Raw genomic sequence first — 56,194 nt, 5'->3', positions numbered from 1 at the left:
CCACCAGGCTGGCATGGCCGAAGCGCAGCGCTCTATCCCAGGCCACCATGGCGATGCCGTAAGGCCCGAGGCCCAGGGCAATACCCGCAAGCAGCGCTTCTTGCTGGGGCAGCGCCGTGCTGCCTTCCAGCAGCATGCTGGCGGCGAAGGTCATGGCGCAGGCAATCAACAGCAGGCGGGGCAGTAGCGGCGTCAGCGAGACCGGCGCTGCCTGGCCTGTCCAGGAGTAGAGTGCCCAGCAGCAGGCAGCCAGTAGGGCCAGGGCGTAGCCCGATGCGGCCCCGCCAACACCGCTACCCAGCGCTTGTGGCACCAGCAGTAGCGCGGCCCCCATGAAGGCGATCAGCGCTCCCGATACGCTGGCCAACGTCAAGCGGCCCGTGCGGTACCACTGGCTCAACAGGACGAACAGCACCGGCCAGGTATAGGTAATCAAGGCGGCTTCTGCCGCTGGTGCCCAACGCATGCCGATGAAGTAACTGCTTACCGCCCCGACGATCAGCAGCGGAACGCCCAGCCAGATACCGGCCTGCCAGCGCCGCGGGCAGTGGCTCAGCGGCACCTTACGGCTCAAGGGCAGGGTGGCTAGCGCACCTGCCAGCAGGGTCAGAGCGGTGAGCTGCAGCGGAGCGACCGTGCGTGCCAGTTCCGCCAGTAACGGGGCGATGCTCCATAGCGCGACGGCCACCAGCGCGGCGGCAACACTGTATTTGGGGGAAACCACGACCGGGGAGTGAAGGGGCTGCATCACGCGTCTCCTTGAACCTTGAAATTGACCTCTTGTGCGCAGCATACTCATGGCTCATTCATCAAGATAACGATCTTTTGTGATGGTTTTCATCAAGGATGGTGATGTATGCGTGCGCCCACGTTTGACCTGACGCTACTGCGAACGCTGGTGGCCATTGCCGACACCGGAAGCGTCACCGCGGCGGCGACGCGGCTCGCCTACACTCAATCGACGGTCAGCATGCAGTTGCAGCGTCTTGAGGCCCAGCTGGAGATGCGCCTGCATGAGCGTGATGGGCGGCGGCTGCGCTTTACGGCGGAAGGAGAGCGTCTGTTGGCCCATGCACGGCACTTGTTGACCGTCAATGACGAGGCGTGGAGCGACATGCAGGCCCGTCAGGTGACGGGCGATTTGACGCTGGGGATTCCCGAGGATTATGCGTCGTTGCTGCCGTCGGTATTCGCCTATTTCCACCAGCTCTATCCCGCCGTGGGGCTGACCGTGCAGTGTGGTACCAGCGCCCACCTGGTGGAGCAGGTGAAAACGGCGGAGCTGGACTTGGCGCTGGTGACGCGCCAGCGCCATTCGCCGGGTGGGGAGGTCATTCGTCGAGAACCGCTGGTGTGGGCCGTGGGGGTGAATCAACAACCGCTGCTCAGCGACCCGGTACCTTTGGCACTTTATACCCCGGGGGCCGATGTGTTCAGGGAAGTGGCGGAACAGGCGCTTCAGGCCGCAGGGCGCCACTGGCGTGTGGCGTATACCAGCCAGTCCATGGCCGGGCTGGCGCCCATCGTCACCGCTGGGCTTGCCGTGGTGGTGGTCACCCGCAGTATGCTGACGCCCTCACTGCGCCCGCTGGATGAAAGCAGCGGGCTGCCCGCCTTGCCGATGATTGAACTGGCGCTGCACCGAGCGCCGCACCGGCCCACCGAGCCTGCCCGGCGGTTGGCAGAGCTGATTCGAGAACAGCTGGCCGTGCCCAGTGAGGGTTGATTTGACGTGAGAAACAGGCGGTAGGCTATTTCATGCAGTACGCTATTCCATGACTATAGTAATTTAACGTCGTGCCGCGAAGGTGGCAGGCTGATGATAACGATGAGACGGGGCAGGGAGTCATGAATGCACGAGCTTGATCACTATATCTACCCCCACCGTGTGCTGCATTGGCTGGTGGCGGGGGCCGTTCTGCTGGGACTGGCCACCGGGCTGACGCTGGGCTTTCTGGGCTACGAGCGGACGCTGGGCCTGCTGGGCAATACGCTGACCAACCTGCTGTATACCAGCCACAAGACGCTAGGCGTGGCCGTTCTGCTGCTGATGACACTGCGTATCGTAACGCGACTGGCATTCGTCGTGCCCGACCATGACCCGCCGCTGTCGACCTTCGAGCGTCTGGTAAGTACCAGCGTGCATCATCTGCTGTATGCGGCGCTGGTCGTCATGCCGCTGCTGGGCTGGGCCGCCACGGCCACGGGCGGCTTTCCTGTGGAGTTTTTCCACTGGCACTTGCCGGGCCTTCTGGGGCGCCACGAAGCGCTTTCGCAAACGCTGTTCATGTGGCACGAGCGGGTGGGCTGGGCGCTGGTAGTGTTGATTACGCTGCACGTGGCTGGAGCGCTGTTCCACTGGCGCATCAAGCGCGACAACGTGATGAAGCGCATGAGTCTATTCGACTAAACGAGTTCTCACCGCGTCACAAGGAGTGTGATCACCATGGCCCAGCAGCTTGCTTTCGCCCTGGGATTGGCGGCCATCCATCTATACGCTGGCAAGCTGCAGCGGCTCAATGCCCTGCCGCGCAGCGCCTGGCTCTCGTTTGCGGGCGGTGTGTCGGTAGGCTATGTCTTTATCCATATCTTTCCCGCCTTGAGTGACGCTCACGACACCATCACCGAGCATGGGCCGCTGTTCATTCTCGAGCACAATGCCTACCTGACGGCCCTGGTGGGGCTTGGCGTGTTCTATGGGCTGGAACAGTTGGCCAAGGTCTACTCCCATCGAGACATGCCTCAGAAACGGGTATCGCTGGGCAAGCTGCGGGGCGTGTTCTGGATCCATATTGGCTCCTTTGCGCTCTATAACCTGTTGATCGGTTATCTGCTGGTGTACCGCGACAACCAGCTGCCGGAAGCCCTGTTCTTCTTCCTGGCCATGGGGTTTCACTTTCTGGTCAACGACCACGGGCTGGTTCAGCACCATCGTCAGCGCTATCTGATGAAGGGCCGGTGGGTATTGGCGGCGGCGGTGTTCGCGGGTTGGCTGATTGGCCACGCCATTCAGCTCACGGATGCCTTGATCAGCCTGCTGTACGCCTTCGTGGCGGGGGGGCTGGTGTTAAATGTGCTGAAAGAGGAGCTGCCGGAAGATCGTCACAGCCGTTTTTTACCCTTCGCCGGTGGGGCGGCGGTATGCGCGGGGTTATTGATGTTTGCCTGAGCGTGGCTAACCTCTGGCAGAGTAGCGATAAGCGGCAGCGTCAGTGCGTGCCTTGGCAGCGTACATATGCTGGTCGGCCTCGTGAATCATGCGCTCCAGCAGCGCGTCGTGGCCCTGTTCGTCGCTGCGCTGATAGCAATGCAGCCCGCTAACGCCAAGGCTGATGCCGACGCAGACGCTGACCCCACAAGGCAGTTTGATGGGGGAGCGGATGGAGTGCTCGATGCGTTGGCATACGCTGTCCAGGATGTCCGGTTGCTGGACACTTTTCAGCAGGACGATGAACTCATCGCCCCCGAACCGAGCGCAGTGGTCGCCCAGTCGCGCTGCATGGGCGAGCCGCTTGGCCACCTGTTGCAGCACGAAATCCCCGGCATCGTGGCCGTACTGGTCATTGATGGGCTTGAACCGGTCGAGATCGCACATGATCAGTGCCACTGGCTCGTGGGTGCGATAGCTCTGATTAAAGGCAGCCGCTGCGCAGCGTGTCAGTCCGTTGCGGTTCAATAGGCCCGTCAGCATGTCATGGTTGGCAAGCTGTTCCAGCGCCTGAGTGCGTAAGGCTACTTTGGCTTCCAGGATGGCCTCCTGCTTTTTGAGCATGGCTACCGTATCGGCCTGTGCCTGCTCCTTCTGGCGTTTGAGCTTGTTGAAGCGGGCGGCCAGGGCAAACGATAGCAGCAGCATTTCCAGTGCCGAGCCGATTTGAATGCCGTGCAAAGTAATGAAGTTGGCGGGCAGAACGCCCATGTTGCGTAGTGCAAACACCGCCGCACCCAGCAGAAAAATGCTCCACGCCAACACGAAGAGACGGGCACTGGGCACACGCCGCCAACTGCCGTAGATGCCGCATATCAATAGCAACAGCGAGGCGCTCAGGCCCGTGACATCAGTCAATACCAAAGCCAGTGGGATGGGTAACACCAGTGACGCTGCCAAGGCCAACCAGCAGTAGACCCGAAACAGTGAAATGACGCGATGCCATCGAGGGGTATAGTGCGCCGTGTTCAAGAAGCTCTGGGCGAACAGGGTCGCCATGGCGGACGCGAAGGTAAAACCAATGGCCACCAGTCGCGGGGTCTGCTCGGCCAGAAAGCTCCAGAACATCAGTGTCCCAAGGCCGTTGAAGGTCAGAATGGCCAGGGTGAAGCCGAAAGCAAACAGGGCGTAGTGCAAAAAGACCCGTTCTTTCAGGCCAAAGAACAGCAAAAAGTTGTAAAGCCCCAAGGCGAGCAGCATGCCAAAGTAGGTGGCCAGCCAGAAGTTGTAACGATCGTTCTGCGCATGGAACGCATCAGGGGTCATTAGGCTGTAGCTCAAGAACTTGCTGCCGGAGGTATTGGCTTGCAGGTACAGCGTGACGCTTTCTCCTCCTTCCAGATGAATGGGAAAGACGATCTGGCGATGGGCCAGGGCACGCTCATCCACGGGCAGAGTGCTGCCCCCGAGCTGTACTTCGCTGAACTGGTCGCGCAGCGTATAGAGCGCAATCCTGTCGATGAACGGATACTCGAATTTGAGTAGCCATTGGACCGGATGCGGTGAGGCGTTATGTAGGCGAGTGGTTAGCCAGGACTCTTCGGCGGTATAGCCAAAATGCAGGTCAGACGTTTGCGATACCGGCGTGAAGGCCGGGTCAAGTGCCAGCAGCTCGCGCAGCGTCAACGACTCCGGTGTGTGCCAGTAGCGAGTGTTGCTATTGAGCGAGTAAAACGGCTGGTCCGGTGAAACAGACAGTGCCGGTGCCGCGACCGCCCACGAGCTTGTGCTCAGGAGGCACAGCAGCAGGACGGCCAGCAGGCGCTTTACCCAACAGAGAGGACCCATAAGCATCGCTTTTTTGATTTTTCTTCTTTTCTCGACAGGCCTCTGTAGGGTTCCCTTGGCCCGGGCGAGCGCTATACGTTGTCACTGGGTGTGTCGATGACAGTAGTAGCAAATTAATCACGTCGCGACCAGTGCTTTGCCCCGTTGGCTACGTTTGATCATCCAACGATACACACGTGAGTGTAGCCAGCTTTGAAGATGCAGGCATGAAGGTAAAGCCAGATTGGTGCTAAAGCGTGAAATGGTTCAGTCTTTCGGTTAGTCGATGCAGCAGGTCGCCACTGTGCCGCCAGAAGTGCCAGTAAAGCGGTACCGAGAGCGAACTGTCTGGTGCAATACTCACCAGTTGCCCACTGGTCAGCTGAGCAGCGGCCTGTAATTGGGGCACCATGCCATACCCCATGCCTGCCGTGGCCAGCTGCACGAAACCTTCGGAAGAAGGGCACAAGTGATAGGGAAAATGCCCATGGTAGCCACACTGCGCCAGAAAGCGATGCTGCAGCTGGTCGTGCGGGCCAAACACGATGGCCGGTGCGTGTTGAAAGGCCGTGGCCGTTGGGCCATCCGGGAAGAAACGTGCCACATAGCCCGGGGAGGCCAGCGGTAGGTACACCATCTCGCCCACTTTGATGCAGCGCGCACCTGCCATGGGCGTAGGCGTTGAACACAGGCAGGCCGCCACATCGCCATCCTTCAGGCGTTTCAAGCCGATTTCCTGATCTTCGATCACCAGATCCAGCAGTATACCTTCGGCAAGGCAGATGGGGGCGACGGCATCGGCCCACCAGGTACCGACGCTATCGGCATTGACGGCGATTCTCAATCGGGAGGCTTGTTGATCCAGTGTCGGGAGGGTTTGTCGGAGGTCGCGTTCGAGCAGCCGTACCTGCTGATAGTGGGTCAGCAGGCGCTGCCCTGCGGGGGTAGGGGCCAGCTCAGGGTGGCGTATCAGTACCGGTTGACCCAGGCGGGTTTCCAACGATTTTATGCGTTGTGACACGGCAGATTGGGACAGGCCGAGAAGATCGCCTGCGCGCTCGAACCCGCCGCCTTCCATGACCGCTGCCAGTGCTTGAAGAGATTTGTAGTCCACCATGGCCGCTCTATTGGGGGTAAGGTAACCAGCCTATCTTCCCCCAATGTACGGCGGACTTGCCAGCACTCAATGTGGCTGACTGGCCTGGCCGCCCCTACTGGGCGACGGCAATCCGGTGCTCCCCATTGGGGTGGGGCATCACCTGCATGGGGAGCCCGTAAATAGCTTCCAGAGTGGCATTTTGCATCAGTGCTTCGGGGGCGCCATGGGCCAGCAGGCGCCCGCTGTGCAGCGCCATGAGGTCATCGCAGTAACGCGAGGCCATGTTGATATCATGGAGCACGATGATAACGCCCAGGTTCAGTTCGTCGCACAGCTGGCGCACCAGTGCCAGCACTTCCACCTGGTGGGCAATGTCCAGGGCGGCCAGTGGCTCGTCCAGTAATAAAAAGCGGCTGCCTTGGGCAATCAGCATGGCGAGCCATACGCGCTGGCGTTCGCCGCCGGAGAGCGTGTCTACCAGGCGGTCGGCAAAGGCTTCCGTATGCGTCAGGGCAATGGCACGCTCGATGGCTTCCTTGTCCTGCTGGTTGTGACGCCCCAGCAGCCCGTGCCACGGGTAGCGGCCAAAGGCCACCAGCTCACGGCCTGTGAGGTTTTCAGCGCTGGGCAAATGCTGCGGCAGGTAGGCCACCTGGCGTGCAAATTCGCGGCTACCCCAGGCGCTCAAGGGGTGCTGGTCGAAGTAAATATCGCCTTCGGTGATGGGCTGCTGCTGCGCCATCAGTTTGATCAGTGTCGACTTGCCCGAACCGTTGTGGCCTATCAGACCGTATACCTTGCCCTCATGAAAGGTGTGCTCAATGGGAGCAAGAATGCGCTTACCATTGATTTCAAAGGTGGCGCCTTTGACCTCGAACATGAATGACTCCTGACGATGAATAGACCGGAAGGTGCCATTCTAGTGCTAATGGTTCTCATTTTAATAGGGAGGGTGAAAAGATTTTACGATCACGCCCATGCACTTCGTACACATGATCTGTACATGGTTGCCAACATGGAACGCGTGGACACAGCTGCTACCGGTCTCTTGCCTCCACCATTCGCGCCAATACGTTGTCTTTCAGCCAGTAGCGGTGGATCAGTGCCATCGCGATATGGCCGACGACGAGCCCGCATAATAGCCATGAAAGCGGACCATGCAGTAGGTCGGCAGGGGAGATCATCCAGCCAATGGGTGTTCGATCCGGCGCGCTCGTGCCGCCGTTATTCAGTGCTTCGTTGTGAGCCATTCCTTTAACCATTGGCTTTGTCCTGACGCCAGTAACCCATGCTGGTGACGTACTGTTTGGGTAGCCCGCGTTCGTTGACCAGATAGCGGCGTAGCCTCATGGCGACTTTGGTTTCAGCAGCGATCCAGGCGTAGAAGGGCGCGCTATCGTCCAGTGTGGCGGGTTCCCAGAGAGGACCGTCCTCATCGTCGTATTCGTCGTTGGTAACGCCGGGCATGCCAGTGCCGCCCAGCGCTTGAATTTCCTTATGCAAATCGATATCGCGCAGCGCTCTCATCAGTAGTTCACCGTGTTGGTAGTCGGGTTCGGCATCGCGGGGCAGCCAGTGCAGTTTGGCGGCCTGAGGCAGCGGCTGAACGTCGTCACTGCGGGGCACTTCGAGCAGCGCTTCGACCCTGGGTTTGAGCGGCAGGCCATCGAGGGTTTCCAGAATACCGGCGGCAGCGGGGAGAGCGGTTTCGTCGGCAATGATCAAAATACGGCGTACGCCTTGAGGCGGCTTCCACTCGTAGCCCTGCTTTGGGCCTTCTGCATTGGCGTCGGGGGCGGTCATGGCAAGCCGGTCGCCTGGCTGGGCATGCATGGCCCAGCGTGAGGCAGGGCCGTTGTCGCCATGCAGCACGAACTCTACATCCACTTCAGCTTGTTCTGGGCGCAGGGCACGGATGGTGTGGGTGCGTGCAGCGGGCCGTTGGGCGTCTGGCAGCGCGCGATAAGCGCCGTACCAGTCGTGCTCTTCCAGCTTGGCGATCTCGAACAGTGGGTCGAGACTGCCGCCCCCCTTGGGGAAGAACAGTTTGACGCGTTGGTCAGGAGCGTAGGTTGCCATGTGGCCAACCTCTGGGCCGGTAAAAGTGAATCGGACTAACGAGGCACTGACATGGGTGCGCCGGGCGAGGGTGATATCGAAAAGCCGGTAATTTGGTTTAGCCGCCATCGGAAGGTCTCCTGTGTATGAAAGGTCAATTGTAGTGCTAATTATTATCATTTAGAATCGCTGTTAATGATCTATGCAGCAATTTCCGTTCACGCGTTTTCATGCAGGTAAGGGTAAGACCATGAGGGTGTTGGCTATCACGTCCAGTGTTGCGAGCGGCATGAGTCCCGCCAAAGAGGCCTCGCTATGTTAAGTACCGCGGGGCGCCTGGGCGGAGTGTCACCTGCCAAGGCCTGCCTATTGCTTAGCCTGCCCATGATGGTGCTGTTTTGGGTAGGCCTGGAGAGTCAGGGGGGAATTGCGCTGGGCTGGAAAGCGTTGGTAGCCCCCTCTTTCGACACCGTCGATGAGCTGCTGCTGCACTACGCCTGGTGGCCGCGTTTATCGATTGCGCTGCTTGCCGGGGCCGGTTTGGGGTTGGCAGGCGTGCTCATGCAGCAGGTGCTGCGCAACCCTCTGGCGTCGCCGACAACGTTGGGCGTGGCGTCGGGTGCTAATTTGGCGTTGATGACCGCCACGTTAATGCCTCCTGGCTTATTAGTGGTGGGGCGTGAATGGGTGGCTCTGCTGGGCGGCGCGCTGGCCGTGGGGCTGGTTTTTCTGCTTTCCTGGCGTCGGGGGCTGGCGCCTATCGTGGTGGTGTTGGCGGGCCTGGTCGTCAATTTGTACCTGGGCGCGCTCTCGACAGCGCTACTGCTGTTCAACCATGAGGCGCTGTCGGGGCTGCTGATCTGGGGGGCGGGGTCGCTGGCGCAAAATGGCTGGGACGGCGTGGCCGTGCTCTGGCCTCGGTTGGCGATTAGCTGCGTTGCTGCCTGGTTCTTGCTGCGCCCGCTAGCAGTGCTGGAACTGGACGATGCCAGCGCCAAAAGCCTAGGGGTGTCGCTTGCCTATCTACGCTTTGCGGGGATGGGATTGGCGGTATTCATTACCGGCAGTATCGTCAGCGTGGTGGGCATCATTGGCTTTATCGGCCTGGCGGCACCCAATATCGTGCGCATGGCCGGGGCACGTCGGTTAGGTCCACGACTAATATGGTCCACGCTACTGGGCGCGGTGCTGCTGGCGACCACGGACCTGCTGCTGCAGCAGTTCGGTGGTATGGGGGCAGCCTTCATTCCCACCGGGGCGGTTACCGGTGCCCTGGGGGCACCGCTACTGATGTGGCTGATTCCGCGCCTGAAACTGCAGGGCGATCAGCCGCCCAGAGGAGCGAGTGTCGTTGCCCGCCGCCATGCTGCGCCGTCACGCTTGGTCACCGGATTGATCCTCGCACTCTTGGCTGCCACGTTGCTGGGGCTGCTCGTAGGCCAGGGGGTCGATGGCTGGTACCTGCTCTCGCCAGAGAGCTGGAATGTGATGCAGTGGCGCTTGCCGCGGGTGATGGCGGCCGCTGCCAGCGGGTTGATGCTGGCCATTGCCGGGACGATACTCCAGCGCCTTTCCGCCAACCCCATGGCCAGCCCGGAAGTGCTGGGTATCAGCGGTGGCTGTGCCATCGCGCTGATTCTGGGGATTTTCCTGCTGCCCGCACCCACCAATATGATGCTGATTGGCGTGGGTACCCTGGGCGCTTTCGCAACGCTGGTGGTGTTGGTGGGCATCAACCGCAATAGCGGCTATCTCCCTGAACGTTTGCTGCTCACCGGGGTGGCGGTGAGTGCGCTGTTTGACGCCGTACGCAGCGTGATGCTGGCGGGCGGCGACCCGCGTGGTCAGCAGGTGATCGCCTGGCTGGCGGGGTCTACCTATTACGTGGATATCACCCATGCGGTGGTGGTAGGGGGGATTGCCGCGGTATTGGCACTGATTACGCTGCCCTTTACCCGCTGGCTGGATATCTTGCCATTAGGCCCAGCGACGGCCAGAGCGCTGGGGGTAACGCTTAACCGCGCCCGCCTGGCGCTGCTGTTGCTGGTGGCGCTACTCACTGCCTGCGCCACCCTGGTGGTTGGGCCACTGTCGTTCATTGGCCTGTTGGCACCGCACATGGCGCGCCTGGTCGGCTTCTCTCGGGCAGGGCAGCATCTGTTGGGCGCGGCGTTGATCGGCATGCTGCTGATGGTGCTGGCGGACTGGGTAGGGCGCCAGATTATTTTTCCCTATGAGATACCGGCGGGCCTGGTGGCGTCCTTGATCGGCGGCGCCTATTTCATGTGGGGGCTGCGGCGGTTGTGATTGCCCTCTCTATTGGTGGTGATAAGAAAAAAGCCCAGGAGTCGTGGTGATGGAGCTGTTGAAGATCGTATGGCGTGATTACCGCTGGCCCTTCGTCGCCGTGTTGCTACTGAGTCTGGCCAGTGCAGGCCTGGGCATTGGCGTCATCGCGTTTATCAATCAGCGCCTGCTGGGTTCCTTCGTTGATCCCTGGCGTATTCTGCCCGAGTTTCTGGGGCTTATCGCGCTGCTGCTGGTGATTACCCTGGCATCGCAATTGGCGCTGACCACGCTGGGCCACCAGTTCGTTTATCGGCTGCGGGGGCAGTTGATCAAGCGCATTCTGGATACCCATCTCGAGCGTGCCGAGCAAATCGGCAGTGCGCGCCTGTTGGCGAGCCTCTCCACCGATGTGAACTCGGTCACCGTTGCCTTCATACGTTTGCCGGAGCTGGTGCAAGGCGGGGTGCTGACGGTGGGTGCCACGCTTTACCTGTGGTGGCTTTCGCCTGCCATGCTGGGGATCTCCGCATTGTGGGTGATCGTGACGGTGGTCATCGGTATGCGTCTGGTGGCGAGGGTGTATGGGCACATGGCCAAACTGCGCGAGATACAGGACCGTCTCTATGCGGATTACCAGTCCGTTATCGAGGGGCGCAAAGAGCTGGCGCTCAACCGCGACCGCGCCGAATGGCTGTACCGCGATGTCTATACGCCCAACGCCAAGGATTGTCGCCGTCATTACATTCTGGGCGATACCTATCATCTCAGCGCCGTGAACTGGTTCAACATCATGATGCTAGGGGCGATTGGCATCACCTTCTTTTTGGCCAATGGCCTTGGCTGGGCATCGGTGCAGGTGGCCACCACCTTTTCGCTGACTCTGCTGTTTCTGCGCGCGCCGCTGATACAGGCGATAGGCGCTTTCCCGACGCTGATCAACGCCCGAGTCGCGTTTGAAAAGATTCGTAGTCTGGAGCTGGCCGAGCACAGTGAGACCTTCGGCCACGCGGCCCTGCGCCACGATTGGCAGGAACTGACCCTGGAGCAGGTCTGCTATCGCTATCCGGATGAGGAGTCGCGCTCGGGCTTTGCCATTGGTCCTATCGATCTGACCTTGAAGCGTGGCGAAGTGGTCTTTCTGATTGGCGGAAACGGCAGCGGAAAATCGACCCTGGCGAGGCTACTGACCGGGCTTTACCACCCGCAGCGTGGCTGTGTCCGCGTCGATGGCAAGCCGCTGCGCGACCAAGACTGGACACGCTATCGACAGCACTTTTCGGCCATTTACACAGACTTGCACTTGTTTGACCGGTTGATGGGGCCAGGGGGCGATGCACCCGACCCGGCCCTGGTGGAACAGTGGCTGGCCGCCTTGGCCATGCAGAACAAGCTCGATTTCGACGGCGACCGCGTCACTAATGCCAACCTCTCCCAGGGCCAGCGCAAGCGCCTCGCCATGCTGCTGGCGGTAGCCGAACAGCGCGATGTATTGCTGCTGGACGAGTGGGCTGCCGACCAGGACCCTCAGTTTCGGCGCGTCTTCTACCGCGAGCTACTGCCGCAGCTCAGGGCACTGGGCAAAACGCTGGTCGTGATCAGCCACGATGACCACTATTTCGACCAGGCCGACCGACTGCTGGAAATGCGCGGCGGGCAGCTCGTCGAACTCACCGGTGAGCAGCGCGCAGCGGCCAGCCGCGACGCGGTGGCCCGAGTGAGCGGATGAAAGCACCATGACGATCCCACCCGCTGCCGCGCACTCGGTTTGGTGTCGCTTTTCTTGAGATCCCGGCACGCATGAGGTGCCTTGAGCAGCAGGGTGGTGTTGCTCCTGCGTGGCAAGCGAGACGTCACGCCTATAAGAAAAGCTAATGGCCTATTCGCAGTATGATTTTTATTTATTGACGTTGCCGCCTATCGTAGCGCTTCACTTCTTGCAGCGGCGATAGGGATAGGTCATGTGGCAGAGCTATATAACGGGGCTCGTGGTATGCGGCGGGATCATCATGGCCATTGGGGCACAAAATGCCTATGTGCTGGGGTTGGCCATTCGTCGTGAGTACCACTGGTGGTCGGCGGGCGTGTGCATGAGTGCGGACATAGTGCTGTTGACCGCGGGCATGTTTGGCGTCAGTGCGTTTCTGCTGACCATGCCCAATGCCATGGAAGTCCTGCGCTGGGTAGGGGTGCTGTTTCTGGGCTGGCTGGCCGCCCAGGCTTTGTGGCGTGCAGGTAGTGGCCGAGAGGGGCTGACCGCCAACCACGCACGCACACGCAGTTTACGCGGCGTGCTGTTGGCGACCCTGGCTGTCACGGTGCTCAATCCACAAGTGTATCTGGATACGCTGCTGTTGATTCCTGCCGTCGGGGCCCAGCAGGAGAGCGCCGGCGTGTTCGTGGCGGGCGCCGCGACGGCCTCGGTTCTCTGGTTCAGCTTGCTGGCCTGGGGTGGCTCGGCGCTTTCCCCCTGGCTCTCTCGCCCCGGCGCCTGGCGCGTCATCGATGGCGCCATTGGCGTGATGATGCTGGTGATTGCCGTGCACCTGGCCTTGGGGTCGACACTGCTATCGTGATGCCGCCGCGTCGAAGTAGCGCCCCATGACCTCCAGCACACGCTCGACAGCGGCGTCATCGATATCGCGATGGATCACCAGTCGCGTGGCGTAAAGCAGCTGGATCAGAATGTCGTGCTCTTTCAGCCAGGCAGCCAGCGGGGCCACGTGGGCCTGATCGACGCGCAAGAACACCATGTTGGTGGCGTGAGAGGTGACCTCGAGCCCGGACAGCGCTGCCAACCCTTCTGCCAAACGCGCCGCGCGGCGATGATCATGGGCCAGGTCGGCCACGTGATGGTCGAGGGCATGCTGGCAGGCCGCAGCGATGATGCCCGCCTGGCGCATGCCGCCGCCTACCATCTTGCGCCAGCGCCGTGCGCGCTCAATTAACGCGTGTGACCCTACCAGCGCTGAGCCCATGGGCGTGCCCAGCCCTTTCGAAAAGCAGAGTGACACGCTGTCGAACGGTTGGCACAGCTGCTTCAGCGAGGTATCCGTGGCGACGGCGGCATTGAAGAGCCGAGCGCCGTCCAGGTGTGTTGCCAGCCCGTGAGCGCGCGCCAGCTCGGTGGCCTGCTGAACGTACTCGGCGGGCAGCACTTTTCCACCGATGGTGTTTTCCAGCGCCAGGAGCCGCGTACGGGCAAAGTGAACGTCGTCGGCTTTGACGGCGGCAGCGATTTTGTCGAGTGGCAGGCTGCCGTCTGCGGCGTTTTCTATCGGCTGTGGCTGGATGCTGCCCAACACGGCGGCGCCGCCGCCTTCGTAGCGGTAAGTATGAGCATTCTGGCCCACGATGTACTCATCGCCGCGTTCGCAGTGCGCCATGAGCGCCACCAGGTTGCTTTGGGTGCCACTGGGGAACAGCAGGGCAGCCTCCTTGCTCGTGCGCTCGGCAAGGGTCGCTTGAAAGGCGTTGACCGTCGGGTCGTCGCCCCAGACATCGTCGCCCAGAGGCGCTTCCAGCATCGCTGCCCGCATCGCGGAGGTGGGGCGAGTGACCGTATCGCTACGTAAATCGATCATCGTGACTCCTTGTTCACAGCGTGGCCGTCGGGCAGATCACCGATAAACCACTATGGTTAATGGGTGACAGGATCACCCAGCATAGGCGAAAAAATGGATCTTAAAAGTGGCTACCCCTTCTGGACGGTCAGCAATGGCTTGTTGACCCGTTATCCTCAGCTTACCCATGATCTTCAGGTAAACATAGCCATCATCGGCGGCGGTATCACCGGGGCGTTGATCGCCGACGAGCTGACACGTCATGGGCATGACGTGGCCGTCCTCGAGCGTCGTGACGTGGGGTGGGGCAGCACGGCGGCCAGTACGGCGCTGTTGCAGTACGAAATCGATACACACTTGTACCACCTGGCACAGCAATACGGTGAAGCGAGTGCCGTCATGGCCTATCAGGGGTGTGCCGAGGCGGTTCATGCATTGGCCGCCCGTGCGGCAGAGCTGGGCGATATCGCCTTTCGTCGTCAACAGAGCCTTTATTTTGCCAGTGAAGCGGACCATCTCTCTTCTCTTCGGGACGAGTTTGCCATTCGCAAGCGGTGGGGGTTCGATGTGCAGTGGTGTTCGCCCGAGCAGTTGCAGGAGGCGTATGGCTTTAACGCACCCGGCGGTATCCTCTCGCATCTGGCGGCTACCGTGGACCCTTACCGCATGGCTTACCAACTGCTCGATGAGGTCGTTGCCAGAGGTGGGCACGTATACGATCGAACGGCGGTGGAGTCGTTGGAGGCAGACGGAGCGACCATGGGGGTTCGTTTGCGCAACGGCGCCCTGGTACGCTGTCAGCAGGTGATCATTGCGGCCGGTTATGAAAGCCAGACATGGCTGCCAGAGCCGGTCGCCAGCAACCGCAGCAGTTACGCGTTCGTCACCGACCCTTTGCCATGCGGCATGCTCGGCAAGCTTCGCGATACCATGGTCTGGGAATCGGCGCGCCCCTACCTCTATTTACGCTCCACCCATGATGGGCGTTTGCTGGTGGGTGGTGAGGATGACGAGGAGGATCTTCCTGAACGCAGGGACGCCCGAGTGCTTGAAAAAGCGGCATCGCTGGCCGAAAGGGTCTTCTCGTTATGGCCTTCTCTGCGTATGACGCCTGCCTTCAGTTGGGGAGGTACCTTTGCTGAAACCGAGGACGGGCTGCCTTATTTCGGGACCCATGAGGCGCTGGGGCCGAACGTGCACTTTGCCATGGCCTATGGCGGAAATGGTATTACGTACAGCATGATAGGTGCACATCTCTTGAGAGCCCATCTCGAAGGCAGGCGGCATCCGCTGAGCGACCTGTTTTCTTTCGAACGGGGCCAGCGGGCACGCTGAACTTATCGCTCATCCACCAGACAAAGCCCGGTAACCCACTGAGTCAACGCGATTGAATGAGACACCTATCATGAGCCCAGTACTGTATCTAAGGGCGCTGGAGCGCAACGACCTGCGCTTCGTGCATGAGTTGAACAATAACCAGAGCATCATGTCGTACTGGTTCGAAGAGCCCTACGAGTCCTTCGATGAGCTGGAAGAGCTCTATAACAAGCATATTCATGATAACGCAGAGCGCCGCTTTGTTGCCGAAGACAGTAGTGGTAGTGCGATTGGCCTGGTGGAGTTGATCGAAATCGATTACATCCACCGTAGCGCCGAGTTTCAGATCATCATTACGCCAGAGCATCAGGGCAAAGGATTCGCACGTTCGCTGATACGGCAAGCGCTACACTACTCTTTCACCATATTGAATTTGCACAAGGTCTATCTGATCGTCGCGGTAGAGAACGTCAAGGCCATTCACTTATACGAGGAAAGCGGTTTTATAGAAGAGGGACATTTGGTGCAGGAGTTTTTCATCAATGGTAAATATCGTGATGTAAAGCGTATGTACATCTTGCAAGAGCGCTATCTGGCCGAACTCGAAGCGCAACAACCGAAGGATTGAGCCAGAACTCGGCCTCCATGATCGTTACCGAGGTCATGAGGTCGATGCTAGAGATGGCGCCTTCCTTCTTGTTACCCGATAGACGAGAACGGTCATACCCGCGTGCTGTTCGGACACGACCACAAAAATATGCGGTTAGAAAAATGCCAGTCAGACTTAACTGACTGGCATTAGAGCATACTGACTGTTTTTTTAAAGCGAGGCAATGTTAAATGAATTTTTGACGCGTCTCTACCCATAGCCATCTTTATTGTGCTCTGTGCGAATTCATGACAGGTCAATGAACCTGATGATCGGAGGTTCAAAATGAATAAAGAGGCGTCACGGGCAACGTGCTGGTAATGAGAAAAAGGGAAGTGCGGTAAAAGAAAACGCTCCTGCGTGACGTATCTATATATACGCACTGGCGGAGCGTTTTGGGGAGCCGTATGGCAAGGGTTATTGCTGGCGCATATAGTCGGCCAGGGCATCGAAGGCGGCACGCTGTTGCAGTGCGCGGGTTGCCCATACTTCCATGACATCGGGGTTGGCTTGGCTACGGGTAGTCGGCATGGCACTTACTCCTGGAGCAGAGGTTAATGAGTCGTTTTTGTTATACACAGCCTGCGTTGTGCGTTGCAGCAAGTTAGCTGTGATATGAATATTATTCGCTTTTGAACGAGCTGGCTAGTCCAAAGGGTGTAGGTGTTTTGCCATAGCCTGTAAGCGATTGCTTACAGGCCAGTCTAAAATTCTCCTATTTGACTGAATGGAAAAGGTTTTCATAGAAAAAGAAGCCGACAGGTCATGTCGGCTTGGGGTGTTATCTTTTCGTCTAAGGGAGGGAGAGAAATACAGAAAAGTCGGGCGGCCGCGTGCTACTGATCGGACTGACGCTGATCGACATAAGCACTGACGGCTTCGTTGGCGGCCTGCTGCCACTGTGCGTATTGGCACCAGAAGTTGACTACTTCCGTATCCTCGTTCGTTAGATCCGTTGATAGTGTCATTGCGTACTCCTCTTGGGATACCGCCTATTCATTATAGACGTCTTTTGCTGCAATGCAGCATTTGCTTTGCGTTCATCCATTCGGCAAAGCCGCGTCACAGCAGCTAGGCTGAAAGGAGTGCCTAAATGTCATCGTCGCGAAAGGAGTCGCAAATGAGCGCAAATGTAGCTGAAATCATTGTCGAAACACTGCAAGACGCCGGTGCCAAACGTTGTTATGGCGTGGTAGGGGATACGCTGAATCACTTTACCGATGCCCTCCGGCAGAGCGATATCGAATGGATAGGCGTTCGCCATGAGGAAACGGGCGGCTTTGCAGCAGGAGGAGAGGCTTATATTACTCAGGAGCTGGCGCTATGTGCCGGTTCCTGTGGGCCTGGCAGCCTGCACTTTGTCAATGGCCTGTTCGATGCCCACCGTAATGGCTCCCCCGTGGTATTGATTGCCTCGCAGATATCACTGGGTGAAACCGGCAGCCAGTTTCCTCAGGAAGTCGATCAGAGCGCCATTTTTCAGCAGTACAGCGTGTTTTGTGAAACCGTGGTATCGCCGGAGCAGGCGCGCCGCATGGCTGCCTTGGCGGCCCAGGCCGCCCTTACCAAGCGCGGGGTGGCGGTGTTGATCGTGCCCGGCGATATCATGACGCAAACGCCCGACAGCACCTTGGGCTACCGTACCCACCGTTTCAGCTACTCCGTGCGCCCCAGTGCCGAGGCGCTGGTGCCCGCCGTCGAGCAGCTCAACAAGGGGGGCAATATCACCATCTTTGCAGGCGCAGGCTGTGAAGACGCCCGCGAGCAGGTCATGGCGCTGGCAGAAAAGCTCCAGGCGCCGATTGCTTGGACCTCCCGTGCCAAGGACTTCATGGAGTACGATAACCCTCATCAGGTAGGCATGACCGGCGTATATGGTCTGGAAGGTGGCTACCATGCCGTCGCGGAGTGCGACACGCTGTTGCTGCTGGGATGCAATTTTGCCTTCAGCCAGTTCTACCCGGAGCGCGCCTGTATTCTTCAGGTAGATGTGGACCCCGCCCAGATAGGCAAACGTTACCCGGTGGATGTGGGCATCGTCGGCAGCACTCGGGACACCTGTGAAGCGCTGTGCCAGGTGGTGCAACCCAATACGCACACCCGGTGGCTGGAAAAATGCCGCAAGCGTTATGCCAAGTCGCTGGAAAAGTCGGCTCATCAAACCAGGGATAACGATACGATCCACCCACAAGAGCTGACCCTGGCCATCGACCGGCACGCGGCCGACAACGCCGTGCTGACCGCAGACACCGGCAGTGTCAACGTGTGGATGCTGCGCCATATCCGTGCCCTGGAGGGCCGCCGCACCCACTCCAGCCTTCAGCATGGCACCATGGCGAACGCTTACCCGCAGGCCTTGGGGATTCAGTTGGCCTACCCCCATCGCCAGGTGATTGCCATGTGTGGCGATGGTGGCCTGACGATGCTCATGGGCGATTTACTCACCCTGGTCCAGCAACGAATCCCGCTCAAGATCGTGGTGTACAACAACAGCTCCCTGAGCTTCGTGGAGCTGGAGCAGAAAGTGGAGGGGCTGTTGGATAGCTACACAGAGCTGCAGAACCCCGACTTTGGAGAAGTAGCCAGGGCCATGGGGCTGTGGGGGCGCCGGGTAGAGCAGCAGTCGGAGCTGGACGTGGCCATCAGCCAGTGGCTGGCTCAACCTGGCCCCGCGCTGCTGGACGTAGTGGTCAACCCCATGGAGCTGGTCATGCCGCCCAAGGTAGAAGCAGGGCAGGTCGCCTCGACCGCGCTGTACTCGGCCAAGGCGGTGTTGAGCGGACGGATGGATGATGTGGTGCATCTGGTCAAAAGCAATTTCCTGAAGCGCTAGCACGGCAGTGGCATGCTATGTTGTCAGCAGCTCACACAACACTGACAACACAAAGAGCCATGCCATGACCTCACACTCGGATGCAGTGACCGTTCATGACCGCTGGGTAGATACCCCCAGCGGTCGTCTGTTTACCCGCACCTGGCAGCCGCGCCATGCACGCTCGGCGGTGCCGATTCTGCTGTTTCACGACTCGCTTGGCTGTGTGGAACTATGGCGCAGCTTTCCCGCCGCCCTTTGCCAGGCCACGCAGCACCCAGTCGTTGCCTACGACCGTGCGGGCTTCGGGCGTTCTGACGCTCGATTGGCGAAACCGCCCCATACCTTCATCGAGGACGAATACCGTCAAGCGGTTGCAGCACTGCTGGAGGCGTTGGCAATCACCCACTTCATCGCCCTGGGGCACAGCGTAGGAGGCTGCATGGCCGTTCACTGTGCAGGCCAACAGCCGGAGCGTTGCCGAGGCTTGATCACGATCGCCGCGCAGGCGTTCAACGAACCGCGCACTCGTCAGGGTATCGAAGCGGCCAAGGAAGCGTTTCAACAGCCCGACCAGTTTGCCAAGCTAGCCAGGTACCATGGCGACAAAGCCCGCTGGGTACTCAACGCCTGGGTGGACACATGGCTAAGCCCCGCGTTTGCAGAGTGGTCACTCATCCCAGCGCTTGAACAAGTACAGTGCCCGACACTCGTGCTGCATGGCGAAAAAGATGAGTACGGGTCTCATCGTCAGCCAGAGCGTATTGCCCGCTATACCCAAGGCCCCGCTCACTGCGAAATGCTGCCCGGCATCGGTCATATTCCTCACCGGGAAGCCGAAGCTGTGGTGGTCGAGTTTGCCCGCCAATTTATCGCTCGCCTTGCCTATTAACGGCTTAAGCCCAAGTCCAAGTAAGCACCATGAGAGACGTTCTATGCGTTTAAGAGTTTTATCCGATCTTCATTTAGAGCATTTTGACGGACACCGTGAACTGCCGCCTGCCGAGGCGGATGTGGTGGTGTTGGCAGGGGATATTCATCGCAGAGCAGAAGGGTTGGCATGGGCACGGAAGCAGTTTCCCGACCTGCCGATTCTCTACGTGCCGGGCAACCATGAGTTCTACGGCACCTGCATGCCGCTGCTGCGCCAAGAGCTAGCGCTAGAAGCTGCTCGGTATGATATTGAGCTGCTAGATAATCGCAGCGTGACCATTGGCGAAGTACGCTTTTACGGCACGACGCTCTGGACAGATTTTGCGCTCTATGCCGACGACCCCACCCGCAATCCATTAGAGACCGAAGCGAAAGCACTGCGCTACATGCCCGATTTTCGCATCATTACCACGGCTCCCGGCCAAGTGTTCACTCCCCAAGCCAGCCAAGACATGCACCGTGAGGCGCTGGAGTGGTTGAGTCGCGAGCTTCAACAACCTTTCGATGGCCCCCGCGTCGTGGTGAGCCATCATGCCCCACTGCACGGTTGCATTCCCGAACAGTATATAGGCGACGCGCTCTCGCCCGCCTTTGCCTCCCACCTACCGCAACTGATGGGCAAGATGGACTTGTGGATTCACGGCCACGTTCACGAACCGGTGGATACACGACACAGCGGCACCCGCATTATCGCCAACCCGGGCGGTTATCCAGAGGAGTTTTCGCCGCCGCTGTTTCGACCTGATTGGGTGGTCACGGTAGGTGAATAAGGGCTGAAATGACGCGCTGCTCTATAACCTAGCTACACTCCTACCTGTGATGATAACAGTTGCTCATACAACTACAGGGAGTGATAGGCGATGGAATTTTTAGTTAGAGTACTTTTTCACTAACAGCCCACAAGAGGGCGCTGCCCAGCGGTTGTCAGCGGTGAACACCACGTCGCACACCACTGGCGAGTAGTAGCGGCGTACTTCTTCATCGATGCGCTGACGCAGCGCGTCTTGGTTTGCCAGTGTCGCCTCTGGGAGGTCTTTGGGGAGTACCACGTGGACGATGACGTAAAGCAGGCGGCCGGGGCGCACCATACGCACGCGCACCTCCAGGGTGTCGATATCGGCAAGGCCACGGGCTACGGCTTGGCGCACCGGTTCGGCGACGGCTTCTTCCGGAGTTTTGTTGAGCAGCTCTCTGAGCGCTTGCGATGCCATGCGCACGGGGACCCCCAGGCAGAGAACGACGACCGCAATGACCAAGACCGAATCGATGTAGGGAAGAACAGCCCGCCAGCCGAGACGATCAAATAGCATCACTAGGCAAAAAGCCACCAGTACGGCCCCTGAAATCACGCTATTGACCAGCCAGTTGAGTTTGTCGGCGGCCACCAAGGGGCTATTCACATGACGTTGACTACGCTGCATGACCCAGGCAGTGAGCGAGCAAGCGGCGGTCGCGAACAGCGCATAAATCACCGCAAGCCCTGCGGAAATTTCTCGCCCACCGGTAAGCAGTGCGGCCACGGCATCCACCAGTGCGAATATCGATACCCCCAAAATCAGCAAACCTTTGCATAAATTAACCAACGACTCGAAGTAGCTGTAGCCAAAGGGGTACGACTCGCTATCTGGGCGGCTGGCAAGCTTGCTGACCTTGATGGTCACCAGCGCTACGCTAAAGTAGATAAGGTTGAACAGGCCGTCCAACAGAATGGCTTGAGAATTCGAGGCCAGCGTGGCGATGATGCCTGCACAGCCGATCAAGAGGGCCATGAAGGCGGAAAAAGCCAGGGTCGAGGCTTCTGTTTTCATGAACTGATGGCTCCCATGCCTACCTAATCAAGAGGCTGGCAAGCATAGCAACAGGTTGGCCGGCAATGTCAGCGATTTCTTGCGGAATTGCCCGTACGCCCCCAGGGAAGGTGATACTCATGCAACATGCCCATGACGTGGCCTTTGATCTGCTCACCCCAGAAGATGCAATCGACTTGCTGCATTTCGAGCTAGCCGAGCGCGTCTGGTTCGAGCAGCATATCGAAGCGCGTCCAGAGCGCTTTTACACGCCGCAAGGCGTGGCTCAGCACATCGTCGAGTGTCTGGCGCTCCATGCTCAGCGGCGGATGAGCCCCTTGATCGTCCGTTGGCGCGGCAGGATCGTAGGCCGGGCCAATCTGCGTGATATCGACAACGGCCAAGCCCGCGTCGGGTATCGCATTGCGCAAGCGGCCTGCGGTCAGGGGCTTGCCCATAAAGCGCTCCACCGCCTGATCGAGGATGCCCGCTGCCTGTATGGCATCACCCGCCTGGAGGCCATCGTGGCGGAGGAGAACGCTGCCTCCAGGCGGGTGCTGGAGAAGGCGGGTTTCCGTGCGGAACAGCGTTTGACGGCTTACTCGACCGTATTGGGCAGCCCTCGGGATTGCCAGGTGTTTTGCCGCCGTTGGTGAAGCGTGTGGCTCACCTTACCCCTTTATCCACACCTCCTCCCCCTGGAAGCGTACCTGCCAGGTACGCAGCCTGATGGTGTCATCTTCCACGCACAGGCCATCCTCCAGGCGGAAGTGCTGTTTATACAGCGGGGAGGCCACGACGGGCTTGCCCTGCAGGTCGCCGACGATACCTCGGGCGATGACATAGGCGCCTGAGAAGGGGTCGCGGTGGTCCAGGGCGTAGAGTTCGTGCTCGTGGCCGGGTACGTAGAAAAGCGCCACCTGGGCGGGGCCTTCCGGCGTGTCCAGCCAGGCGGCCACGCCTGAAAAAGCGACCAGGTCGGCCCTGGTGCACAATGGCTGCCAGGTATTCGCGCTGGCAGTGGTGCTTATATCAGTGCTGGTGTCTGTATTCGACATGGTGTCTGTACTGGACATTGTGTGCTGTGCAGTCGCGGTCATGGCGATTCTCGTGGCGGATGGGCGAAGTTATACGGGGCGCAGCTGGCCACGCTCGGAAGTCATGATGATCGACGGGTCGGGGCGCTGGTCGTTGACGAAACTGCGGAAGCGCTTGAGCTTTTCCGGGTCGCTGATGGCGTTGGCCCACTCGCACTGGTAGCTGTCCACCACGTGCTGCATCTGGCGCTCCAGCTCAGCACCGATGCCGAGGCTGTCTTCCAGAATCACGTCTTTCAGGTAGTCCAGCCCGCCCTCCAGGTTTTCACGCCATACCGACGTGCGCTGCAAGCGGTCGGCCGTGCGGACGTAGAACATCAGCAAGCGGTCGATGGTGCGGTAGAGCTGTTCGTCATCCAGGTCGGTGGCGAAGAGTTCCGCGTGGCGTGGGCGCATGCCGCCATTTCCGCACACGTAGAGGTTCCAGCCGTTCTCGGTGGCGATGATACCGATGTCCTTGCTCTGGGCTTCCGCACACTCCCGGGTGCAGCCGGAGACGCCGAACTTGATCTTGTGCGGCGCGCGCAGGCCCTTGTAGCGGTTCTCCAGCTGAATCGCCATGCCGACGCTGTCCTGAACGCCGTAGCGGCACCAGGTGCTGCCCACGCAAGACTTCACGGTGCGCAGGGATTTGCCGTACGCGTGGCCGGTCTCGAACCCTGCTTCGATCAGTTCACCCCAGATGGCGGGCAGGTCCTCCAGCCGGGCGCCGAACAGGTCGATACGCTGGCCGCCGGTGATTTTGGTGTAGAGCTGATATTTCTGGGCCACTTGACCCAATACCACCAGCTTGTCAGGCGTGATTTCCCCGCCCGCAATGCGTGGCACCACCGAGTAGGTGCCGTTTTTCTGCATATTGGCCATGAAGGTGTCGTTGGTGTCCTGCAGCGGCACGTGGGCGGCATCGGTAATCGGTTCGTTGAAGCAGGAGGCGAGAATCGAGGCCACCGCTGGTTTGCAGATATCGCAGCCGAGGCGATGCGTCTCGACATTGCCGTGCTTATCCATTAGCTCGCTAAACGTCTTGATGCCTTCGACTCTTACAATGTCGTAAAGCCCTTGGCGGGTATGAGCGAAGTGCTCGCAGATCGATGTATCCACCTCGACGCCGCGGGCCACCAGTTCGTGGTCCACCACGCTTTTGAGCAGCGCCGCACAGCCGCCGCAGCCGGTGCTGGCTTTGGTGGCACCTTTAACGCTGCCAAGGTCAGCCGCGCCCGCGTCGATGGCACTGCAGATGCTACCTTTGGTCACGTTGTGGCAGGAGCAGATCATCGCCGTTTCCGGCAAGGCATCCGGCCCCAGCGCCGGGGCAGCACCGCTTTGTTGCGGCAGAATGAGCGATGCGGGTTCCTTAGGCAGCTCGATGCCGTTGGCGTAGTACTGCAACAGCGTGTCATACGCGCTGTTATCTCCCACCAGCATGGCCCCCAGCAGCTTCTTACCGTCGCTGGTGACGACCAGTTTGCGGTAGACCTGAGTGAGCGGGTCAAGGTATCGGAACATGCGGGCGCCAGGATTTTGGTTGCCGTGGGCATCGCCAATGGAGCCGACATCCACACCCAGCAGTTTTAGTTTGGTGCTCATATCGGCGCCGCTAAAACAAATATCGCCCCCCGTCAGCGTGGCGACGGCCGTTTTGGCCATTTGGTAGCCAGGCGCCACGAGGCCAAAGATACTCTGATTCCACAGCGCTACCTCGCCGATGGCGAGGATGTTCGGGTCGCTGGTGCGACATTGGTCGTCGATCACCACGCCGCCGCGCTCGCCGATGCTCAAGCCGCACTCTCGGGCGAGCGTATCCTGGGGGCGAATACCGGCGGAAAAGACGATCAGGTCGGTTTCCAGCACCTTGTCGTCTTGGAAGACCATACGCAGACGGCTGGTGTCGCCGGGTTCGATACGTTGAGTCGCACGCTCGGTGAGTACCTGAACCCCCAGGGCCTCGATTTTTTCTTTCAGCAGCTCGCCGCCTTCGCTATCCACCTGCATGGGCATCAGTCGTGGGGCGAACTCCACCACGGCGGTGTCCAGGTTCAGCCCGCGCAGCGCGTTGGCGGCTTCCAAACCGAGCAAGCCGCCACCCACGACCACGCCGTTGGTGGCGTTTTTGGCCGCTGCCTGAATGGCATCCAAGTCATCCAGGGTGCGGTAAACCAAGCAGCCTTCGCTGTCGTTGCCGGGAATGGGCGGCACAAAGGGAAAGGAGCCGGTGGCCAGCACGAGCTGGTCATACGCGTAGTGGCCCTGTTCGGTCACCACCAGCTGCTGTTCGCGGTCAATCGCGGTGACCGCTTCGCCGCTGCGTAATTGAATGCCGTGGGTGTGGTAGTAATCGGCGTCGCACAGCGCAAGCGACTCCGCATCGCGGCCGCTAAAGTACTCGGATAAGTGCACGCGGTCGTAGGCGCGGTGGCGCTCTTCGCCAAATATCGTCACCTCAAACCCCGCCAGCGCGCCGCTTTCCACGAGCTGCTCGGCAAAATGGTGGCCGACCATGCCGTTGCCTACAATGATCAGCTTTTGCTTGTTGGAAGACGTGGTTGGAGTAGACATTGTGTGATTCACCATAGCTAAGCCGCCTCACGGGTGAGAGATAAAGGGGATGACAGGGTGTCGAGAGGGTTATCGAAATGGTTATCGAGCGCTGTTTGGGCATCGGTTGCGCCAAACAGCAACAGGTGGCGGCACGCGGTTAGGTCGGTCGCGGCCAGCGCCTGCTCGAAATACCAGGGGCCGTGGCGGGTATCGCCATACAGCACCGCGCCGATAAGGCGGCCTTGATGGAGCAGCAGGCGGCAGTAGTCGCCGGTTTCCGGGTCTTGGTAACGAAGCTCTTCGTGCTTAGCGGCGGCCTCGGTGGGGCCAAAGGCAAACAGGCTGACACCGCTGACCTTGAGTTTGGTGGCCACGGGGGCTTCTTGATACGCCGCTGGCGTTTCACCACACAGCACGGCAGCAAGCACCTCCACCTGCCGCCAAATGGGTTCCACCAGCCCGTAAGTGTGCTGCTCGAACTGGCAGCATTCGCCCAGCGCATAAATGTGGTCGTCTGAGGTGGTGAGGTGCCCATCCACCACAATGGCGCGGTCGAATATAAGCCCGCTTTGCTGGCCTAGCTCCGCATTGGGGGTAATACCCGCCGCGACAATCACGCTGTCGGCAGCTAGCTTCCGGCCATCGCTCAGTGTGACCGACTGCACCTGCCCGTGGCCGTTACCCTCCAAGGCAGCAAGCGATGCGCCGGTTTCAATGATGATGCCACGCTCGCGCAGCGTGGCTTCCAGCAATTGGGCGGCGGTGGTGTCTAGCTGGCGGTTCATCAACCGCTCGCTGCGCTGTAAAACGCTGACGGTGAGCGCGCTACCGCCCCGTTTGCGCAGCCCTTCAGCAGCTTCCAATCCAAGTAAGCCGCCGCCAATCACCACGGCGTTGCCGCCTTGCTGAGCAATAGCTTCTAAGGCGTCGGCATCGCGTAGGTCACGAAACGTATGAACACCGTCAAGCGTGATGCCAGGCACCGCTGGCAGCGTGGGGCGCGAGCCAGTGGCCATCACTAATCGGTCATAGCTTAAGATGTCGCCGCGATGCGTGAGGAGCAGGCGGCGTTCGCGGTCGATGGAGGTCACGCGGTCGCCAAGCGTCAGTGTGATGTTGTTATCGGCGTACCAGGAGGCGTCTTGCAGAGTGAGCGCCTCAGGCGCCAGCTCGCCCGCCAGTAAAGGAGAGAGCAAAATGCGGTTATAGGCAGGTACCGGCTCCTCACCCACCACTGTGATACGGCGGGGGCGCTGCGGATGGTTAACCAGCGCTTCAAGTAGTCGGTGGCAAGCCATGCCGTTACCGATAATGACGAGGTGTTCGTTCTGTGAGCACCGGGAAGCGGTTTCCATAGGTAGCTCCTGTGGTTGAAGCATATGTGGTTGAAACATAATGCTCAGCAAATAAAAAACGCCCCTGACACAGCCCTTTCAAGAAGGGGGTATCAGGGGCGTCGTTGCCCGTTGGCGTCGTTGATAACGCGCAGCAACCGCCGTTGGCTGCCGAACTGTCTTGTCTTATGGTGAGCAAAAAGCCCGCCAGCTTTTGCCGTCGGTGGATTTAATTCAGCCTAATCAGGGTATTAAGCGTTTTTGAGGAGGTGGCAGGCCGCTCATGGTTAGCTAGGCTTGCCCCACTTTGGTGCTTAAGCGGCGGTTAATGCACTCTCTTCAACCGCTTATTCGACAAAGAGCATTCCTTTGGCGAGGAGTAGAAATGCAGAGTGTGTTTTTAAGTTATTGTTTCTTAAATGCTTTAATGGTTATGGCGCAGCGTGGGCGCAGGGTTTGCAGTTATTCTAGTAACAAGTAACAACGGCTCAGTGCAGGGTCTTTGCCCATAACGATCACAACGACTAATTGCGTCGAATAATACCAACTGCAGCAAATCACTGATGAGTACGGCACCCGGTAAGCGGTGCCCCTGAGACAACGGCGTCCAGGCAGGCTTCTTTCGAGGCTGGCTTGGGCGTTTTTTGCTTTTTAACGCCGGAGGAAACTGCCATGCCACAGGCCAATCGGCTCGCCCGAACCACCTGCCCCTACTGCGGCGTCGGCTGCGGCGTGACTGCAACGCTTAAAAGCGGCCAGCTCATCGCCGTCAAAGGAGACCGCGAGCACCCAGCCAACTATGGCCGTCTGTGCGTGAAAGGCACCGCGCTGCACGAAACGCTGGGAGAGCAGGGGCGCTTGCTGAAGCCGCGCGTGGACGGCCAGGAGGTCTCTTGGGAGCAGGCGCTCACCACCACCGCCGAACGCTTGCAGGCGCAGCGCACTGCCCATGGCCCGCAGACGGTGGCAGCGTACTTATCCGGCCAGCTGCTGACCGAAGATTATTACGTCGCCAACAAGCTGTTCAAAGGTTTCTTGGGCACCCCGCATCTGGATACCAACTCACGGCTATGCATGGCGTCGGCCGTGGCGGGCTACAAGCGTGCCTTCGGAGCGGATGCCGTGCCCTGCCAGTATGAGGACCTGGAAGAGGCCGAGCTGGTGGTGCTGGTGGGCTCCAATCTGGCCTGGAATCACCCTGTGCTGTATCAGCGCCTGAAAGTCGCCAAGGAGCGTAATCCACTGATGCGCGTGGTGGTGGTGGACCCGCGAGTCACGGACACCTGTGATATCGCCGATCTGTACCTGGGCATCGCGCCAGGCAGCGACGCCTTTCTGTTCAACGGGCTGCTGGCCTGGATGGCGGCCCAGCAGAAGCTGGACGATGTCTATTTGCAGCGGCACACCGAAGGTATCGAGCAGGCGCTGGCCGCCGCCCAGCAGAGCGCCGGTAGCCTGCAAGCGGTTGCGAAGGCCTGCGACGTCGATGAAGAGCGGCTGGAGACCTTCTACTACTGGTTTGCCAGCCAGCTGCATGTGGTCACTCTGTACTCTCAGGGCGTCAATCAATCCTCCAGTGGTACCGACAAGTGCAATGCGATCATCAATTGCCACCTGGCGGGCGGCAAGATTGGCCTGCCAGGGGCCGGGCCCTTTTCGATCACGGGCCAGCCCAATGCCATGGGCGGGCGCGAAGTGGGCGGGTTGGCGAACCAGCTGGCGGCGCATATGGATTACCACACGCCCGGGGCACGCCAGCGTGTCAGCCGCTTCTGGTCCACGGAACACCTGTCAGCCTCGTTGCCTGACGGGCCGGGCCACAAGGCGGTGGAGCTGTTCGAGGCCATCGAGCGAGGCGACGTCACGGCGCTGTGGGTCATGGCCACCAACCCGGCAGTGAGTCTGCCGAACGGTGAACAGGTGCGTCGCGCCCTGGCCAAGTGCCCGCTGGTCATCGTTTCGGAGTGTGTGGCCCATACCGACCTGCTGCCCTTTGCCGATATCGTGCTGCCCGCGTCGGGTTGGTCGGAAAAGGATGGCACGGTCACCAACTCCGAGCGGCGCATTTCCCGCCAGCGGGGAATGCTGCCTCCGCCGGGCGAGGCTCAACACGACTGGTGGATCATCTGCGAGGTGGCCAAGCGGTTGGGGTTCGCAGAAGCGTTCGATTATGCCCACCCCTGGGAAATCTTCGATGAGCATGCGCGGCTTTCCGGCTATGAAAATAGCGGTGCCTCTGCGCGGTTGTTCGACATCTCAGGCCTGAGCGGCCTGGGCCAGGCGGCGTATGATGCGCTGGCCCCCATTCAGTGGCCGGTCACTCGGCAAGCGCCCCACGGCACCCCGCGGCTGTTCGTGGATGGCCAGTTTGCCACGCCCAACGGTCGTGCACGGCTGCTGCCGATCGATCCGCGTTTGCCCCAGCAGGCGCTTTGCGAGCGCTACCCGCTGCGCCTCAACACTGGCCGCGTGCGCGACCAGTGGCACACCATGACCCGCACGGCCCGTGCGCCTCGCTTGATGAACCATCGCGCCGAACCCTTCATCGAGCTGCATCCCGAGGACGCCGCCGAGCATGGGCTCGAAGCGCAGTCGCTGGCTCAGTTGAGCGCGGCCACGGGGGAGTATCGGGGGCGTGTGCGCCTTGCCCACGGGCAGCGGCGGGGGGAAGTGTTCGTGCCCATGCACTGGACCGACTGCTTTACGGGCCAGGGGCGCAGTGGCGCCTTGCTGCAAGGCATCACCGACCCGGTCTCGGGCCAGCCAGAATCCAAACAGGGCGCCGTGGCCCTGCGTCGGTTACCCATCGCCTGGCAGGCCACCTTGCTGGTGGCCCAGGCAGACGAGTCGCCCGCGTGGTGCGACAGCGATTATTGGGCGCGTATTCCCTTGTCAGGCTGTACGCGCTGGCAACTGGCGGGCTGCCAGCCGAGGGAGGATTGGATGGCCACGCTCGCCCACTGGTGTGGAACCCCGGCCTCGCTATGGTGTGAAGACGCCGCCACGGGGCGCTTGCGAGCAGCCAGCGTGATCGATGGGCAGCTGCGCTGGTGGCTGATGGTCGGGCCGCCTGACGAGCTGCCAGGGCTTGCCTGGTTGGCTGAAAGATTTACCGATACCGCGCTCTCCAACGCTCAGCGGCGACGCCTGCTGGCCGGTTGTGACGATGGCGCAGCGGATGCTGGCCCGGTGGTGTGCAGCTGCCATCAGGTGGGGCAGGCCAGCATCGTCAAGGCTATTCATCAAGGGGATACCAGCCTCGAGGCGCTGGGCGCACGGCTGGCCTGCGGTACCCAGTGCGGGAGCTGTATCCCTGAATTAAACGCGTTACTCGAACAGGAGCGGCCACATGCGCACACTCGCCAAGCAACTGACCCAGAAATGGCCTGAGGCCCTCATGCGTTTTGGCCTGCGGGCCCTGGCGCCGCTGCAAGACGACGCTACAGCGAGCGTTCGCTTGCCGCTCAGCGGCGAGTGCCGGGCAGGCACGGTTTACCTGGTGGGCGCTGGCAGCGGAGACGTCGAGCTGTTGACGCTGAAGGCGGCGCGGTTATTGATGCAGGCCGATGCCGTGGTCTACGACCGTCTGGTCGGGGATGACGTGCTGGCGCTGATTCCCCCAGGCACCGAGCGCTACTACGTCGGGAAAGCCCGAGGTCACCACAGCGTGCCACAGGCCGACATCGGCCATTTGCTGGTGTCACTGGCTCAGGCGGGCAAGTCGGTGGTGCGCCTGAAAGGCGGTGACCCGAGCGTGTTCGGGCGCATGGGCGAAGAGCTGGCAGCGCTGGCGCAAGCCGCGTTACCGGCACACATCGTCCCGGGTATTACCGCCGCGTCGGCGGCCGCGGCGGGAATGGGAATTCCTTTGACCGACCGCAGCCATGCCCAGCAACTGCGCTTCATTACCGCGCAGCTGTGCCGAGAAGGCGGCACCCCTGACTGGGCAGCGCTGGCCCGACAGGATGAAACGCTGGTGTTCTATATGGGGTTATCCAAGGTGGAGGCCATTTGCCACAGCTTGCGCCAGGCAGGACTGCCAGACACCTGGCCCATCATGCTGGTCGCCAATGCCAGCCAGCCCGACCAGCAATCGCTGACCGGCACCCTGGCGAGCATGCCTGGCCAATTGAGGGACCGGCCGCTGCCATCGCCTTGCCTGATCATGGTCGGCAGCGTGGTCAGCATGGTGGCCCACAGCCCTGCGGCCCGGGGGGCGACGTTGGCGCGCTGACGCTTTCTCTTCAGCGCTTTCTTGTTGACGCTTTGGCTGGTGTTCACTGGGGGGAGCTGCAATCATGAGCCACGCTTATGAGGCAGGGAGCCACTCTTGCAACGCCGCACTCGACTCGTTTTCTATACCAGCTGCGTAGTAGCCGCTCTCTTCATGGTGGGCAGCGTGCTGTATCACAATGCTCAGCCGTCACCCAAGCGGCTGCTGGAGCCCGTATCGATAGACATGAGCACGCAGGACGAGGCGTTCTACGAGTATCAGCCAGCCATGTATCACGCCAAGCTGATCAGTGTCGACGATCGCTTTGCCAGCATCGGGTCGACCAACCTCGACAATCGCTTGTTCAGGATCAACCAGGAAGGCAATCTCAACGTCTACGATGAGGAATTTGCCCGGTATGTGCGCCTGTTGGTGGGGGCGCATCTTTAGCAGCCATTTCCAGCAGACATTTCCAGTAGCGATTGCCGCTCCAGGGAACCAACCTGCCGCTTGTCTGTCCAGAAGCGGACCAATGCTCGTTTGCAAGTCCGAAGGAATTTACATAGGTAAACGTATGAAAAAGCGACACGGTATCAAGGACAATGCCTTGAAAGCACAGCTGCGAACACCCATGTTCAAACTGCAGCAGCAAACGCCCAAGAAGGGCAAGGGCAGCTACTCGCGTAAAGGACGGGGAAGGTTGACTCGATCAACCGACAGAGGGCATCGCCAAGCCGCTTGACGCAGGCAGTTTGGCGATGCTTTCCCCAAGCATCACTGCACACGCTGGCGCGTGATTGCAGACTCTCATCAGCTTCGCCGACCCAGGCACCTCGGGGTGTCGGTCGGCTTTTTTAACTGGCCACCTTCTCTACGGGTGTCATATGACAGGTCTCCAGGCGATAGCCTGACTGGTAGATACTGCGCAACCGAAGGCCGTGCGCCCATCCAGTTCCAGCTTGTGACGCAAACGGCTGACATGGGTATCCACCGTGCGGGTCGAGACATCCCCTTTGATCCCCCACACTAGTTCGAGCAGATGTGCACGGCTCAGCAACTCGCCGACTTTTGAGAAGAACAGCGTCGCCAGACGGTACTCTCGCTCGGTGAGCTCCACCATATGCCCATCGACACTGATCGTATTGCAGCAGCCCGAAGGTTTTAGTGACCAGTGCCAACGGGCGTGTCGAGGCCTCTCGGCGAGCGCGGGTCAGCTTGTCGTAAAGCTCCGAATCCTCAAACTGGCCCAGCGACAGCGTGCCCGCTTTTCCAGAATCATGACGTTCACTTTCTGGCCCAGCAATGCACGAAGTAGCGCCTGCTGCGCCGAGAGGCCCCGCTGAGCGAGCGCGATGAGGGCAATGGTCGCGCCTTCCAGCGCCACCAGGCCCAGCACGGGGGTAATGGCTTCCCAAAGGCTCGGCGCCTCGGAGGCTTGGTAAGCTTCCATGGCCGCCAGCACGCCATCCCCGATCAGTTGGCCAACGTAGGCCGCCACGGCCGGCAGTACACCCGCCACCAGCGTACACAGCGCAAGCCCCAGCATCATCCAGCGTGACGTCTCCTATACCAGGCGCAGGGCATGCTGGCTGTAACGAAAGACGTTGAAAAACCCGCTTGATAGCGCGGGAGAGGAGGAGGGGGCAGGTTTCATGGAGACATCGCTGGGTGGCCAGAAGAAGAAACATCGGTGCCCATGATGCGTGGATTTGCCTGCAAGAGCCAGCCCGCCCTGGGAAGGGCGGGTGGGCAAGAAGCGCCAACGCGGAAATGCGTTAGAGCGGCAGCACGGCGCCGTCGGTACGAGGCTCTGTGCCCCCCTGAAGCACCCCGGTGTCCGAGTTGCGCAGGATGATCTGGCCACGGCCAAAGCTGAGTGAGTCAGCGACCTTGACGATGTGGTGCCCTCGTCGTGCCAGCGCCAGGGCCAGGTGGTTGGGGAAGTCGGCTTCGACTTCGACGGTTTTGCCGGCGGTCCATTTCCAGCGCGGCATATCCAGCGCTGCCTGCGGGTTCAAGTGGTCTTCCAGCATGGCCGTGACGACCTGAACATGGCCCTGAGGCTGCATGTAGCCACCCATCACGCCAAACGGTCCTACCGCCTGATCACCCTTGGTGATGAACCCGGGAATGATGGTGTGATAGGTGCGCTTGCCCGGCGCCAGTGCATTGGCATGCTCGGGGTCCAGCGAGAAGGACCAGCCGCGGTTCTGCAGGCTGATCCCCGTACCCGGCACGACGATGCCAGACCCGAAGCCTTCAAAATTACTTTGGATGAAGGACACCATGTTGCCTTGATTATCAGCCGTTGCCAGATACACCGTGCCGCCTTTGATAGGATTACCGTGCACGGGATCCAGAGCATAATGCCCAATCGTGGCAGCACGCTGCGACAAATACTCACGAGCAAGCATTTGCTCTACGCTTGGGCGCATGCTCGAAGGCTCGGTGATATATTTCAGTCCGTCTACATAGCCAAGCTTGGTTGCTTCGATGCGTTGGTGCAGGGTTTCAATGGGATCATGGCGCTCATTGGAGAGCTGCTCCAGCATTCCCAGAGCTTGCAAGACGATCAAGCCGCTCCCATTGGGAGGAATTTCCCAAATATCGTGGCCCTTATAACGAACACTGACAGGCGTGATCCACTCAGGCTCAAAAGCAGCCAAATCCTCTTTGCGCAAAAAACCACCATGCTGTTGCGCGAAGTCGTCCATGGCCTCTGCCAAGTGGCCTTGATAGAAAGCGTTAGCTCGAGAGGCACCGATGGCCTTGAGCGTAGCGGCCATATCGGCTGATCGCCACACTTCACCGGCGTTGGGAGCACGGCCATCTGCAGCAAAGTGATCGAACCATGGCTGGAACTCTGGGGATGAGTATTGGCGATACCGCGATATCGCGCTTTGCCAGAGTTGACTCACGGTAGGGGAGATAGCAAAACCCTCTTCCGCCAGTTTTACGGCAGGAGCTAGCAGTTGCTCGAACGGCAGGGTGCCGAACCGCTCCGAGAGCGCAGCCCATGCTCCTGGTGCTCCGGGCACCGTGACGGGCGTCAATCCATGGGCCGGCATGGAATCGTGGCCAAGAGAGTTGACGGCATCGATTGTCAGCTTTTTTGGCGCAGGCCCGCTGGCATTCAAGCCGTGAAGTTCACCCTTGACCCACACCAGGGCAAAGGCATCACTGCCGATGCCGTTAGAGGTAGGTTCTACAACGGTCAAAGCAGCTGCGGTCGCAATGGCAGCATCAATGGCGTTGCCCCCTTGCTTCAATATGTCGACACCCACTTGGGCAGCCAGACTTTGGGAAGTGGCCACCATGCCATTCTTCCCATAAGTGACCGTACGTCGCGAGGAGGAAGGATAGTAGTGAGGATCCAGGTTCATGGTCGAGATTCCTTCTTGTAAGAATGACATGTACGGATGTTAAGTGCTTAATCTAATGTTTTCGTGTATTATCGATGCAAGGATCTCGGGCACGGATGGAACCATGGCAAGAAGGCGCTTTATTGTTCCACTTTCTGACTCTGAACAGCAGACGCTGACCTCCGCCTATCACCATAGCGAGAAGCGCGCTCTCCGTCGTCGTGCTCATGCCATCCTGTTAAGCAATCAAGGCCATACCATCAATCAAATCAGCGAGATACTGCAGGTTCGTCGCGATGCCGTATCACGATGGCTCAAGCAATGGGAAGCGTCGGGCCTTGATGGTCTAATCGATAAGCCGCGCAGTGGTCGAACGCCTGCCTTGGATGACAATGACCATCAGCGACTGCAGGAGCTGGTCGCAGAACAGCCCCATCAGCTCCGCTCCTTGCACGCCCGCTTTCAGGAGGAGACGGGGAAAAAGGTCAGCATGGTGACGCTCCGCAGGGCGCTTAAAAAAAATAGGCTCAGCTTCAAGCGTATTCGGCATTCATTGAAGGCACGCCGTGACGAAACTGATTTTCGCAACACTCAGGGCCTCCTCAAGGCGCTTCACCAGCGGGAAGACCAGGGCGAACATGAGCTCTATTACTTTGATGAATCAGGCTTTTCACAATCATCGTCGGTGCCATACGCGTGGAGCCCCATTGGTAAACCCTGCGAAGTGCCCGCCTACTCACATAGCCGAAGGCTGAACGTACTGGGATTTCTCAGCCGAGCAGGGAAGCTGATCTATCACACCGCCACCGAGTCCGTGACCACCGATACGGTCATCGACGCGTTTGACCATTTTGTAGCCCAGAAAGCCCCCGACACCTTCGCCGTGGTGGTGCTCGACAATGCCAGCATGCATCGCTCCAAGGCCTTCAGGCGGAAAATACTCGAGTGGATGTCGCATCGTGTTCATCTGGTCTACTTATCGGCTTACTCGAGCTGAATCTGATTGAGATTCTGTGGCGGCAGATGAAGTATGCATGGCTGCCGCTGAGTGCGTATCTTTCGTTTGATAACCTCTGTGATGAGGTACACCGGCTACTCGATGGCTATGGCACTGAGTGCGCGATTAAATTTTGAATAGGTACTTAGATCTCGATATCTTCAGCCCAGAAAGAGCCCTCCATAAACCAGTGCGCCGATGACAACGAAAGCGGGGTGGGTGTTGAATCGCACGAGGGCGATGGCCGCGACGATACCGATGATCAGGGTGTGAACGATGCCGCTACTGGCGGTGCTTTCCAGCAGGAAACTGAGCGTGAGCCACGCCATCATGATGGCAATGACCGGGCGTACCCACTGGCTCATGCGCTTGACCCTGGGCGATTCACGGTGGCGGTAGAGCAGCCCCAGTGCCCCGATCATCAGCAGCAGGGAAGGAACCACTGTCGCGGCCACGGCAACGGCGGCGCCTCCCAGGCCAGCGACTTCATAGCCGATATAGCCCGCCATCTTGGTGGCGATAGGGCTGGGAAGCGCGTTACCCAGGGCCAGGGTTTCGGCAAACCCCTGCGAACTCATCCAGCCGTAGCGGCCAACCACTTCTGCCTCGATGAGCGGGATGATGGCCGGCCCGCCACCGTAACCCACGATGTTGGGAATAAAGAACGCCAGAAACAGCTCCCAGTAGATCATGCGGCCTCCTTCGAGCGCGCTTGGCGGTTTGGCCGCAGCAGCGCTGCCAGCAGAATGGCGCCGATGACGAAGCCTGGGTGAACGCCAAGCCAGTAGATGACGCCACCCGCGACGACGGCCATGACAATACTGACCAGCCAGCCCAGCGCGGCGCGTGATTTATCGAAGAAATCCCAGGTGAGCTGGCCCATCATGACCATCACCACCGGGATCACGGCCTGGCCCATGCCCTGTATCCAGCCAATGTCGCGATAGCGACTGAAAGCACCCAGCATCGCGACCATGGCGATCAGCATGGGCAACACCACTGCCAGCACGGAGAGCACGCACCCACTGATGCCCGCCACGCGGTAGCCAATGTAGCCTGGCATCTTGGTGGCGATGGGCCCCGGCAGGGTATTGCCAATCGCCAGCACATCGGCAAACTCCTCGTCGGTGAGCCACTGATGGCGTGTCACGACTTCTGCATGCACCAGCGGTATCATGGAGGGGCCACCGCCAAAGCCAAAAATGCCTACCCTGAAAAAAGCCCAGAAGAGCGCGGTTTGTTTCATGTGTCGAACGCCTGTGTAAACGTCTTCGAGGACGGCGTGGCAACGGCCGAAGCGGGGTCGAATGGCATGCGGATGACTCTTTGATCGTTTGTAGGTTAAAAAATCGATTATCTTGTCTAAAATAGAATATAGGTGAGCCTGTCGAGGGGCGTCAACACTTGGTCTCATCATCTCCGCCAACCGATGCAGAGAAAAACCTGCCTGAGGACTCGGTAATGAACAAACATATTCAGCTCTCCGCAGAGAAAGTGCCTGGCTCCATTTACGACGTTTTGCGCCGTGATTTGGTCGCGGGGCGTTTTGCGGCAGGGGAGAAGCTGGCCATCAATACGCTCAAGGAGCAGTATCAGGTGGGGCTGAGCCCACTACGTGAAGCCTTGAACAAGCTGGCAGCCTATGGCCTGCTGATTCAGGAGAATCAGCGTGGTTTCAGAGTACCCAAGCTCTCCCGAGAAGAGCTGGACGACATTGCTCGCATGCGCACCGAACTCGAAGGCATGGCGCTGGAGCGTGCCATCGCCCACGGAGATGCGGTATGGGAGGCCGACCTGCTGGCGGCGGCACACCGCCTCAAACGCGCCGATCTCACGCTGGAAAACGTCGAAGAGTGGGAGCGGCTGCACACCCAGTTTCATCGTACGCTGGTGGCGCCCTGCGGTTCGGTGTGGCTGCTGCGCTTCATCGAGCAGTTGCACGACCAGTTCGATCGCTACCGTCGGCTAGGCCCGAAAATGCCCACCATCCGTCAGGAACTGGACGATCAGCACCATCAGCTGGTAGCGCTTGCCCTGAAACGTGATGCGGTTGCTGCGCGGGCATTAATGGACGACCATATCCACAAATCCTATGAAGTCGCGCTGGCGCGATACCACCAGCATGCCTGATGGCTGGGTCCCAAAAGAGTGTTAGGGATCGTTTTTAGGGATGGTTTTAGAGATAGTTTTTAGTAATCGTTTTTAGGAATAGCTTTATGGATACCGCTTCCTCTGCTTCGCATCACGCTGACGATGCCTTGGTCGTTGCCCAGACGCTCACTTGGGTGGCCAACTTCATCGTCGGGCACAATATCTGCCCCTTTGCCAAGCGTGAACTGGAGCGCGAGGCGGTGCGTGTGGAAGTCGTGCGCTCCAAAAAGGTGGATATTGCGCTGGAGGAGCTGGTCGCCGAGTTCGAGTGGCTGGATGCCCACTCAGAGGCAGAAACCAGCCTGCTGGTGTTTCCCACGCTGTTCAAAAACTTCGACCACTACCTGGACTTCGTGGAACTGGCGGAACAGCTATTGGAACAGCTGGGCTATGAGGGCGTGTATCAACTGGCGACGTTTCACCCCGATTACTGCTTCGCCGATGCCGACCCCGACGAGGCCGCCAACTACTCCAACCGTTCGCCGCACCCGATGATCCACGTATTACGTGAAGCCAGCGTGGAAAAAGCCATCGAGTTCTACGGCGATACGGCGGCCATTCCAGAACGCAACATCACTTACCTCACCGAGATGGGCACGGACGCGCTGGAGCAGCAGTGGCAGCGCTGTTTCACACTCCCGGTCGATAAATGACCAGGCGATGTTTGCCCTGATGCTTGGCCTGATACAGCGCGTTGTCGGCATGGCGTATGACCTGTTGAATGTCCATGCCATGTTCGGGCCACACCGCAGCGCCCAGGCTGCAACCGACTTGGGCGGTCATGTTGCCGGGCAGTTCGATAGGCAGTGCGATTTGAGTGAGTAAGCGCTGGCTTACTTCCTCGGCCAGAGAGTGACTGTTTTCTGGCGTGCTCTTGATGACCATGAGGAACTCATCGCCGCCCAGCCTGGCGATCACATCACCACTGCGCAGGGTGGTCTTCAAGCGCTGAGTGATTTCGATCAGCAATAGATCACCCGCATGATGCCCCAGTGTATCGTTGATGTTCTTGAAGCCGTCCAGGTCGAACATCAGCATGATCAGGTTCTGCTGTTGGCGCTGGGCTTCCGGCTGAGCATGTTGCAAGTACTGATTCAGAAAGGCGCGATTGGGCAGGCCGGTCAGTGGGTCGGTATTCACCAGGTCCGCCAGTTGATTGATGGTCTGGCGCTGGTCCTGCAGGCGCTCGACCATTTTGCGGATCGAGGTGGAGAGGCGCTCCAGCTCAGGTGAGCCCGTTTCGATCTCGATGGCACAGCGGCTTTGGGCGGTTTGAATATGATCGGCTGAACGGGCCAAGCGCGTTAACGGGGCCACCAGGCGTGCTGCAAAAATCCAGCCGATAATCGAGAACATCAGCGCCATCAGTAAACCGGCGCCTAGAATGAGCTCCTGTACCCGCGCCACAGGGGCAAAGGCCGTGTCCACCGGCTGACGGCTAATGGCGATCCAGCCCAAGCCAGGAAAGGCACCAAAGGCTTGGCTTGGTGCCATGCCGGTCATGTAATCTTCACCATCGGGCCAGGTTTCAATGTCCCAAGTAGCACTGGACATCGTGCCACTTGCCGAGGCAAACGTGAGCGTTTCGCCCAGCAGGTCAGAGGGCCCCAGAATCACAGAACCCTCTTCAGAAAGCAGTAGTAGCTCCGTTTGCTGCTCACGCAGGGCGGGGGTGAACATCGAGGCTTTTACCTGTGCCGCCCAATCCCAACTGAGGTGCACGGCCAAGACTCCAAGCAACTGGTCTTGCCTATTGAGCAGCGGTGCCGCGATATCCACGAATTTGATCGGCTCGCCGCTGGGGTTGGGCAGCAGTTGGGCCAGCAGGACAGCCTCATGTACGTCGCCAATCCAGAGGGCTTGTCGGCCTTCCATGAACACCGGTCGAGCCGCGATGGACTGGCCTTCGAGAATGCCCCCTGTGGCGGCGACAACGATTCCTTCCGCGTCGGTCACGCCAATCCATGAGGTCACCTCGTAGTTGCGCTGTAGCTGTTCGAGTTGGAGGCGGGTCAACGGGGCATCGGGATTCCCCATGGCGTCACGAATGCCCAGGAGCAACTGCACCTCCTTGATGCGAGCATCCATGCTGCGGCTCAACTTATCTGCCATTTGATACGCCGTGTTGGCACTGGCGTCACCAATCTGATGTTCCAGATGAAACGCGGCTTCGCGAGAGGCGACCCAGCTCAGCAACAGCGTGATGGTAAAGACGAGCGCCGTAATCAAGCCGATGATGCGTGTGCGAAGCGGCAGGCGGCGTAACGAAGTATAGGGTGTCGGCATGGGGAGGCCAGGGAGGCAGTCAGCAGCGGAAAAGGGCTACCCTATCGCAATTTTAATTTTTGTACGATAGAGCAGGGCAATAACGCAGGCCTACCTGGCCTGCGTCATGGGGTTATCGATAGCGCGATGCCGCTAGAGCGCCATCGGCAATGCGCGAAGAGATATCCTCGATCATGGTGCGAATCTCATGGCAAAGGCATGCCCACCCAAGTTCAGGTCGTCAAGAACCTGCGTTTCCCCGATACCAATATGCATACCGTGATGGGGAAGGAGGACATGCTGCAAATAGGCAAGCTGGAAGGCGTGGTTCACCCCCGTGAATACGGGATAGAGCTCAAATCGTAAGCATCCACCCGAAGTTGTACTAGGCATCTTTCACCAGCCGCTTGTGCATGACGTAGGTGTCCACCAGTCCCAGCGACGGATGGCGAAACGCCTGGGGTACGGTGCCGACAATGGCAAACCCCAGCCGCTGCCACAGGGCGACTGCGACGTGATTGCTGGCCACGACGGCATTGAACTGCATCGCCTCGAAGCCAGCGTCACCGGCCAGTACCTGAGAGTGTTCGCACATGGCGCGGGCCACGCCTTTGCCGCGTGCATGGGGTGTCACCATATAGCCGCAGTTGCAGACATGCTTGCCGGGGCCTGCGGCATTGGCCTTGAGGTAATAAGCCCCCAGCAGTTGACCTTGCTCGTCCTTGACGGCCAGGCTGTGCAGCGGCAGCGTACACCATAGGTGGTAGGCATCATCAAAGGTGATGTCGGGGTCTATCGCGTACGTTTCCTGTGCCGCTACAATACTCTGGAACGTTGGCCAGAACAGGGCGAAATCGTCGCGGGTCATCGGGGTAAATGCAAAACGCTGCATGAGTATTCCTGCATACAAGACATGGCATACGCTAGCATAAGCGGATGCCTGAAAGCGTCAACCGAAAGATGGGGAGCCGTCACATGACCCTCGAGAGTGCCCTGACCTATTTCGTGGCGATCTTCGTCTTCGCCATTACTCCTGGCCCCGGTATCTTTGCGCTGCTGGCCAAGGGGATGTCCCAAGGCGTGCGCGCCTGCTGGCCGCTGGCTGTGGGCATGACCGTGAGTGATGTCATCTATCTGATGCTGGCCTTCTATGGGCTGGCTGCCTTGGCAGAAAACTGGGGTGAAGCCTTCACCGTGTTGCGCTACGTGGGCGCGGCTTACCTGTTTTATCTGGGCTGGAAAATGTGGACGGCCAGCGTCACGCCCCCGAGCCTGGAAGGCGGTGCGCCCGTGGCGGCCACATCCGCTCGTGAGGCCCTCAAGGGGCTGACCCAAGGGTTCCTGATCTCGGCCTCCAACCCGAAGGTCATCCTGTTTTATATCGCGTTTCTACCCACTTTCATCGACCTGACCACGCTGAACCATGGCGACATGTTGCTGGTGGTTGGGCTTACCCTGGTGGGTTTGATGATGGGGCTGATGCTGGTGGCGTCGTTTGCCTCGTCGGCACGGCGCTTTTTCCAATCCGAACGCGCCCAGAAAGGCACCAACCGCACAGCAGGTTCCTTGATGCTGGCGGCGGGTGCTTTCTTGATTGCCAAAGGCTGAAGGTCACCAGGTGAACGTGTCAGGCGTCCTTGACGACTGACGCGACGATCTCATAACTGCGCAGGCGGTCCGCGTGCTGATAGAAGTCACTGTTGATCATCAGCTCGTTGGCCCCGGTACGTGCCTGGAAATCGGCCAGCTGCTCCTTGACCGTTTCAGGGCCACCAATGATGGCCGCGCCAAGAAACTGGGCGACCTGGGCGCGCTCCATGGGGCTCCAGTCCAGATGATCGACCGGGGGTTGTGACTGCGTCGGACGGCCGCGAATCAAATTGAGAAACTTCTGCTGGGCAGTTGTGGCCAGATAGTGGGCCAGGTCGTCGCTGTCGGCCGCCATCACGGGTAATCCTACCATGGCGTAGGGTTCTGCCAGATGCTCGGAGGGCTGGAATTGGTCGCGGTACAGGCGCAGCGCTTCGAAGAGATAGCCCGGCGCAAACTGCGCAGCAAAGGCGAAGGGGAGCCCTAGCCTGGCGGCCAATTGGGCGCTGTAGCCACTGGACCCGAGCAGCCAGATGGGCACATGGGTGCCCTGGCCCGGCACGGCCTTGACGGCTTGCTGGGGCTGGGCTTCGCCCAGGTAGCGGCGCAGCTCTTCCAGCTGTTCTGGAAAGTCATCGACACCCGACTGGGCGTGCCGCCGCATGGCACGCATGGTCGCGCCATCCGAGCCGGGGGCACGGCCCAGCCCCAGGTCGATCCGGCCGGGGTAGAGTGTCTCCAGGGTGCCGAACTGCTCGGCCACTACCAGCGGGGGGTGGTTGGGCAGCATGATGCCGCCGCTGCCAACGCGAATGGTGGACGTTTGCCCTGCCACGTGGCCAATCAGCACGGCCGTGGCGGCGCTGGCGATACCCGCAATATTGTGATGCTCGGCCAGCCAGTAGCGCTGGTAGCCCAGTCGCTCCGTGTGCTGGGCCAGGGCCACGCTGTCTTGAAAGGTCTCGGCGGCACTGCCCCCTTGACGAATGGGCGCCAGGTCCAGAACAGACAGCGCAGTGTTGGCAAGTTGGCTCATGGTGACACCTGCTTAAACGGTCATGGTCAAGCGGCTCGATTTATTAGCACGCTTTCGAACACACCGTTTATGCGGGTGCCCCTGGCAAATTGCAAGGTGCCAGACGGCCATCAATGGCGCTGGCGCTTGTCATCTTTACGCTGCAGCATCGCGGAAAGGTCGAGAATCGACTGAGCCATGTCGGCCATGCTACGGCTCTGGTCCATGGAGGTCTTGCGTAGAAAACGGTACGCCTCCTCTTCGCTCATGCCCTGGTGGGCCATGATCAGCCCCTTGGCACGCTCGATCAGCTTTCGTTCCCGCAGGGCCTTGCGGGTATTTTCCAGCTCGTCGCTCAAGCCCTGCAGCCGGCTGGACTGAGCCTGAGCCAGCTCGATCAGCGACCGGCTGAGCGGTGAGTGAAGCGCGCTGGCCGTCAGGTCGCCCAAGGATTGCGAGGGGGCCAGCATGAGCAGTTGTTCGCAGGGAGCGGGCAGCGGATGGCCCGGCGTGCTGGTGGCGTGTTCCAGGGCCCTGCGGGCCTCGGCGATTTTGAGATGGCACAGGGCGGTCAGCTGCGTGTTGAGCGTATCTTCCACTGCCTTGATGGTATCCAGCCGCAGCGTGGTGAGTTCGTACCAGGTTTCGCCCAGCGAGTCGCTGACGCCCATGGGCGCGTTGGCGCGCTGGCAGGCGATATCGCGAAGCTCGCGGATGCCCGCCAACGTCTTGGGCGAAAGCGCCTGCTGCCAGGTGGCCAACGCCTCGGCGGTGGCAAATTCGGCAAAGGTGTCGAAACAACGCTGCTGCGCGGCCATCAGCTGGTTGAGCAGTTCACGGTGCGCGTCATCGAAGTGCCCCAGGGTAAACCCGAAGGCGCCGCAGGCGCGCTCTTGCCCGGCCAGCTCCTTGCCCTGCATCAGGTGGAAGATGGCCACCAGTGCCCGCGTAATGTCGGGGTCTACGGCCGTGTCGGCGGCTTCGAAAACGATGGCCAGCAACCCGCTGATCAAGTGGTTGAACGCCTGCGTGGCCGCATCCGGCGAAATCGTGAACTGATCGATGGCGCGGCGCAGCGCCGGAAGTTCATCCAGGGCTTGCCACACACCCGCTATGCGGCGAAGCAGCCTGGCCTCTGCCTGTGAGCGAACTTCCTGGCCCAGCGCTTCCAGCCGCTGGCGCATGGCCGCCTCGGCACTTTGGCTATGTTCGAGGTAGGTGGCGCGGCGTGCCTTGAAGCGCTTCCCCTGGGAAGCCAGATAAATGGTCGAAGCGCCCCGTTCGCGCTGCAGAACGTGGATGAACTGACTGATATCGCTGACGATATCGGCGGTGGTGGCCAAATGATGAAGGTTGTCGATATCACAGCGCAGCGCGGTCAAAAGTAGCTGTTGGGCAGAAGACATAATAGTTCCTTGTTACTCGCCGCCTGAAAAGACGGCGCCTCACTGGATGACCAGAGACGCGCCTGCTTAACTGCTAGCGTAAAGAGAGAGCGCCCTGTTCATGACGATCACCGGCGGCCTCACGGTAGGCCTTGGCTTCCTCGGCCTCGGTGGCATCGCTAAAGCGTACCACCAACACGCAAGAAGCCAGCAGCAGTACGGTAATGCCCAGATAAAAGAGCCCTTGCTGGTAGCTGAGGCTTTCATTGCGAAACAAGAACGCGGCGGAGACGGCGCCAATGTTGCCCCCAGCGCCAACGATGCCGGCCACGGCTCCCAGCGCCTTCTTGTTGATGAAGGGGACGACCCCGTAAGTGGCACCCTCCGCCATCTGCACGAACAGGCTGAACACCAGCATGATGCCAATCGCCATGCTGAGCACGTGCATCTGCGAAAACGCAATCAGCGCAATGCCTTCGCAGATCAGAGCAATGAAGAGCCAGCGCACACGCCCCTTGAGGCCCGACTGTTTGGCGAACAGATCGGAAAAGACGCCGCCCAGAGTGCGGGCAAAGATATTCATCAGCCCGAACAGGCCCGCAATGAGCCCCGCCGTGGCCAGAGTGAGATCAAAGGTATCGAAAAAATAGATGGCGGCGATGTTGTTGATGGTCAGCTCTACTCCGAAGCAGAGCCCGTACACTACAAACAGCGCCCAGACACGAATATCCTTGGCGGCAGCCATGAAACTTTGCGCGGCGCCATATTCGCCGCTGGCTTCCGGTAGCTCGCCGCGGGCGCGCAGCTCGCTGAAATTGCCATCCGGGGCATCCTGGGTAAAGTACCAATAGGCGATACCCGTCAAAAACAGCACGACCCCTGGTACCAGCATGGCAAGCCGCCAGCCCAGCGCTTCGTTGACGCCCAGCATGAGTATTCCAGAGAAGATGAGCGGCATCAGGATTTGCGTCGTACCGCCCCCCAGGTTGCCCCATCCGGCGCTGGTGGCATTCGCGGTGCCCACCACATTGGGGGCGAACATCATGGTGGTGTGGTACTGGGTAATCACGAACGAGGCGCCAATGGCACCAATGGCCAGACGAGCCAGCAGAAAGGTTTCAAAGCTGTTGGCCAGGCTGATCCCCATGACGGGAATGGAGCCCAGCAGCAGCAAACCCGTATAGGTCTTGCGCGGCCCGATGCGGTCGCAGAGCACCCCGATCAGCAGCCTGACCACCACGGTGATCGCCACGGACGCAATGATGGTGTTGCCAATTTGGGTTTGGGTCAGTGATAGGTCTTCACGCACGACAGCCATCAGCGGGGCAATGCCGAACCAGCCAAAAAAACAGATATGAAAGGCAAACCAGGACATGTGGAATGCCCGCATCTGCGGCGTGGAGAAATTGAGCAGCCGAATACGATTGGCTTTGTGGCGGATATTCATGGGTGGCCTCGATGAGCATGGAACGAGTTCGTCAACGCACAACGCCAAGGGCGCTGCACAGAGACGGGAACATGCCTTCATCGTTGAAGGTCAGGTTCGACGCACTCGTACCCGGCTGGGCCTGGTCCACGCCTATAACACTGGAAATCACCAAGCAAATAATTCGCCACTAGCCATTTTTTAAATATAAAACATTGGTTTAATGAATAACGATGGGTGCGCTGGGGGGGTGGTGCCAAGGGGAGGGAGCAGGGGCGCACTCGATTGGGGCAGTAGCGCCGAGTCGAGTGCGCCAAGTTGGCGCAATATCAGAGGGTGCCTGCTCTTGAAGGACTAGCCATGCAGGTACACGGCGTCGATATCTAGCGTCGAGCGCTCACCAATCGCCTCGAAGTGCTCGTTGAGCCATAGCTCTGCAGCCGCTTTGCCCTGGTCGAACAGGTGGCACAGGAACGGCCATTCGGCATTGAGCTTACTGGATACCGACAGGCTCTCCAGTGCCTTGTCGCCACTGATGCGATGAAACAGAGCCTGCTGGTAGCAGTTTTCGATGCCTTGCTCCTCCAGTGCATGCTTGAGCAGGGCAATCATGCGGACTTCCTTGATCAGCGCAGCGTTGAAGGTGATCTCGTTCAGCCGGTTCATGATGGCCGAGGCCGTGGTGGGCAGCTCATCGCGGCGGATGGGGTTGATTTGTACCAGCAGTATGTCGCGCGCGCTGCACTCTTCCATCAAGGGAAACAGTGCGGGGTTACCCATGTAGCCGCCATCCCAAAAGGCTTCGCCGTCAATTTCGACGGCCTGAAACATGAACGGCAGGCATGCCGACGCCATGACGGCATCGACGCTCATCTCTTCACGACGAAACACGCGCTGCTTGCCGGTACGGACGTTGGTCGCCGCGACGAAGAGTTTCAGCTGGTCGCACTGGCGCACGCGGTCGAAGTCGATATGCGACGCCACGATGTCTCGCAAGGGGTTCAGGTTCAGCGGATTGAGCTGATAAGGGGAAACCAGACGAGTCATCAGGTCCATGGCGACATAGCCCGGTGAATTATCCAGGCTCCAGTTGCCGATCAGTACGTCCATGGGGGAGCGGCGGATGGGGCTCGCCATGCCGGCTCGGCTGACGGCTTTCCAGAAATCTCGCAACGCTTGCCGAGCCGTCTCCTTGCCGCCCCGAGTCAGCGCGTCGGCCATGACGACGCCGTTCATGGCCCCCGCGCTGGTGCCGCTGATGCCCTCGATGTCGATTCGGTCATCTTCGAGTAGTCGGTCCAGCACGCCCCATGTATAAGCGCCGTGAGCACCGCCGCCTTGAAGCGCCAGGTCGAGCTTTTTTGCTGATGCCATGTGATCCTTCCCATAGTGGCTAATAACCTGCCCCTAAGCATGGCATAAATGAGCACGTTCGGTAGCCTGGCTATCCACGCTGGGATCGATTATGGCATTCCCGTCAATGGCGTAGGGGAGGGCAAGGGCGTGTCATAGACCGCTTCTTCCATGAGCCGATCCAGCTGTTCGGCCAACGTGATACTCGCTTCTTCCATGAGGGCCAGAGCGGCCAATTGCCCCGTGTGGTCCCCCTGCCTGGCCAGCCGCAGTGCTTCCAGGCCGCTTTCGTGGAAGCGCCGGTGCGGGACGGCCAAGGCGCGGTAGGCGTCCATCCGCTGATAGCGCTGGCCTTCGCCCGTAAAGTACCAGCAGCCCAAGGCGCAGTGCTGGTGGTCGCTCGGGTGTTCATCGACACTGGCTGACAGCAGTTGATGGTAGATATGACTTTTCCAGACGGCGTGTTCCAGCTTGGCGGCCTCCAGACAAGCCGTGGTGGTGCCGTGATGTATGACTTTATAGAGATGCCGAGCACGGTCACTGAGCTGTGTGATCACACGCTCGGCTGTGTCGGCCGTGCAGGCCAGGGCATTGGCTACTTCCCGCTGATGGGCAAGTACTCGGGCGTCCTCTTTCAGGCTGTGGCCTGCCTGCTCCAGCCATTGCTCCAACTGCTGGGCAAGCCGCTGAGTTTGCTCGGAGATATGCTGTATGTCCTGAGCAATCACCGGCCATATCGGCGTTGGCTGCGTTGAGGCAGGGTGATGGGCTGCTTCCAGTGAGGCGTTGACCGATAGAGCATGAGCATGACCAGCGCTGCGCGCCAGTTCCACCGCAATCTTGCGCAGGGACTGGAGTGCGGCTTCGCTGGCAAACGGCGCGGCATAATGCGCATCGGCCTGCGCCAGGCGTTGCCGCTGTTGGTGCAGTGTCTGGGTTGTCTGTTCGGCCACATGAAGCTGCTCGAACATATCGTTCAGCGTGGCTCGCTCACTGGCGAGCTGTTGAGCATGATCGGCAGCCCCTTTGCTGAGAGACTCCAGCATGCGAGCCCCTTTGGTTTGCAGCAGGCTGATGGCTTCGAAAGGCGTCATCAAGCTGAGGGTGCGGCAGCTTTGAGCACTGCGAGCAATGGCCAGCTCGGCCCGCAGGGCGGCGTTTTCCTGTTCCAGACGACGGATGGTTTGGTAAGGGTGCATGAAGGCAAACATGAGACACCTGCCGTGCAATGGTTTGTGATCTTTTGTATCAAATTATTGCAGGAGATGGCCTGTTTGCCTGGGAAAAAGCGTGTCTCGCGATGAAAATCACGCTTTAGGCGCCATAAAGGAGTAAGCGGGTCGTCTGGCCGTAACGGGTTATCTCATCTGTGCGAGCTGCAGGTGGTCATCTTGGCCGCAGCGCAGGAAGGAAGAGGTCGCCAGCCACTCTTCATCGGGATAGTAGGCAAATACGTACTGCTCTTCCTTGAGGCTGTCGATAAGCGGGTAGGTGATGTCTTCGCGAACGGCAGGGCAGCCATGGCTACGCCCGAGTCGTCCCGTCTGGGCTATGAACTCTTCGCTCACATACTCTGCCCCGTGAATCACGATCGCGCGTTGGAAAGCGAGGTCGTTCACCTCTGGCTCCAGGCCCTCCAGGCGCAGCGAGTAGCCATTGCGCCCGTAATAGCTGTTCATGGTGCGAAACAGCCCAATGCTGGATTGAAAGCTTTCCGGGACGTTCGAAAACACTTCTGCCACGGCATCACCCGACCCTCGGCCATGGGACACCAGCTCTTCGAACAGCAAGGCGTGCTGGTGCAGGTCGAAGACCCACAAGCGAGGCTCCGTGGAGGGCAGCGAGTAGTCGATGACGGCCAGGCGCTCGGCGTAGGGGTCGGCACAAGCGATGGCTTGTGCGGCCAGGCGGAGCGCCTCACCGGAGGCGCCAGGCGCCAGTTGTTGCAACTGATGATGAAGGGGCGACACGCCGATGGGGGGCTGGGAAGAGACCTGGGTATAAAAGCTGGCAGCCTGGAGTGGAGAAGCGCCAAGTAACAGGCTCGTGGCGGTCATCAGGGTCAAAAAACGGGGGGTATCAGAGCGGAAACGGGTATACAAGCGTGAGAGCATCGAGTGTCATCCTGCCAAAAGTGCGATAAGCCCCCACCAGAAACGACCACGAACAGGCGCAAGCAGCTATGCTGAAAGGGAGCGTCAGGCTATTCGGTCGGTAATGGGAACTGCCGATATCATTGGGCATCAGCGCCGTACAGCGCTGCATCATAACGCAAGGAGAGGCGATGAACGATCATCCGCGACTAAGACAATGGGCGATAGGCGCTCTGCTTGGCCTTGTCCTGCCCGGCCCCTTGCTGGCGGTGGCAGCGGAGCCTGCTCCCCCTGGGATGCAACAAGCCTTGTCACAGCAGGTCGAGCGGGCAGGGGAGTCGCTGCCGGTGGCAGCGTTTTATCAGCTCAATGGCGGGCAGCCGGTATGGCAGGATGAAGCCCGCGTGGTGGCCCTGGTGCAGGGCCTGAATAGCTTGCTGGATGATGGCCTGACACCCGAGGATTACCGTGCGACGACGCTGCTGGAGGAGTTCCGTGCCAGCCGCGAATGGGACGCTGCCGCCCAGGCACGCTTCGATGTCGATGCCACCCGAGCCCTGTTGCTGGCGCTGGAGCATCTATCGTCGGGCAAGGTCAATCCTCGGCAGGTCGAACCTGGCTGGGATGCCTCGCGCCCAGAGCGCAGTTATGCGCTGCCTCGGGTACTGAGCGCCGTGGAGCGCCACGATGTCGAGTCGGCGCTGGCCATGGCCCGGCCCAGCTCACCCGAGTACGCCCAGCTTCGTCAGGCATTGAGCACCTACCGTCACTTGGCTGAGCAAGGCAGCGTGCCTTACCTGCCCGGCAGAGAGGTTTCGCTGCGCCCCGGCGACCGAGACCCGGATGTGGTCACGCTGCGCCAACGACTGACCCTGTGGGGTGCCTCGGGGCTGTTGGGAGCCGACAGCGGCGCCTACCCGATGATTGGCGTGCAGGGGGCGCAGCGTGACCAGCAGCTGTTCGATGACACCCTGGTGCAAGCAGTGAAGCATTTTCAGCGCCGCCACCAGTTGCAGGAAGATGGTGTCGTGGGGGAGCGTACCCGGCTGGCGCTGAACATGCCGGTGGCTTCACGGGTCGATCAGTTGCGGGTCAACCTGGAACGTGCGCGCTGGATACGCCCCTCCTTGCAGCGCGAGCCTCGGGTGTGGGTCGATATTGCGGGCTACCGGCTGCATTATTTGCGGCCTGACGGTCAGCAGTGGGATGCGCGAGTGGTTGTGGGCACACCGCGTCGTGAAACGCCGGTCATTCACTCCACGATCAGTCATCTGACCATCAACCCCAGCTGGACCATACCGCCTACCATCATGCGGGAAGACGTGTTGCCACGGGTACGTGAGGATGTCGGTTATCTGGCCCAGCAGAACATCCAGGTGTTGAGCCCCTCAGGAGAAGCGCTGGATGCCCAGAGCATCGATTGGCAGCGCCCTGGAGGCGTCATGCTGCGTCAGGTGGCGGGTAGCCGTAACCCTCTCGGGAGGGTCGTGGTACGCTTTCCCAATAACGACATGATTTATCTGCACGACACGCCGGCACGCGGCTTGTTTCAGCGGGATCAACGGGCGTTGAGTTCTGGCTGCGTCAGGGTGGAAGGCGTGGCGGAGTTCGCCCAGATGCTGCTACAGGACAGCGGCAGTCGTCATCAGCTCAATGCGCTGATGAACAGTGGGCGCAGCGATCAGAACGTCAACCTGCCTCAGCGCATTCCCGTGGCGCTGCATTACCTCACCGCCTGGCCCAACCCCCAGGGGGAGGTAGAGTTTCGAGATGATATCTACCGCCGAGACCCGGCACTGCTATCGGCGCTCTCCGCACGCGACGCCTGATCCCCTCTTCCACGTATGCTACATAAGCGACAGGCCGCCCCTTGGGGCGGCCTGTCGAACGGCGTATCACGATGAGTTATTGAACGGTGTCGCTATCGTCGTCACTGCTCCGGTTGCTAGCCACGCTGATGGTGCCCGTCTCGCCACTCTCCAGTGCTGCCAATACCGGTTCTGCCTGGCGCTGGAAGGCGATCAGGGTATCGCCACTCAGGCTGGTGTTTTCAGGCAGCTCGACGGTCATGGCGTTGACCGGCGAATTGTTGACGATGACCTCATAATGCAGGTGAGGGCCGGTACTGCGGCCCGTATTGCCGGAAAGGGCAATGCGCTCACCCATGTCGACACGCTGGCCCTGGCTCACCATCGGCTGCGAAAGGTGCAGGTAGCGCGTGCGGTAGCCGTTATCATGGCGAATCACGATATAGCGTCCTGCCGCGTGGTGATTGCCCACGCGCTCCACACGTCCATTGGCCGGCGCGATGATCGGCGTGCCGATCGGCATGGCAAAGTCGGTGCCGTTATGCGGGCTGACCCGCCCTGTCACCGGGTGAAGGCGGCGCGGGTTGAAATTAGAGCTCAGGCGGTAGTTGCCTTCGAACGGGCGACGGGCAAAGGCCGGGTCCAAGCTGTTGCCTTCCGGGGTGTAGAAGTTGTCGTCAGAAGGGTTGCGCACCACGGTCAGATCCATGCGCTCGCCGTCGTATTTGACCGCCAGAACCCGTGAGTCCAGCGTTTCACCATCGATCATGTCAGACTCGACCAACACCTGAAACTGATCCCCCCGGCGGCTGTCGCGACGGAAATCGAGTTTCTTCTCCAACAGGCGGGTCAGCTCGGTGACCGAGCTGCTGCTCAGGCCGGTAGCCTGGGCAGAGCGTGCAAAGCTGCCGCTCACGCTGCCTGCGTAAAGCCGCTGTACCGGCTCGCCCTGGCGTTCGATGGTGGTGATGGCAAAGTGTTCGCTGTCTCGTTCCAGCAAAATGCCATCGCGGGTGTTGCGCATCATGCGCAGCGACAGCAGTCGGCCTTCTTCATCCAACTGGTAATCGAAGCTGTTGCCGGCGCGCCAGTTGGTCAGCAGGCGCTGGTCGGGCATGTCTTCCAGCAGCGCCAGTACTTCGCTGTAGCCTAGCCCCAGCTCGTTCTGAGCAACCACGGCAAAGGTTTCACCAGACTCGACGATGTGCGTCTGCCATTCGGGCACGAAGGGCTCTTCAGCGGCCAGCTCGCGCTCGAGAAAGGAAATATCGTCGAACAGCTCGATATCGTAATCTTCGTAGGAAGTAGCATCAGCAATGTCGACGGTCGGGTCGGTATTGAGCATGCCGCTTGCAAGCGTGCCCACGATCACGGCCATGTGCAGCGCGCCGTCATCGAGCGCAACGGCCAGGGGAGGCACGCTGGCCATGGAGGCTTCGGCACTGGTGATCACGTCGAGGTCGACGATCTCGGCTGCTGCCAATTCGCTGAGGGGAATATGGTCACGGGTGGCGTCGAGGGCGCGGGAGGCGCGATCGATCGCTTCTGCAACAGGCGTTCGCTCTTGCCGCAGCGAGGGGACACCGGGAGCAGAGTCGCTGGGGAGAGGAACAAGTACGCTCTCCAGCGGTGTGTGAGGTTGATTCAGGTCGTTATACGTCGTCACCAGCTTTTGTGCGCCCAGCACAGTGACCATGGTGGCCACTGGTAATAGTAACAATTTATGCGTGCGGGGCAGCGAATGGAGGATTCGCAACATGGGTAAATGGACCGCCGAATTTGTGAAGTAAACGTAACAAGAAAGTGAGCAAACTCGGGAACCATACCCCAAGGAGGCAGGGGTGAATAGACTGTATATCCGTACACAAAACATACTTCCGTCGAAATATGCAAATATTCGACAATGAGAACCGCTCTCGAACGCCGTTCGCTAACAAAAGTAACGGCGTAAACTGCCTTCGATGACCGCCGCATGGCGCGATCATCTTCTTAACCATAGACGCAAATGAATGGTTATTAAAGATGTGCGTAAGTTGTGTCTAATTAAAACGGCATTTTTAGCACTTACCGACCAAAATGAGCGCTTGAAACGGACGTTTTTCACGGGCCAGAAAAGCGTATCGCCCAAAACGCCCCCCCGACCTCGCAAACGTGGCTTTTTGCGGGTAATTGCTAACATTTAAAATGTGTTTTTTTGTTTCTGTGTGTATGTTTTTTGAAACATGGCGATGTTCCTGTGAGCCCGCGTATTAGCCCTTGGTGCAAAATTTGCTGTCAGGCCACGTACTCTCGACGTTTTACTGGCATCCTATGTGTTGTTTTTTCGAAGGTGAAGCGGTTTGTTTCGCTGTTTAGCGTCGAGGAAATCGAAATGTCTCGGGTAACACTTGCACAGTGGCAGATGCTCGCCGCCGTGGTCGACCACGGTGGCTTTGCAAGGGCGGCAGAGGCGATCCATAAAAGCCCCTCTACGCTCAACCATGCGGTACACAAATTGGAAGAGCAGCTGGGTATCCAGGTGCTGGAGCCCGTGGGGCGGCAAGTGCGGCTGACGGAAGCCGGCGAACTGTTGCTGCGCCGTGCGCGACAATTGATCGAGAGTGCGGCGTCGCTGGAGGACGTGGCCTCGCGTTTGGCCGCAGGCCTGGAAGCGGAAATCGTCGTCGCCATCGATCAGATCTTTCCCGCAGCGGCCCAGGCCAGGGCGCTGGAGCGCTTTTCGGAAACGTATCCTCAAGTGCGCGTACAGCTGCATGAGAGCGTGCTCAATGGCGGCACCGAAATGCTCTATGACGGACGTGCCGACCTGGTGGTCACCGCCATCGAAGCCCAGGGGTTTCTCGGCGAGCCGCTGGTCAATGTGCGCTTTGTGGCGGTCGCTCATCCGCGCCACCCGCTGCATCAGTTGGGGCGCGCGCTGGATCTGCGTGACCTGGCCCAGCATCGCCAGCTGGTAGTGCGTGACTCGGCGCTGCGCCAGTCCACCAATGCCGGCTGGCTAAAGGCTGAGCAGCGCTGGACGGTCAGCCATGTGGGCACGTCATTGGACATGCTCAAGCGAGGGCTGGGCTTCGCCTGGATACCCGAAACGCGTATCCTCGAAGAGCTGACCAGTGGTGCGCTGAAGCCGCTGCCGCTGAGTGCAGGAGCCGTGCGGGAAGTGCCGGTGCAGCTTATCTTCCGTGATCGTGACCGCGCAGGGCCTGCGGCTCATGCCATGGCCGCTGCGTTGAGGCAGTCCGTCAAGGAGACGTGCAGCCAACATTCGATTCCCTCGAATGAAAGGCGGTAAAACATCCGCTTGAGCCCTCACTCGTCGAGCGTATGCTGTAAACATGCCATTTCATACGTTCGTAACGGGAGAAACGCCATGGGGTTATTGGTCAACGGCGAGTGGGTCGATCAGTGGTACGACACCAAAAAGCACGGCGGGGAATTCGTCCGTGAATCGGCACAGCTGCGTCACTGGGTAGGAAATCCTGCCGACAGTGGCAGCGTGCTGGAGGGCGAGGCCCAGCGCTATCCTGCCGAGGCGGATCGTTACCACCTTTATATCTCCCTGGCATGCCCTTGGGCACACCGCGTATTGATCATGCGTCAACTGAAAGGCCTGGAGCCCCTGATCGGCGTCTCCCATGTCAGCCCGCTCATGCTGGACAAGGGCTGGACCTATCACCAGGACGAGGGCTCCAGCGGCGACCCGATCAATCACGTCGAGTTTCATCACCAGCTCTATACCATGACCGACGCGCAGTACACGGGGCGAGTGACCGTGCCGGTGCTGTGGGACAAGCAGCGCAGCGCCATCGTCAATAATGAGTCGGCTGAACTCCTGCGCATCTTCAACCATGCCTTTGACGAGCTGACCGGCAATACGCTGGATTTCTATCCCTCCGACCTGCGTGCTGTCATCGATGAGGTCAACGCCGATGTGTACGACCACATCAACAACGGGGTTTACAAGTCAGGCTTTGCCACTGAGCAGAAGGTGTACGAGAAGCATGTCACTGCGCTGTTCGACGCGCTGGACCGCATGGAAAAGCGCCTGGGAGAGCAGCGTTACCTGGCGGGAGAATGGCTGACCGAGGCCGATATTCGCCTGTTTACCACGCTGGTGCGTTTCGACGCGGTCTACTACGGCCACTTCAAGTGCAATTTCAAACGCATCGAGGATTATCCGAACCTGTCCAACTACGTGCGTGAGCTCTATCAGTGGCCGGGCATTGCCGAGACCGTCAACCTGGACCACATCAAGCGCCACTACTATTACAGTCACGACACCATCAACCCGACTCGTATCGTCCCCGCCGGGCCAGCGTTGGACTTTCAGCGCCCGCATGACCGTGAGCGCCTGCCTGGGCAGGGAGTACGCCGTCGCTGAATCCGTGCGACCACTCACGAAAATGGCCACCCGATGGGGTGGCCATTGCGTACGTATCGCTAAACGGCAAACGTATCAGTTGGAGTTAACGGCGTCACGGGCGGACTGCCAGGCGCTTTGCGCGCCATCGCGCGTGGTTTCCCATGCATCGCGTGCGCCTGCCTTGGTTTGTTCCCACCAGTCGTGGTTGTAAGTAGGAAAGGCTTCCACTTCTTCGGACGTGGCTTGGAGCATGATCCGGTGCTCGGTATCGCCATCCGCTTCGGTGTGGGTTTCCAGCGTGAAGTGGTCGGTATCGACGACGATTTCACGTCCGCCCAGGCCCAGTACGGCACCACTTTCGACGACGAGTGCAGTGATGCGCATTTCCTCATCGAAAAGAATGTTTTCCACCTCACCGATCTCTTCGCCGGAACCACCCGCGAAGTAGACGTCAGCATCCAGAATGTCTTCGGCTGAATACATGCCCTGTGGCTCGGTCTGTGCGTGGGCGCCCATTGCCATGCTGCCCAGAAGTACCGTGCCGATAGCCGTTGTCAGTAGTGATTTACGCATAGCTTCTCTCCATGTCGCTGTTGAATCAGCCAAATAGTCATCTATTGGAAAATGGATACGCATTGGCCTGCCTGTACAGCGCCAATGCCGAAACGATCAGAGGCCGTCGGCCCACTCGTCTGCACGGCGCTCGGCTTCTTCACGGGCTAGCCCGTATTTCTGCTGAAGCTTGCCCACGAGCTGGTCTTTCTTGCCGCCGATTTGCGTTAGCTCATCGTCGGTCAATTCGCCCCAGCTGGAACGCGCCTTGCCTTTTACTTCGGTCCATTTGCCTTCGATCTGATCCCAGTTCATATGCATCACTCCTTGAAGTTCGTGAACAACGTGAGGCACCTCTCAGATTAGACCAATAGTGAACAAGTGCAAGCTTCCGGATGATATTGGTTAAATTAAAAAAGCTGGTCAGCTCACCAGTGGGGTGGTAGGATGCGCGCTCCTCGCATGTGTTGACCCCTCCATCACGACGGCAAGCGTTGATTCGGTGGCCTTGTGGCACTGAGCAGAACGTTTGCAGGAACATCCCCTCGACTGGATGTTCATTGCTGTGAAGATGGCGCGCCTCCAGCATTTCACCAGACGGGTGAAATCGGCGCAGTAAGGTCGCCACAGCGGTTGGCCCGCAGCGTGCGGTACTGCCAGCCGAATGCCAGGTGCGACCGGCGTCTCCGACTCCACTGATGACGATATCCGCTATGCGGAGCCTTGTTCTTTTGCTGCGCACCGTGACGTGCGGCATATGACAGAGTCAGAGACGCTTACGATGTTTTTTGCCGGTGATACCGGCCTACCAAGGTGTGATTAATGACCTCGATTTCTGTCACCTCGCCGAGCTTCGGTGATCTGGCTCTTTTGCCTGCCGTTCTGTCTGCTGTAGAAGCGCAGGGCTACGAAACTCCTTCGCCCATCCAGGCGCAGACCATTCCAGCATTGCTGGAAGGCCGCGATATGCTGGGTCAGGCACAAACGGGTACCGGTAAAACGGCTGCCTTTGCACTGCCGCTGCTGTCGCGTCTCGACATGCAGCGTCGCGAGCCCCAGGTACTGGTGCTGGCGCCGACCCGCGAACTGGCTCAACAGGTCGCCGTCTCTTTTAGCCGTTATGGCCAAAACCTTCAGGGGTTGGAAGTGGCTACCCTCTGCGGTGGTCAAGAG

At 59.7% G+C, this 56,194-nt stretch carries 52 protein-coding genes and 1 pseudogene (2 of these 53 only partly in view); 25 read left to right on the top strand and 28 right to left on the bottom strand.

What is annotated here, in order from left to right:
• Window positions 1-748, bottom strand: the 5' portion of a protein-coding gene (locus IE061_RS02260; RefSeq protein WP_016914752.1) for a DMT family transporter. Its footprint begins 131 nt before the window's first position; 748 of the gene's 879 nt are visible here — the first part of the coding sequence; its start codon is at window positions 746-748; the stop codon falls past the left edge of the window.
• Window positions 749-856: 108 nt separating this feature from the next.
• Here IE061_RS02260 and IE061_RS02255 point away from each other — a divergent pair, with 108 nt between their 5' ends.
• From IE061_RS02255 to IE061_RS02245, 3 genes are all read left to right on the top strand, one after another.
• On the top strand, window positions 857-1,726 hold the full coding sequence (locus IE061_RS02255) for a LysR substrate-binding domain-containing protein (RefSeq protein WP_016914751.1): 870 nt from the start codon (window positions 857-859) through the stop codon (window positions 1,724-1,726).
• Between the two features lie 126 nt (window positions 1,727-1,852).
• Window positions 1,853-2,410, top strand: a complete 558-nt coding sequence (locus tag IE061_RS02250; RefSeq protein ID WP_016914750.1) for a cytochrome b — start codon at window positions 1,853-1,855, stop codon at window positions 2,408-2,410.
• 36 nt (window positions 2,411-2,446) lie between these two features.
• Window positions 2,447-3,169 (top strand): membrane protein, encoded by a 723-nt coding sequence (locus IE061_RS02245; protein WP_016914749.1) that lies wholly within the window; start codon window positions 2,447-2,449, stop codon window positions 3,167-3,169.
• A 6-nt stretch (window positions 3,170-3,175) separates the two neighbouring features.
• Here IE061_RS02245 and IE061_RS02240 read toward each other — a convergent pair whose 3' ends face one another.
• From IE061_RS02240 to IE061_RS02220, 5 genes are all read right to left on the bottom strand, one after another.
• Window positions 3,176-4,996, bottom strand: coding sequence for a diguanylate cyclase (locus IE061_RS02240; protein WP_016914748.1), 1,821 nt, complete (start codon window positions 4,994-4,996; stop codon window positions 3,176-3,178).
• Window positions 4,997-5,225: 229 nt separating this feature from the next.
• Window positions 5,226-6,092, bottom strand: a complete 867-nt coding sequence (locus tag IE061_RS02235; RefSeq protein ID WP_016914747.1) for a LysR family transcriptional regulator ArgP — start codon at window positions 6,090-6,092, stop codon at window positions 5,226-5,228.
• 94 nt (window positions 6,093-6,186) lie between these two features.
• A complete protein-coding gene (locus IE061_RS02230) occupies window positions 6,187-6,954 on the bottom strand; it encodes an ATP-binding cassette domain-containing protein (RefSeq protein ID WP_016914746.1) in 768 nt (255 codons plus the stop codon).
• A 157-nt stretch (window positions 6,955-7,111) separates the two neighbouring features.
• The gene (locus tag IE061_RS02225) at window positions 7,112-7,324 is read right to left on the bottom strand and encodes a cytochrome b/b6 domain-containing protein (protein WP_230478347.1); all 213 of its coding nucleotides are present in this window, start codon (window positions 7,322-7,324) and stop codon (window positions 7,112-7,114) included.
• A 4-nt stretch (window positions 7,325-7,328) separates the two neighbouring features.
• Window positions 7,329-8,261: a siderophore-interacting protein gene (locus tag IE061_RS02220; protein ID WP_016914744.1), complete on the bottom strand. Its 933-nt coding sequence runs from the start codon at window positions 8,259-8,261 to the stop codon at window positions 7,329-7,331.
• A 186-nt stretch (window positions 8,262-8,447) separates the two neighbouring features.
• Here IE061_RS02220 and fhuB point away from each other — a divergent pair, with 186 nt between their 5' ends.
• From fhuB to IE061_RS02205, 3 genes are all read left to right on the top strand, one after another.
• Entirely contained in the window at window positions 8,448-10,439 is a 1,992-nt protein-coding gene (fhuB, locus tag IE061_RS02215) for a Fe(3+)-hydroxamate ABC transporter permease FhuB (RefSeq protein ID WP_016914743.1), read from the top strand.
• A 49-nt stretch (window positions 10,440-10,488) separates the two neighbouring features.
• Entirely contained in the window at window positions 10,489-12,147 is a 1,659-nt protein-coding gene (locus IE061_RS02210) for a multidrug ABC transporter permease/ATP-binding protein (protein ID WP_016914742.1), read from the top strand.
• Window positions 12,148-12,379: 232 nt separating this feature from the next.
• Window positions 12,380-12,994 carry a LysE/ArgO family amino acid transporter gene (locus IE061_RS02205; RefSeq protein ID WP_016914741.1) on the top strand — a complete coding sequence of 205 codons (615 nt, stop codon included), beginning with the start codon at window positions 12,380-12,382 and terminating at the stop codon, window positions 12,992-12,994.
• Here the strand turns inward: IE061_RS02205 and ltaE are convergent.
• Window positions 12,986-14,002 (bottom strand): low-specificity L-threonine aldolase, encoded by a 1,017-nt coding sequence (gene ltaE, locus IE061_RS02200; RefSeq protein ID WP_016914740.1) that lies wholly within the window; start codon window positions 14,000-14,002, stop codon window positions 12,986-12,988. The genes IE061_RS02205 and ltaE overlap by 9 nt on opposite strands.
• A 93-nt stretch (window positions 14,003-14,095) precedes the next feature.
• On the opposite strand from ltaE, the gene IE061_RS02195 reads away from it, so the two are divergent.
• The gene (locus IE061_RS02195) at window positions 14,096-15,316 is read left to right on the top strand and encodes an NAD(P)/FAD-dependent oxidoreductase (protein ID WP_016914739.1); all 1,221 of its coding nucleotides are present in this window, start codon (window positions 14,096-14,098) and stop codon (window positions 15,314-15,316) included.
• A gap of 70 nt (window positions 15,317-15,386) precedes the next feature.
• On the top strand, window positions 15,387-15,926 hold the full coding sequence (speG, locus tag IE061_RS02190; protein ID WP_016914738.1) for a spermidine N1-acetyltransferase: 540 nt from the start codon (window positions 15,387-15,389) through the stop codon (window positions 15,924-15,926).
• Between the two features lie 857 nt (window positions 15,927-16,783).
• Here the strand turns inward: speG and IE061_RS18165 are convergent.
• Entirely contained in the window at window positions 16,784-16,915 is a 132-nt protein-coding gene (locus IE061_RS18165) for a hypothetical protein (RefSeq protein ID WP_016914735.1), read from the bottom strand.
• A 152-nt stretch (window positions 16,916-17,067) separates the two neighbouring features.
• Between IE061_RS18165 and IE061_RS02185 the strand changes: the two genes are divergently transcribed.
• The 3 genes from IE061_RS02185 (at window position 17,068) to IE061_RS02175 (ending at window position 20,462) form a co-directional block, all read left to right on the top strand.
• Complete coding sequence (locus IE061_RS02185; protein ID WP_016914734.1) at window positions 17,068-18,780, top strand: thiamine pyrophosphate-dependent enzyme; 1,713 nt, start codon at window positions 17,068-17,070, stop codon at window positions 18,778-18,780.
• Between the two features lie 64 nt (window positions 18,781-18,844).
• Window positions 18,845-19,651 (top strand): alpha/beta fold hydrolase, encoded by an 807-nt coding sequence (locus IE061_RS02180; protein ID WP_193460852.1) that lies wholly within the window; start codon window positions 18,845-18,847, stop codon window positions 19,649-19,651.
• A gap of 43 nt (window positions 19,652-19,694) precedes the next feature.
• Window positions 19,695-20,462, top strand: coding sequence for a metallophosphoesterase (locus tag IE061_RS02175; RefSeq protein WP_193460851.1), 768 nt, complete (start codon window positions 19,695-19,697; stop codon window positions 20,460-20,462).
• A 99-nt stretch (window positions 20,463-20,561) separates the two neighbouring features.
• Here the strand turns inward: IE061_RS02175 and IE061_RS02170 are convergent, their stop codons facing one another.
• Window positions 20,562-21,500, bottom strand: coding sequence for a cation diffusion facilitator family transporter (locus IE061_RS02170; RefSeq protein ID WP_193460850.1), 939 nt, complete (start codon window positions 21,498-21,500; stop codon window positions 20,562-20,564).
• A 119-nt stretch (window positions 21,501-21,619) separates the two neighbouring features.
• Here IE061_RS02170 and IE061_RS02165 point away from each other — a divergent pair, with 119 nt between their 5' ends.
• Window positions 21,620-22,135, top strand: a complete 516-nt coding sequence (locus IE061_RS02165; protein WP_016914730.1) for a GNAT family N-acetyltransferase — start codon at window positions 21,620-21,622, stop codon at window positions 22,133-22,135.
• A gap of 15 nt (window positions 22,136-22,150) precedes the next feature.
• Here IE061_RS02165 and nirD read toward each other — a convergent pair whose 3' ends face one another.
• From nirD to IE061_RS02150, 3 genes are all read right to left on the bottom strand, one after another.
• Window positions 22,151-22,537 carry a nitrite reductase small subunit NirD gene (gene nirD / locus IE061_RS02160; protein ID WP_040460920.1) on the bottom strand — a complete coding sequence of 129 codons (387 nt, stop codon included), beginning with the start codon at window positions 22,535-22,537 and terminating at the stop codon, window positions 22,151-22,153.
• Between the two features lie 69 nt (window positions 22,538-22,606).
• On the bottom strand, window positions 22,607-25,132 hold the full coding sequence (gene nirB / locus IE061_RS02155; RefSeq protein ID WP_193460849.1) for a nitrite reductase large subunit NirB: 2,526 nt from the start codon (window positions 25,130-25,132) through the stop codon (window positions 22,607-22,609).
• 17 nt (window positions 25,133-25,149) lie between these two features.
• Window positions 25,150-26,469, bottom strand: a complete 1,320-nt coding sequence (locus IE061_RS02150) for an NAD(P)/FAD-dependent oxidoreductase (RefSeq protein WP_193460848.1) — start codon at window positions 26,467-26,469, stop codon at window positions 25,150-25,152.
• Between the two features lie 651 nt (window positions 26,470-27,120).
• On the opposite strand from IE061_RS02150, the gene IE061_RS02145 reads away from it, so the two are divergent.
• The 4 genes from IE061_RS02145 to arfA all read left to right on the top strand — a co-directional run bounded on the left by IE061_RS02145 (window position 27,121) and on the right by arfA (window position 31,403).
• The gene (locus IE061_RS02145) at window positions 27,121-29,838 is read left to right on the top strand and encodes a nitrate reductase (protein ID WP_193460847.1); all 2,718 of its coding nucleotides are present in this window, start codon (window positions 27,121-27,123) and stop codon (window positions 29,836-29,838) included.
• A complete protein-coding gene (gene cobA / locus IE061_RS02140) occupies window positions 29,798-30,682 on the top strand; it encodes a uroporphyrinogen-III C-methyltransferase (protein WP_193460846.1) in 885 nt (294 codons plus the stop codon). The genes IE061_RS02145 and cobA overlap by 41 nt, the downstream gene beginning before the upstream one ends.
• A 96-nt stretch (window positions 30,683-30,778) precedes the next feature.
• Entirely contained in the window at window positions 30,779-31,111 is a 333-nt protein-coding gene (locus IE061_RS17930) for a phospholipase D-like domain-containing protein (protein ID WP_230478346.1), read from the top strand.
• Complete coding sequence (gene arfA, locus IE061_RS18205; protein WP_308429487.1) at window positions 31,062-31,403, top strand: alternative ribosome rescue factor ArfA; 342 nt, start codon at window positions 31,062-31,064, stop codon at window positions 31,401-31,403. Before IE061_RS17930 ends, arfA begins: the two co-directional genes overlap by 50 nt.
• Before the next feature lie 138 nt (window positions 31,404-31,541).
• Here arfA and IE061_RS02125 read toward each other — a convergent pair whose 3' ends face one another.
• From IE061_RS02125 to IE061_RS02115, 3 genes are all read right to left on the bottom strand, one after another.
• Window positions 31,542-31,781 carry a winged helix-turn-helix domain-containing protein gene (locus tag IE061_RS02125; protein WP_230478366.1) on the bottom strand — a complete coding sequence of 80 codons (240 nt, stop codon included), beginning with the start codon at window positions 31,779-31,781 and terminating at the stop codon, window positions 31,542-31,544.
• 90 nt (window positions 31,782-31,871) lie between these two features.
• Window positions 31,872-32,210, bottom strand: coding sequence for a hypothetical protein (locus IE061_RS02120; protein ID WP_444542705.1), 339 nt, complete (start codon window positions 32,208-32,210; stop codon window positions 31,872-31,874).
• Window positions 32,211-32,436: 226 nt separating this feature from the next.
• On the bottom strand, window positions 32,437-34,044 hold the full coding sequence (locus IE061_RS02115; RefSeq protein ID WP_193460845.1) for a gamma-glutamyltransferase family protein: 1,608 nt from the start codon (window positions 34,042-34,044) through the stop codon (window positions 32,437-32,439).
• A 103-nt stretch (window positions 34,045-34,147) separates the two neighbouring features.
• On the opposite strand from IE061_RS02115, the pseudogene IE061_RS02110 reads away from it, so the two are divergent.
• A pseudogene (locus IE061_RS02110) lies at window positions 34,148-35,157 on the top strand (IS630 family transposase).
• A gap of 24 nt (window positions 35,158-35,181) precedes the next feature.
• On the opposite strand, the gene IE061_RS02105 reads toward IE061_RS02110, so the two are convergent.
• Both IE061_RS02105 and IE061_RS02100 read right to left on the bottom strand, forming a co-directional pair.
• Window positions 35,182-35,712, bottom strand: coding sequence for a chromate transporter (locus IE061_RS02105; RefSeq protein ID WP_039176834.1), 531 nt, complete (start codon window positions 35,710-35,712; stop codon window positions 35,182-35,184).
• Complete coding sequence (locus IE061_RS02100; RefSeq protein WP_193460844.1) at window positions 35,709-36,266, bottom strand: chromate transporter; 558 nt, start codon at window positions 36,264-36,266, stop codon at window positions 35,709-35,711. The genes IE061_RS02105 and IE061_RS02100 overlap by 4 nt, the downstream gene beginning before the upstream one ends.
• Window positions 36,267-36,481: 215 nt before the next feature.
• Between IE061_RS02100 and IE061_RS02095 the strand changes: the two genes are divergently transcribed.
• Window positions 36,482-37,150: a GntR family transcriptional regulator gene (locus IE061_RS02095; RefSeq protein ID WP_193460843.1), complete on the top strand. Its 669-nt coding sequence runs from the start codon at window positions 36,482-36,484 to the stop codon at window positions 37,148-37,150.
• Window positions 37,151-37,236: 86 nt separating this feature from the next.
• Window positions 37,237-37,824, top strand: a complete 588-nt coding sequence (locus IE061_RS02090) for a DUF1415 domain-containing protein (protein ID WP_193460842.1) — start codon at window positions 37,237-37,239, stop codon at window positions 37,822-37,824.
• Here the strand turns inward: IE061_RS02090 and IE061_RS02085 are convergent.
• Window positions 37,802-39,457 (bottom strand): sensor domain-containing diguanylate cyclase, encoded by a 1,656-nt coding sequence (locus IE061_RS02085; RefSeq protein WP_193460841.1) that lies wholly within the window; start codon window positions 39,455-39,457, stop codon window positions 37,802-37,804. The genes IE061_RS02090 and IE061_RS02085 overlap by 23 nt on opposite strands.
• Window positions 39,458-39,655: 198 nt before the next feature.
• On the opposite strand from IE061_RS02085, the gene IE061_RS02080 reads away from it, so the two are divergent.
• Entirely contained in the window at window positions 39,656-39,802 is a 147-nt protein-coding gene (locus IE061_RS02080) for a hypothetical protein (protein ID WP_193460993.1), read from the top strand.
• Window positions 39,803-39,821: 19 nt separating this feature from the next.
• On the opposite strand, the gene IE061_RS02075 is transcribed toward IE061_RS02080, so the two are convergent.
• Entirely contained in the window at window positions 39,822-40,328 is a 507-nt protein-coding gene (locus IE061_RS02075; protein ID WP_016914705.1) for a GNAT family N-acetyltransferase, read from the bottom strand.
• An 83-nt stretch (window positions 40,329-40,411) separates the two neighbouring features.
• Between IE061_RS02075 and IE061_RS02070 the strand changes: the two genes are divergently transcribed.
• Window positions 40,412-41,044 (top strand): LysE family translocator, encoded by a 633-nt coding sequence (locus IE061_RS02070; RefSeq protein WP_193460840.1) that lies wholly within the window; start codon window positions 40,412-40,414, stop codon window positions 41,042-41,044.
• A 19-nt stretch (window positions 41,045-41,063) separates the two neighbouring features.
• On the opposite strand, the gene IE061_RS02065 is transcribed toward IE061_RS02070, so the two are convergent.
• From IE061_RS02065 to IE061_RS02040, 6 genes are all read right to left on the bottom strand, one after another.
• Entirely contained in the window at window positions 41,064-42,062 is a 999-nt protein-coding gene (locus tag IE061_RS02065) for an LLM class flavin-dependent oxidoreductase (protein ID WP_193460839.1), read from the bottom strand.
• Between the two features lie 110 nt (window positions 42,063-42,172).
• Window positions 42,173-43,447 carry a nitrate regulatory protein gene (locus IE061_RS02060; protein ID WP_193460838.1) on the bottom strand — a complete coding sequence of 425 codons (1,275 nt, stop codon included), beginning with the start codon at window positions 43,445-43,447 and terminating at the stop codon, window positions 42,173-42,175.
• Between the two features lie 73 nt (window positions 43,448-43,520).
• Window positions 43,521-44,873, bottom strand: coding sequence for a NarK family nitrate/nitrite MFS transporter (locus tag IE061_RS02055; protein WP_193460837.1), 1,353 nt, complete (start codon window positions 44,871-44,873; stop codon window positions 43,521-43,523).
• Between the two features lie 333 nt (window positions 44,874-45,206).
• On the bottom strand, window positions 45,207-46,226 hold the full coding sequence (locus IE061_RS02050) for a patatin-like phospholipase family protein (RefSeq protein ID WP_193460836.1): 1,020 nt from the start codon (window positions 46,224-46,226) through the stop codon (window positions 45,207-45,209).
• A gap of 89 nt (window positions 46,227-46,315) precedes the next feature.
• Window positions 46,316-47,416 (bottom strand): CZB domain-containing protein, encoded by a 1,101-nt coding sequence (locus tag IE061_RS02045; RefSeq protein WP_193460835.1) that lies wholly within the window; start codon window positions 47,414-47,416, stop codon window positions 46,316-46,318.
• A gap of 147 nt (window positions 47,417-47,563) precedes the next feature.
• Window positions 47,564-48,319, bottom strand: a complete 756-nt coding sequence (locus IE061_RS02040; protein WP_096922452.1) for a murein L,D-transpeptidase catalytic domain family protein — start codon at window positions 48,317-48,319, stop codon at window positions 47,564-47,566.
• Between the two features lie 170 nt (window positions 48,320-48,489).
• Between IE061_RS02040 and IE061_RS02035 the strand changes: the two genes are divergently transcribed.
• On the top strand, window positions 48,490-50,127 hold the full coding sequence (locus IE061_RS02035) for a L,D-transpeptidase family protein (protein WP_193460834.1): 1,638 nt from the start codon (window positions 48,490-48,492) through the stop codon (window positions 50,125-50,127).
• A gap of 76 nt (window positions 50,128-50,203) precedes the next feature.
• Here IE061_RS02035 and IE061_RS02030 read toward each other — a convergent pair whose 3' ends face one another.
• Complete coding sequence (locus tag IE061_RS02030) at window positions 50,204-51,865, bottom strand: peptidoglycan DD-metalloendopeptidase family protein (protein WP_193460833.1); 1,662 nt, start codon at window positions 51,863-51,865, stop codon at window positions 50,204-50,206.
• Between the two features lie 612 nt (window positions 51,866-52,477).
• Here IE061_RS02030 and IE061_RS02025 point away from each other — a divergent pair.
• Window positions 52,478-53,398, top strand: a complete 921-nt coding sequence (locus IE061_RS02025; protein WP_193460832.1) for a LysR family transcriptional regulator — start codon at window positions 52,478-52,480, stop codon at window positions 53,396-53,398.
• A 78-nt stretch (window positions 53,399-53,476) separates the two neighbouring features.
• The gene (locus IE061_RS02020) at window positions 53,477-54,487 is read left to right on the top strand and encodes a glutathione S-transferase family protein (RefSeq protein WP_193460831.1); all 1,011 of its coding nucleotides are present in this window, start codon (window positions 53,477-53,479) and stop codon (window positions 54,485-54,487) included.
• Window positions 54,488-54,562: 75 nt separating this feature from the next.
• Here IE061_RS02020 and IE061_RS02015 read toward each other — a convergent pair whose 3' ends face one another.
• Window positions 54,563-55,042 carry a PRC-barrel domain-containing protein gene (locus IE061_RS02015; protein ID WP_193460830.1) on the bottom strand — a complete coding sequence of 160 codons (480 nt, stop codon included), beginning with the start codon at window positions 55,040-55,042 and terminating at the stop codon, window positions 54,563-54,565.
• A 96-nt stretch (window positions 55,043-55,138) separates the two neighbouring features.
• Window positions 55,139-55,336, bottom strand: a complete 198-nt coding sequence (locus tag IE061_RS02010; protein WP_096922455.1) for a CsbD family protein — start codon at window positions 55,334-55,336, stop codon at window positions 55,139-55,141.
• A gap of 507 nt (window positions 55,337-55,843) precedes the next feature.
• On the opposite strand from IE061_RS02010, the gene IE061_RS02005 reads away from it, so the two are divergent.
• Window positions 55,844-56,194, top strand: the 5' end (the start) of a protein-coding gene (locus tag IE061_RS02005; protein WP_193460829.1) for a DEAD/DEAH box helicase. Its footprint extends 1,362 nt past the window's final position; the window shows 351 of its 1,713 coding nt (coding positions 1-351); the start codon lies at window positions 55,844-55,846; its stop codon lies beyond the right edge, outside the window.

The sequence above is a fragment of the Vreelandella hamiltonii genome (assembly GCF_014651795.1).
In the GTDB taxonomy this organism is placed as follows: domain Bacteria; phylum Pseudomonadota; class Gammaproteobacteria; order Pseudomonadales; family Halomonadaceae; genus Vreelandella; species Vreelandella hamiltonii.
The sequence above is the reverse complement of the archived record's forward strand: the minus strand, read 5'-3'. Positions and strand labels throughout refer to the sequence as shown.

What these genes read in the sequence shown, in the direction of transcription:
- IE061_RS02175 (WP_193460851.1), top strand. Translation starts at nt 19,695, where the DNA reads ATGCGTTTAAGAGTTTTATCCGATCTTCATTTAGAGCATTTTGACGGA.
- IE061_RS02245 (WP_016914749.1), top strand. Translation starts at nt 2,447, where the DNA reads ATGGCCCAGCAGCTTGCTTTCGCCCTGGGATTGGCGGCCATCCATCTA.
- IE061_RS02010 (WP_096922455.1), bottom strand. Translation starts at nt 55,336, where the DNA reads ATGAACTGGGATCAGATCGAAGGCAAATGGACCGAAGTAAAAGGCAAG.
- IE061_RS02080 (WP_193460993.1), top strand. Translation starts at nt 39,656, where the DNA reads ATGCCCACCCAAGTTCAGGTCGTCAAGAACCTGCGTTTCCCCGATACC.
- IE061_RS02060 (WP_193460838.1), bottom strand. Translation starts at nt 43,447, where the DNA reads ATGTCTTCTGCCCAACAGCTACTTTTGACCGCGCTGCGCTGTGATATC.
- IE061_RS02225 (WP_230478347.1), bottom strand. Translation starts at nt 7,324, where the DNA reads ATGGCTCACAACGAAGCACTGAATAACGGCGGCACGAGCGCGCCGGAT.
- IE061_RS02235 (WP_016914747.1), bottom strand. Translation starts at nt 6,092, where the DNA reads ATGGTGGACTACAAATCTCTTCAAGCACTGGCAGCGGTCATGGAAGGC.
- IE061_RS02055 (WP_193460837.1), bottom strand. Translation starts at nt 44,873, where the DNA reads ATGAATATCCGCCACAAAGCCAATCGTATTCGGCTGCTCAATTTCTCC.
- arfA (WP_308429487.1), top strand. Translation starts at nt 31,062, where the DNA reads ATGAGGAATTTGCCCGGTATGTGCGCCTGTTGGTGGGGGCGCATCTTT.
- IE061_RS18165 (WP_016914735.1), bottom strand. Translation starts at nt 16,915, where the DNA reads ATGACACTATCAACGGATCTAACGAACGAGGATACGGAAGTAGTCAAC.
- IE061_RS02120 (WP_444542705.1), bottom strand. Translation starts at nt 32,210, where the DNA reads ATGATGCTGGGGCTTGCGCTGTGTACGCTGGTGGCGGGTGTACTGCCG.
- IE061_RS02045 (WP_193460835.1), bottom strand. Translation starts at nt 47,416, where the DNA reads ATGTTTGCCTTCATGCACCCTTACCAAACCATCCGTCGTCTGGAACAG.
- IE061_RS02065 (WP_193460839.1), bottom strand. Translation starts at nt 42,062, where the DNA reads ATGAGCCAACTTGCCAACACTGCGCTGTCTGTTCTGGACCTGGCGCCC.
- IE061_RS02075 (WP_016914705.1), bottom strand. Translation starts at nt 40,328, where the DNA reads ATGCAGCGTTTTGCATTTACCCCGATGACCCGCGACGATTTCGCCCTG.
- IE061_RS02030 (WP_193460833.1), bottom strand. Translation starts at nt 51,865, where the DNA reads ATGTTGCGAATCCTCCATTCGCTGCCCCGCACGCATAAATTGTTACTA.
- IE061_RS02165 (WP_016914730.1), top strand. Translation starts at nt 21,620, where the DNA reads ATGCAACATGCCCATGACGTGGCCTTTGATCTGCTCACCCCAGAAGAT.
- IE061_RS02085 (WP_193460841.1), bottom strand. Translation starts at nt 39,457, where the DNA reads ATGCCGACACCCTATACTTCGTTACGCCGCCTGCCGCTTCGCACACGC.
- IE061_RS02180 (WP_193460852.1), top strand. Translation starts at nt 18,845, where the DNA reads ATGACCTCACACTCGGATGCAGTGACCGTTCATGACCGCTGGGTAGAT.
- IE061_RS02095 (WP_193460843.1), top strand. Translation starts at nt 36,482, where the DNA reads ATGAACAAACATATTCAGCTCTCCGCAGAGAAAGTGCCTGGCTCCATT.
- IE061_RS02035 (WP_193460834.1), top strand. Translation starts at nt 48,490, where the DNA reads ATGAACGATCATCCGCGACTAAGACAATGGGCGATAGGCGCTCTGCTT.
- IE061_RS02205 (WP_016914741.1), top strand. Translation starts at nt 12,380, where the DNA reads ATGTGGCAGAGCTATATAACGGGGCTCGTGGTATGCGGCGGGATCATC.
- IE061_RS02170 (WP_193460850.1), bottom strand. Translation starts at nt 21,500, where the DNA reads ATGAAAACAGAAGCCTCGACCCTGGCTTTTTCCGCCTTCATGGCCCTC.
- IE061_RS02210 (WP_016914742.1), top strand. Translation starts at nt 10,489, where the DNA reads ATGGAGCTGTTGAAGATCGTATGGCGTGATTACCGCTGGCCCTTCGTC.
- speG (WP_016914738.1), top strand. Translation starts at nt 15,387, where the DNA reads ATGAGCCCAGTACTGTATCTAAGGGCGCTGGAGCGCAACGACCTGCGC.
- IE061_RS02125 (WP_230478366.1), bottom strand. Translation starts at nt 31,781, where the DNA reads ATGGTGGAGCTCACCGAGCGAGAGTACCGTCTGGCGACGCTGTTCTTC.
- IE061_RS02025 (WP_193460832.1), top strand. Translation starts at nt 52,478, where the DNA reads ATGTCTCGGGTAACACTTGCACAGTGGCAGATGCTCGCCGCCGTGGTC.
- IE061_RS02040 (WP_096922452.1), bottom strand. Translation starts at nt 48,319, where the DNA reads ATGCTCTCACGCTTGTATACCCGTTTCCGCTCTGATACCCCCCGTTTT.
- IE061_RS02255 (WP_016914751.1), top strand. Translation starts at nt 857, where the DNA reads ATGCGTGCGCCCACGTTTGACCTGACGCTACTGCGAACGCTGGTGGCC.
- IE061_RS02240 (WP_016914748.1), bottom strand. Translation starts at nt 4,996, where the DNA reads ATGGGTCCTCTCTGTTGGGTAAAGCGCCTGCTGGCCGTCCTGCTGCTG.
- IE061_RS02145 (WP_193460847.1), top strand. Translation starts at nt 27,121, where the DNA reads ATGCCACAGGCCAATCGGCTCGCCCGAACCACCTGCCCCTACTGCGGC.
- IE061_RS02100 (WP_193460844.1), bottom strand. Translation starts at nt 36,266, where the DNA reads ATGAAACAAACCGCGCTCTTCTGGGCTTTTTTCAGGGTAGGCATTTTT.
- IE061_RS02195 (WP_016914739.1), top strand. Translation starts at nt 14,096, where the DNA reads ATGGATCTTAAAAGTGGCTACCCCTTCTGGACGGTCAGCAATGGCTTG.
- IE061_RS02020 (WP_193460831.1), top strand. Translation starts at nt 53,477, where the DNA reads ATGGGGTTATTGGTCAACGGCGAGTGGGTCGATCAGTGGTACGACACC.
- IE061_RS02050 (WP_193460836.1), bottom strand. Translation starts at nt 46,226, where the DNA reads ATGGCATCAGCAAAAAAGCTCGACCTGGCGCTTCAAGGCGGCGGTGCT.
- IE061_RS02070 (WP_193460840.1), top strand. Translation starts at nt 40,412, where the DNA reads ATGACCCTCGAGAGTGCCCTGACCTATTTCGTGGCGATCTTCGTCTTC.
- IE061_RS02090 (WP_193460842.1), top strand. Translation starts at nt 37,237, where the DNA reads ATGGATACCGCTTCCTCTGCTTCGCATCACGCTGACGATGCCTTGGTC.
- IE061_RS02230 (WP_016914746.1), bottom strand. Translation starts at nt 6,954, where the DNA reads ATGTTCGAGGTCAAAGGCGCCACCTTTGAAATCAATGGTAAGCGCATT.
- IE061_RS02150 (WP_193460848.1), bottom strand. Translation starts at nt 26,469, where the DNA reads ATGGAAACCGCTTCCCGGTGCTCACAGAACGAACACCTCGTCATTATC.
- IE061_RS02250 (WP_016914750.1), top strand. Translation starts at nt 1,853, where the DNA reads ATGCACGAGCTTGATCACTATATCTACCCCCACCGTGTGCTGCATTGG.
- IE061_RS02015 (WP_193460830.1), bottom strand. Translation starts at nt 55,042, where the DNA reads ATGCGTAAATCACTACTGACAACGGCTATCGGCACGGTACTTCTGGGC.
- IE061_RS02185 (WP_016914734.1), top strand. Translation starts at nt 17,068, where the DNA reads ATGAGCGCAAATGTAGCTGAAATCATTGTCGAAACACTGCAAGACGCC.
- cobA (WP_193460846.1), top strand. Translation starts at nt 29,798, where the DNA reads ATGCGCACACTCGCCAAGCAACTGACCCAGAAATGGCCTGAGGCCCTC.
- fhuB (WP_016914743.1), top strand. Translation starts at nt 8,448, where the DNA reads ATGTTAAGTACCGCGGGGCGCCTGGGCGGAGTGTCACCTGCCAAGGCC.
- ltaE (WP_016914740.1), bottom strand. Translation starts at nt 14,002, where the DNA reads ATGATCGATTTACGTAGCGATACGGTCACTCGCCCCACCTCCGCGATG.
- nirB (WP_193460849.1), bottom strand. Translation starts at nt 25,132, where the DNA reads ATGTCTACTCCAACCACGTCTTCCAACAAGCAAAAGCTGATCATTGTA.
- IE061_RS02220 (WP_016914744.1), bottom strand. Translation starts at nt 8,261, where the DNA reads ATGGCGGCTAAACCAAATTACCGGCTTTTCGATATCACCCTCGCCCGG.
- IE061_RS02105 (WP_039176834.1), bottom strand. Translation starts at nt 35,712, where the DNA reads ATGATCTACTGGGAGCTGTTTCTGGCGTTCTTTATTCCCAACATCGTG.
- nirD (WP_040460920.1), bottom strand. Translation starts at nt 22,537, where the DNA reads ATGTCGAATACAGACACCAGCACTGATATAAGCACCACTGCCAGCGCG.
- IE061_RS02115 (WP_193460845.1), bottom strand. Translation starts at nt 34,044, where the DNA reads ATGAACCTGGATCCTCACTACTATCCTTCCTCCTCGCGACGTACGGTC.